The sequence below is a fragment of the Devosia sp. Root436 genome (genome assembly GCF_001426345.1).
Classification (GTDB): domain Bacteria; phylum Pseudomonadota; class Alphaproteobacteria; order Rhizobiales; family Devosiaceae; genus Devosia.
In genome coordinates, this window is sequence record NZ_LMEM01000012.1 from 56,473 (window position 1) to 114,143 (window position 57,671).

At 64.6% G+C, this 57,671-nt stretch carries 46 protein-coding genes and 2 tRNA genes (2 of these 48 only partly in view); 26 read left to right on the forward strand and 22 right to left on the reverse strand.

Annotated elements, in window-relative coordinates; genetic code table 11:
• A protein-coding gene (locus ASD04_RS13290; protein ID WP_056257755.1) for a cisplatin damage response ATP-dependent DNA ligase crosses the window boundary here: on the reverse strand, positions 1-8 show its beginning. It extends 1,567 nt beyond the left edge of the window; 8 of the gene's 1,575 nt are visible here — the first part of the coding sequence; it begins with the start codon at positions 6-8; the stop codon falls past the left edge of the window.
• On the reverse strand, positions 5-1,012 hold the full coding sequence (locus tag ASD04_RS13295) for a ligase-associated DNA damage response exonuclease (RefSeq protein ID WP_056257759.1): 1,008 nt from the start codon (positions 1,010-1,012) through the stop codon (positions 5-7). The genes ASD04_RS13290 and ASD04_RS13295 overlap by 4 nt, the downstream gene beginning before the upstream one ends.
• A 177-nt stretch (positions 1,013-1,189) precedes the next feature.
• Between ASD04_RS13295 and ASD04_RS13300 the strand changes: the two genes are divergently transcribed.
• Positions 1,190-1,492 carry a hypothetical protein gene (locus ASD04_RS13300; protein ID WP_056257762.1) on the forward strand — a complete coding sequence of 101 codons (303 nt, stop codon included), beginning with the start codon at positions 1,190-1,192 and terminating at the stop codon, positions 1,490-1,492.
• 159 nt (positions 1,493-1,651) lie between these two features.
• Here ASD04_RS13300 and ASD04_RS13305 read toward each other — a convergent pair whose 3' ends face one another.
• The 3 genes from ASD04_RS13305 to ASD04_RS13315 all read right to left on the reverse strand — a co-directional run bounded on the left by ASD04_RS13305 (position 1,652) and on the right by ASD04_RS13315 (position 6,551).
• Positions 1,652-4,558 (reverse strand): insulinase family protein, encoded by a 2,907-nt coding sequence (locus ASD04_RS13305; RefSeq protein WP_056257764.1) that lies wholly within the window; start codon positions 4,556-4,558, stop codon positions 1,652-1,654.
• Between the two features lie 263 nt (positions 4,559-4,821).
• A complete protein-coding gene (locus ASD04_RS13310; protein ID WP_056257766.1) occupies positions 4,822-5,796 on the reverse strand; it encodes an aldo/keto reductase in 975 nt (324 codons plus the stop codon).
• Positions 5,797-5,873: 77 nt separating this feature from the next.
• Positions 5,874-6,551 (reverse strand): GntR family transcriptional regulator, encoded by a 678-nt coding sequence (locus ASD04_RS13315; protein WP_056257768.1) that lies wholly within the window; start codon positions 6,549-6,551, stop codon positions 5,874-5,876.
• 212 nt (positions 6,552-6,763) lie between these two features.
• Here ASD04_RS13315 and ASD04_RS13320 point away from each other — a divergent pair, with 212 nt between their 5' ends.
• Positions 6,764-8,044 (forward strand): Gfo/Idh/MocA family oxidoreductase, encoded by a 1,281-nt coding sequence (locus ASD04_RS13320; protein ID WP_056257770.1) that lies wholly within the window; start codon positions 6,764-6,766, stop codon positions 8,042-8,044.
• Positions 8,045-8,119: 75 nt separating this feature from the next.
• Positions 8,120-8,890 carry an SDR family NAD(P)-dependent oxidoreductase gene (locus ASD04_RS13325; RefSeq protein ID WP_056257772.1) on the forward strand — a complete coding sequence of 257 codons (771 nt, stop codon included), beginning with the start codon at positions 8,120-8,122 and terminating at the stop codon, positions 8,888-8,890.
• Positions 8,891-8,903: 13 nt separating this feature from the next.
• On the opposite strand, the gene ASD04_RS13330 is transcribed toward ASD04_RS13325, so the two are convergent.
• Together ASD04_RS13330 and ASD04_RS13335 are read right to left on the reverse strand one after the other, a co-directional pair.
• Positions 8,904-9,647, reverse strand: a complete 744-nt coding sequence (locus tag ASD04_RS13330; protein ID WP_056257775.1) for a DUF1365 domain-containing protein — start codon at positions 9,645-9,647, stop codon at positions 8,904-8,906.
• Complete coding sequence (locus ASD04_RS13335) at positions 9,644-10,993, reverse strand: FAD-dependent oxidoreductase (protein ID WP_244488316.1); 1,350 nt, start codon at positions 10,991-10,993, stop codon at positions 9,644-9,646. The genes ASD04_RS13330 and ASD04_RS13335 overlap by 4 nt, the downstream gene beginning before the upstream one ends.
• A 155-nt stretch (positions 10,994-11,148) precedes the next feature.
• Between ASD04_RS13335 and ASD04_RS13340 the strand changes: the two genes are divergently transcribed.
• On the forward strand, positions 11,149-11,547 hold the full coding sequence (locus ASD04_RS13340; RefSeq protein WP_056257778.1) for a DUF2177 family protein: 399 nt from the start codon (positions 11,149-11,151) through the stop codon (positions 11,545-11,547).
• A 30-nt stretch (positions 11,548-11,577) separates the two neighbouring features.
• On the opposite strand, the gene ASD04_RS13345 is transcribed toward ASD04_RS13340, so the two are convergent.
• Positions 11,578-12,090, reverse strand: a complete 513-nt coding sequence (locus tag ASD04_RS13345; RefSeq protein ID WP_056257780.1) for a heme-binding beta-barrel domain-containing protein — start codon at positions 12,088-12,090, stop codon at positions 11,578-11,580.
• A gap of 198 nt (positions 12,091-12,288) precedes the next feature.
• On the opposite strand from ASD04_RS13345, the gene ASD04_RS13350 reads away from it, so the two are divergent.
• On the forward strand, positions 12,289-12,993 hold the full coding sequence (locus ASD04_RS13350) for an ABC transporter ATP-binding protein (protein ID WP_200940267.1): 705 nt from the start codon (positions 12,289-12,291) through the stop codon (positions 12,991-12,993).
• Entirely contained in the window at positions 12,993-15,539 is a 2,547-nt protein-coding gene (locus ASD04_RS13355) for an FtsX-like permease family protein (RefSeq protein WP_056257783.1), read from the forward strand. The genes ASD04_RS13350 and ASD04_RS13355 overlap by 1 nt, the downstream gene beginning before the upstream one ends.
• Before the next feature lie 27 nt (positions 15,540-15,566).
• Here the strand turns inward: ASD04_RS13355 and ASD04_RS13360 are convergent, their stop codons facing one another.
• Positions 15,567-16,520 carry a pentapeptide repeat-containing protein gene (locus tag ASD04_RS13360; RefSeq protein WP_056257786.1) on the reverse strand — a complete coding sequence of 318 codons (954 nt, stop codon included), beginning with the start codon at positions 16,518-16,520 and terminating at the stop codon, positions 15,567-15,569.
• A gap of 579 nt (positions 16,521-17,099) precedes the next feature.
• Here ASD04_RS13360 and ASD04_RS13365 point away from each other — a divergent pair.
• The 7 genes from ASD04_RS13365 (at position 17,100) to ASD04_RS13395 (ending at position 26,382) form a co-directional block, all read left to right on the forward strand.
• Positions 17,100-17,939 (forward strand): phytanoyl-CoA dioxygenase family protein, encoded by an 840-nt coding sequence (locus tag ASD04_RS13365; protein ID WP_056257789.1) that lies wholly within the window; start codon positions 17,100-17,102, stop codon positions 17,937-17,939.
• 202 nt (positions 17,940-18,141) lie between these two features.
• Positions 18,142-19,443, forward strand: a complete 1,302-nt coding sequence (locus ASD04_RS13370) for an ABC transporter substrate-binding protein (protein ID WP_056257791.1) — start codon at positions 18,142-18,144, stop codon at positions 19,441-19,443.
• Positions 19,444-19,584: 141 nt separating this feature from the next.
• Positions 19,585-20,478, forward strand: coding sequence for a sugar ABC transporter permease (locus ASD04_RS13375; RefSeq protein WP_056257793.1), 894 nt, complete (start codon positions 19,585-19,587; stop codon positions 20,476-20,478).
• A gap of 307 nt (positions 20,479-20,785) precedes the next feature.
• On the forward strand, positions 20,786-21,556 hold the full coding sequence (locus ASD04_RS13380) for a carbohydrate ABC transporter permease (RefSeq protein WP_244488331.1): 771 nt from the start codon (positions 20,786-20,788) through the stop codon (positions 21,554-21,556).
• Positions 21,557-21,741: 185 nt separating this feature from the next.
• Positions 21,742-22,812: a sn-glycerol-3-phosphate ABC transporter ATP-binding protein UgpC gene (ugpC, locus tag ASD04_RS13385; RefSeq protein ID WP_056257798.1), complete on the forward strand. Its 1,071-nt coding sequence runs from the start codon at positions 21,742-21,744 to the stop codon at positions 22,810-22,812.
• Between the two features lie 187 nt (positions 22,813-22,999).
• Entirely contained in the window at positions 23,000-24,634 is a 1,635-nt protein-coding gene (locus tag ASD04_RS13390) for a hypothetical protein (RefSeq protein WP_056257801.1), read from the forward strand.
• 236 nt (positions 24,635-24,870) lie between these two features.
• On the forward strand, positions 24,871-26,382 hold the full coding sequence (locus ASD04_RS13395) for an ATP-binding protein (protein ID WP_056257802.1): 1,512 nt from the start codon (positions 24,871-24,873) through the stop codon (positions 26,380-26,382).
• Between the two features lie 167 nt (positions 26,383-26,549).
• On the opposite strand, the gene ASD04_RS13400 is transcribed toward ASD04_RS13395, so the two are convergent.
• The 3 genes from ASD04_RS13400 to ASD04_RS13410 form a co-directional block, all read right to left on the reverse strand.
• Complete coding sequence (locus ASD04_RS13400) at positions 26,550-28,055, reverse strand: tripartite tricarboxylate transporter permease (protein ID WP_056257806.1); 1,506 nt, start codon at positions 28,053-28,055, stop codon at positions 26,550-26,552.
• Between the two features lie 17 nt (positions 28,056-28,072).
• Entirely contained in the window at positions 28,073-28,534 is a 462-nt protein-coding gene (locus ASD04_RS13405; protein WP_056257807.1) for a tripartite tricarboxylate transporter TctB family protein, read from the reverse strand.
• 71 nt (positions 28,535-28,605) lie between these two features.
• Positions 28,606-29,589: a tripartite tricarboxylate transporter substrate-binding protein gene (locus tag ASD04_RS13410; protein ID WP_056257810.1), complete on the reverse strand. Its 984-nt coding sequence runs from the start codon at positions 29,587-29,589 to the stop codon at positions 28,606-28,608.
• A 211-nt stretch (positions 29,590-29,800) separates the two neighbouring features.
• Between ASD04_RS13410 and ASD04_RS13415 the strand changes: the two genes are divergently transcribed.
• Both ASD04_RS13415 and ASD04_RS13420 read left to right on the forward strand, forming a co-directional pair.
• Positions 29,801-31,786: an ATP-binding protein gene (locus ASD04_RS13415; RefSeq protein WP_056257811.1), complete on the forward strand. Its 1,986-nt coding sequence runs from the start codon at positions 29,801-29,803 to the stop codon at positions 31,784-31,786.
• Positions 31,787-31,795: 9 nt separating this feature from the next.
• Positions 31,796-33,145 (forward strand): sigma-54 dependent transcriptional regulator, encoded by a 1,350-nt coding sequence (locus tag ASD04_RS13420; RefSeq protein WP_056257815.1) that lies wholly within the window; start codon positions 31,796-31,798, stop codon positions 33,143-33,145.
• A 156-nt stretch (positions 33,146-33,301) separates the two neighbouring features.
• On the opposite strand, the gene ASD04_RS13425 is transcribed toward ASD04_RS13420, so the two are convergent.
• On the reverse strand, positions 33,302-34,165 hold the full coding sequence (locus ASD04_RS13425) for an aldose 1-epimerase family protein (RefSeq protein ID WP_056257817.1): 864 nt from the start codon (positions 34,163-34,165) through the stop codon (positions 33,302-33,304).
• Between the two features lie 225 nt (positions 34,166-34,390).
• Here ASD04_RS13425 and hrpB point away from each other — a divergent pair, with 225 nt between their 5' ends.
• The gene (gene hrpB / locus ASD04_RS13430) at positions 34,391-36,832 is read left to right on the forward strand and encodes an ATP-dependent helicase HrpB (RefSeq protein ID WP_056257821.1); all 2,442 of its coding nucleotides are present in this window, start codon (positions 34,391-34,393) and stop codon (positions 36,830-36,832) included.
• Positions 36,833-37,044: 212 nt separating this feature from the next.
• Here the strand turns inward: hrpB and msrB are convergent, their stop codons facing one another.
• On the reverse strand, positions 37,045-37,449 hold the full coding sequence (gene msrB / locus ASD04_RS13435; protein ID WP_056257822.1) for a peptide-methionine (R)-S-oxide reductase MsrB: 405 nt from the start codon (positions 37,447-37,449) through the stop codon (positions 37,045-37,047).
• Between the two features lie 110 nt (positions 37,450-37,559).
• Between msrB and ASD04_RS13440 the strand changes: the two genes are divergently transcribed.
• Positions 37,560-38,174: a pyridoxamine 5'-phosphate oxidase family protein gene (locus tag ASD04_RS13440; RefSeq protein ID WP_056258453.1), complete on the forward strand. Its 615-nt coding sequence runs from the start codon at positions 37,560-37,562 to the stop codon at positions 38,172-38,174.
• Positions 38,175-38,254: 80 nt separating this feature from the next.
• Positions 38,255-39,040, forward strand: coding sequence for a metallophosphoesterase (locus ASD04_RS13445; RefSeq protein WP_056257828.1), 786 nt, complete (start codon positions 38,255-38,257; stop codon positions 39,038-39,040).
• A 158-nt stretch (positions 39,041-39,198) separates the two neighbouring features.
• Here ASD04_RS13445 and ASD04_RS13450 read toward each other — a convergent pair.
• The 3 genes from ASD04_RS13450 to ASD04_RS13460 all read right to left on the reverse strand — a co-directional run bounded on the left by ASD04_RS13450 (position 39,199) and on the right by ASD04_RS13460 (position 40,017).
• Positions 39,199-39,273, reverse strand: a tRNA-Val gene (locus ASD04_RS13450).
• A 29-nt stretch (positions 39,274-39,302) separates the two neighbouring features.
• Positions 39,303-39,377, reverse strand: a tRNA-Val gene (locus ASD04_RS13455).
• A gap of 280 nt (positions 39,378-39,657) precedes the next feature.
• On the reverse strand, positions 39,658-40,017 hold the full coding sequence (locus ASD04_RS13460; RefSeq protein WP_046105558.1) for a response regulator: 360 nt from the start codon (positions 40,015-40,017) through the stop codon (positions 39,658-39,660).
• 202 nt (positions 40,018-40,219) lie between these two features.
• Between ASD04_RS13460 and ASD04_RS13465 the strand changes: the two genes are divergently transcribed.
• A complete protein-coding gene (locus ASD04_RS13465; protein WP_244488317.1) occupies positions 40,220-41,116 on the forward strand; it encodes an N-formylglutamate amidohydrolase in 897 nt (298 codons plus the stop codon).
• Between the two features lie 108 nt (positions 41,117-41,224).
• On the forward strand, positions 41,225-42,013 hold the full coding sequence (gene hisN / locus ASD04_RS13470) for a histidinol-phosphatase (protein ID WP_056257833.1): 789 nt from the start codon (positions 41,225-41,227) through the stop codon (positions 42,011-42,013).
• A gap of 170 nt (positions 42,014-42,183) precedes the next feature.
• On the opposite strand, the gene ASD04_RS13475 is transcribed toward hisN, so the two are convergent.
• Positions 42,184-43,158: an alpha/beta hydrolase gene (locus tag ASD04_RS13475; RefSeq protein ID WP_056257837.1), complete on the reverse strand. Its 975-nt coding sequence runs from the start codon at positions 43,156-43,158 to the stop codon at positions 42,184-42,186.
• Between the two features lie 506 nt (positions 43,159-43,664).
• Between ASD04_RS13475 and ASD04_RS13480 the strand changes: the two genes are divergently transcribed.
• The 5 genes from ASD04_RS13480 (at position 43,665) to hpt (ending at position 52,402) form a co-directional block, all read left to right on the forward strand.
• Positions 43,665-44,123, forward strand: coding sequence for an Hsp20 family protein (locus ASD04_RS13480; RefSeq protein ID WP_056257840.1), 459 nt, complete (start codon positions 43,665-43,667; stop codon positions 44,121-44,123).
• Positions 44,124-44,291: 168 nt separating this feature from the next.
• Complete coding sequence (gene dps / locus ASD04_RS13485) at positions 44,292-44,765, forward strand: DNA starvation/stationary phase protection protein Dps (protein ID WP_056257843.1); 474 nt, start codon at positions 44,292-44,294, stop codon at positions 44,763-44,765.
• Positions 44,766-45,415: 650 nt separating this feature from the next.
• Positions 45,416-50,161, forward strand: a complete 4,746-nt coding sequence (gltB, locus tag ASD04_RS13490; protein WP_056257844.1) for a glutamate synthase large subunit — start codon at positions 45,416-45,418, stop codon at positions 50,159-50,161.
• Between the two features lie 13 nt (positions 50,162-50,174).
• Positions 50,175-51,602 (forward strand): glutamate synthase subunit beta, encoded by a 1,428-nt coding sequence (locus tag ASD04_RS13495; RefSeq protein ID WP_056257847.1) that lies wholly within the window; start codon positions 50,175-50,177, stop codon positions 51,600-51,602.
• 260 nt (positions 51,603-51,862) lie between these two features.
• On the forward strand, positions 51,863-52,402 hold the full coding sequence (gene hpt / locus ASD04_RS13500; RefSeq protein WP_056257850.1) for a hypoxanthine phosphoribosyltransferase: 540 nt from the start codon (positions 51,863-51,865) through the stop codon (positions 52,400-52,402).
• Positions 52,403-52,450: 48 nt separating this feature from the next.
• Here hpt and ASD04_RS13505 read toward each other — a convergent pair whose 3' ends face one another.
• The 3 genes from ASD04_RS13505 to galE form a co-directional block, all read right to left on the reverse strand.
• The gene (locus tag ASD04_RS13505) at positions 52,451-53,602 is read right to left on the reverse strand and encodes a DUF459 domain-containing protein (RefSeq protein WP_056257852.1); all 1,152 of its coding nucleotides are present in this window, start codon (positions 53,600-53,602) and stop codon (positions 52,451-52,453) included.
• Positions 53,603-53,654: 52 nt separating this feature from the next.
• Positions 53,655-54,860 carry a lytic murein transglycosylase gene (locus ASD04_RS13510; RefSeq protein WP_056257855.1) on the reverse strand — a complete coding sequence of 402 codons (1,206 nt, stop codon included), beginning with the start codon at positions 54,858-54,860 and terminating at the stop codon, positions 53,655-53,657.
• A 70-nt stretch (positions 54,861-54,930) separates the two neighbouring features.
• Positions 54,931-55,917: a UDP-glucose 4-epimerase GalE gene (galE, locus tag ASD04_RS13515; RefSeq protein ID WP_056257857.1), complete on the reverse strand. Its 987-nt coding sequence runs from the start codon at positions 55,915-55,917 to the stop codon at positions 54,931-54,933.
• A gap of 94 nt (positions 55,918-56,011) precedes the next feature.
• Here galE and galU point away from each other — a divergent pair, with 94 nt between their 5' ends.
• The gene (galU, locus tag ASD04_RS13520) at positions 56,012-56,896 is read left to right on the forward strand and encodes a UTP--glucose-1-phosphate uridylyltransferase GalU (RefSeq protein ID WP_056257860.1); all 885 of its coding nucleotides are present in this window, start codon (positions 56,012-56,014) and stop codon (positions 56,894-56,896) included.
• Here the strand turns inward: galU and ASD04_RS13525 are convergent.
• On the reverse strand, positions 56,893-57,671 hold the 3' portion of the coding sequence (locus tag ASD04_RS13525) for an outer membrane beta-barrel protein (RefSeq protein ID WP_162245135.1). It continues 487 nt past the right edge of the window; only the last 779 of its 1,266 coding nucleotides appear in the window; the start codon falls outside the window, past its right edge; it ends in the stop codon at positions 56,893-56,895. The two genes, galU and ASD04_RS13525, sit on opposite strands and share 4 nt — an antisense overlap.

A 57,671-nucleotide genomic window follows, 5' to 3' on the forward strand; every position in this document is an offset into this window, starting at 1 on the left:
CGCTTCATTCGCTCTCGCCCTCCCCGCCATCGTCCTCGAAACCCTGGATGTTGAGCGGCTCCGCCTGCAGCCCCTGCTTGCGGCACCAATAGACCAGCGCATCCTCCCGCCCATGCGTCACCCACACGGTCTCGGCGCGCGTCTCGTGGATGGTCTGGCCCAATTCGCCCCAGTCGCAATGGTCCGAAATCACCAGCGGCAATTCCACCAGCGCCTGTCGCGCCCGCTGCTTCACGCTCATCCAGCCCGACGCCTGGCAGGTCACCGGATCGGGGAAACGCCGGCTCCACCGGTCGCGGATCGCCGAGGGCGGCGCGATCACGATCTGCCCCGCCAGTTCTGCCTTGGGCACATCCAGCGCCGGCCGCAAATCCCCCAGCGGAACGCCCAGTTCCTCATAGAGCGCGCAGAGCCGCAGCATCGCGCCATGCAGGTAAATTGGCGCATCCCACCCGGCATCGCGCAGCAGCGCAATCACCCTCTGCGCCTTGCCCAAGGCATAGCAGCCGACCAGATGGCTTCGCTCAGGCTGGTCCGCCACCGACTTCAGCAGCCGGGCAATTTCCACGTTGGGATGCGGATGCTGGAACACCGGCAGCCCGAACGTCGCCTCGGTCACCAGCAGGTCGCATTCCACCAGCTCATAGGGCTGCGCCGTCCGGTCGGCGAGCCGCTTGTAGTCGCCCGTCACCACCACCCTTTGCCCGCTTTGCTCCACCAGCACCTGCGCCGACCCCAATATATGCCCGGCCGGAAAGAACGTGATGGTCACATCGTCGATCCGATACGGCACCCTGAAATCCAGCGCCTCGAAGCTGCCGGCACAATCCTCGCCATAGCGCACCTTCATGATGGCAATCGTATCCGGCGTCGCCAGCACGGCCTTGTGCCCGCTGCGCGCATGGTCCGCATGCCCATGCGTGATGATCGCCCGCTCGCGCGGCACGGAGGGGTCGATATAGGCGTCGATCGCCCTGATATGGAGGTTCCGGTCGAGGATCTGGGTAGCCATGGGACTCCCTAACGTTGGCGGCCCGAAACAGGTTCACCCGGCAGGTTCGAGCCGGCATATTCTGCCCGCCGGCACTGTCAGAACCTGTCGGCAGGCGGCAAAAAACCCGCAATTCCGGACCCACGCCAATGGCATGAAACTTGAATGTGTTCCGGCAGCTCATCTGCCGAGGCATCCATGTCCTTCTCCGTTTCCGCCAATATGCGCTCCTTCCCGCTGAGCAACCAGCGTCTGGGCACCAGCGATTCCAGCCCGCTTCAACCCAAAAGCCCCGAGGAAGAATTCCTCGAACTCGCCAAAAAATCCCCGCTGGAACGCCTGCGCGACAAGATTCTCGAAGACATGAAGACCAGCGAAGCAGACCTCGCCCAGATGGAACCCGAAGCCCGCCAGGTCGTCGAAGACGAAATCAAGCGCCGCATGATGGAAGCCTTGCAGGCCGGCAACGAAGCCGGCAAGGTCGTGGACAAGACGGCTTAGGCGCCTTCCCCTCTCCCCTTGAGGGAGAGGGTGGTTTTCCGCGTTCAGCGGAAAACCGGGTGAGGGGTCCTGCGCTCTCCCATGCTGCAATGCATGTGGAAGCAAACCCCTCATCCGGCGCTCGCGCCACCTTCTCCCTCAAGGGGAAGGGAAAGCCCCTCACATCACCTTGCTGACCGCAAGCAGCCCCGGCCGCTTCTCGTTCGCCGCCGATATCGCCGCCTCCCCGCCCAGCACCACCACATGCCCATGCCTGGCCACCGCATCCACCGCCTCGGCCATGCGCCGGAAATCGGCGATACCGGTCCCCAATATCTCGTCCCGCCGCTGCTGGCGGATCGCATCCGTGGTCCCGGTCAGCTGCCGCCACATCGACGAATAGCCCTTGGCATCGGGGAATTCATATCCATCCACATCCCCGATCACCCCGATGATCGAGCGCGTCAGATCGTTGTCGCCGATCCCGGCATTGAGCGCCCTGCTCGCCCCGTCATAGGCATCGAGCGTCTTCAGCAGGTTGGGATCGCGATAGCTCAAAAAGCTGAAATTCCCCGATGTGAGGTCGAACCGGCTCGACCCGCCATAGGCCCCGCCCTGCACGCGCACCTTGTCCCAGAGATAGGTGGTGTTCAAAAATTTCAGCACCACCGCCGAAGCCCCGGTCATCTCGAAGCCGAGCGCCCGCAGGTTCGCCCCCTTGCCCACATAATTGACCTGGGCCGGAATGATCAGCCCCTCCGACTTGGGCGCATAATCGATGGCCCAGTCCGCAAAGGCAAAGTCCCTGTCCGGCAACCGCCCCAGGAACCCCTCTATCTCTCCCCGCGCCCGTTCCCACAGCGCCCCGTCGGCCGTGACATTGACCACCATGCGCCCGCGATTGAACAGCGTGTCGCGGATGCGCACCAGCGCCGCCTCGACGCTGTCCCAGTCGCTGTCGATCCGCTTCACCAGTTCGCGCAGGAAGCCCAGATAGCTCACCCCGCCCAACTGCTCGGCGATCCAGCTCGCCTCGGTCAGCCCGGCATTGAGCCGCGTATTGACGATGGCATTGCCGGCGGGCACCAGCCGCGCCTCGAAGCCCGCCTTTTCCTCCAGCGCCATCTGCTTGAACCGCGCGCGATTATCCAGCCGCGCATCGAGCAGCACATCGCCCATGATGGCGAGCATTTCCGCATGCTTGTCCGGCACCGCCTTGCCAGAGAGGAAAAACCACGCCGCGCTGCCGTCGCTCCCCTGCCGCGCCGACAGGCCCCGATGCTGGGCAATCCCGCCCGTCGAGCGCCCGATGCGCTGCGTCAGCGACACGAAATCTTCCTTGCTCGTCCCCGTCTGCAGCAGCGCCCGCCCGAACAGCGGCAGATAGGGCAGCAGATCCTTGTCCAGCACATGCAGGTCAAAGCCCAGATCGAGATAGACGATCCCCAGGGTCGGCAGGTCATGGTAAAACAGCCGCGCGTCGCCCAGCATGCCGACCTCGATCGGCGTGGTCCGTGATTCCTGCGGCAGGTCGGCCAGGCCAAGCGTCGGAATCTTCGCCAGCAGCGCCGGGTCATCCACCTCTTCCTGCAGGGCTTTCAGCCTGTCAGTCTCGGCCATAGTGGCTTCCAGTGCCTTCTCGTCCAGCCCGGCCCGCACATCGGCCAGGATTTCGGCTTCCTTCGCCGCCTCCCGCGCGCCCTGTTCGGGGTCCGCGCTCAGCGTCACCGTCGTCCGGTGCATGTTGTCGAGGAACAGCCGCCGGATTTCGCTGGCGAAATGCCCCTTGCCGGCCTTGTCCTTCAGTGCGGCCAGCGCATCCTCGAACTTGAGCTGCCCCAGCGGGTCCCCCTCATGCAGCCACGTCCCCAGCGCGTTGAACATGTAGACCAGGCCACGCGGATAGGAGCCGGTATTGTTCTCGCGCAGCGAAAACTCGAACGTATTGGCCGCAGCCTCCAACTGGTCCGTCGCAAAGCCCTTTTCGGCAATCTCCTCCAGCGTCGACAGGATCAGCGCCTCGACCTTCCCCGCATCGTCCGGATCGATCCCCTTCATGCCAAAGCTCGCCATCGGCTGGCGCAGCCCCGCCCCGATCCCGCCGCCGGTCATGCCCTCGCCCAGCCCGCTCTCGGTCAGCGCCTTGCGCAAGGGCGCGGCCGGATTGCCCGCCAGAAGGTAGCTCAGCATGCCGTGGCTCAGCGCCTCGGTCCGGTCGGCCGGCGGGTCGATCATCCAGTTGACCGACACCATCCCGTCCCGCGCCTTGCCCTCATCCCTGGTCCCGGCATAGGTCGCCACCACCTGCCGCGGCGTGTTGAACCGCGGCTGCAGCTTGACCTCCGCATCGACAGGCGCCCGCTCGAACTGGCTGAAATATTCGTCGAGAATAGCCAGCCGCTGCCCCGCATCGTCGTCCCCCGAAAAGAACGCCCGCGTATTGGACGGATGGTAGTAGGTCTGGTGGAACCGCTTGAACTGCGCATAGCTTAGTTCCGGAATGACCTTCGGGTCACCCCCCGAACTCTTGCCATAGGTCACATCGGGATAAAGCGAGCGCTGCGAAATATCGCGCATCACGGCGTCGGGCGACGAGAACACGCCTTTCATCTCGTTGAACACCACGCCCTTGTAGACCAGCGGCGAGGCCGCATCCTCCAGCTCGTAATGCCACCCCTCCTGCCGGAACGTGTCCTCGCTGATCAGCGGAAAGAACACCGCGTCCAGATACACATCCACCAGGTTGTAGAAATCCTTGAGGTTCTGGCTCGCCACCGGATAGGCCGTCTTGTCCGGAAAGGTCATGGCATTGAGGAAGGTGTTGAGGCTCCCCTTGATCAGCTCCACGAACGGCTTCTTGACCGGATATTTCCGGCTCCCGCACAGCACCGAATGTTCCAGGATATGCGCCACGCCGGTCGAATCCTGCGGCGGCGTCTTGAAGGTGATGCCGAACACCTTGTTCTCGTCGTCATTGACGAGGCTCAGCACCTCCGCCCCCGTCTTCCTGTGCCGATACAGCAGCGCCTGGCTGTTCACTTCCGCAATATGCTCGTCGCGGACCAGTTCGAATGCAGGATGGGACATGGGGAATACTCGGAAGGGTTCTTGTTGTTGGCTGACAACGTAGGGACGGGACCGCCGATCCGCTAGAGGCGTCACGCCGGCTTGACGCGGCACGATCCATCGTCCGGGTCACCCTCCCCCTTGCGGGGAGGGTAGCGGAGCTAGGCCCGCAGGGCCGTAGCGGAGCTGGGGTGGGGGGATCGGAGCCCCAATATCCGGGCCAAACACCCCCCACCCTCGATCCCTCCCCGCAAGGGGGAGGGAGTCGACTGAGCGTACAGAGCTCAAACGCCCCCTCGAATCTCCGGCTTCACGTCCCTCTCATACCACTCCGCCAGTTCCCCCATCAGCGCCGGGAACAACGGCCTTTGCGCGCTCGCCGCCACATTATCCGCCAACTGCTCCGGCTTGCTCACCCCGGCAATGACCGTGCTCACCTGCGGATGGTCCAGAATCCAGCGCAGCGCGAACTGGCTCATCGGCAATGCTTCCGGCGCCAGCCCGCGCAATTGCCCCACCAGCTCCACCCCGCGCTCGAACGGAATGCCGGAAAACGTCTCGCCCACCGAAAACGCCGCGCCGTCCGCATTATAGTTCCGGTGGTCCGACGCATCGAACCGCGTCGCCTTGTCGAATTTCCCGCTCAACAACCCGCTCGCCAGCGGCAGCCGCACGATGATGCCGACATTTCGCTCCGCCGCCTTCGGCAACAGCGCCTTGGCCGCATCCTGGCGGAACAGGTTGAAGATGATCTGCAGGCTCGCGCAACCGGGCTGTTCGAGGCAGATCAGTCCCTCCTCGATGGTCTCGACGCTGGCCCCCCAATGCCGCACCAGCCCTTCGGCCTTGAGCTGGTCCATCCAGCCGAAAATCCGGCCGTCGCGCAGCACCTCGGTCGGCACGCAATGCAATTGTGCCAGGTCGAGACTGGCCACGCCCAGCCGCTCCGCCGAGCCCTTGAGGCTCGCACGAATGCCATCCAGGGAATAATTATCGGGAAACAGCCCGCCGCCGCGCCCCAGCTTGGTCGCCACATGCACATCCGGGCCCTTGCCATGGCTGCCGATCCGGCTCTCGCTCAACCCGCCGCCATAGACATCCGCCGTGTCCCAGAACGTCACGCCCGCCCCGTTCGCCGCGTCGAGGATGGCCCCGGCCGTCTCGTCCCCCACCGGCCCGAAATCGCCGCCAAGCTGCCAGCAGCCCAGCCCGATTTCGCTCACTTCATAGCCCGTCTTGCCCAGAAGCCGCGTCTTCATCACCATTCTCCCTGCCATGGCCAATCGGCCCGGCGCAGGTTTGCGCGGGCAGGCATGCCGGGGTCAACCCCTCTCCCCTACTCGAAATAATCCGGATGATCGCTGATCGTCTGGTTCAGCAGCACCTCGGCCCGGGCCAGATGCGCCCGCATCGCCGCCTCGGCCCCGGCGACGTCGCCCGCCCCCACGGCCGCAGCGATCGCCTTGTGTTCGCCGATCGCCACCTGCGACGACGATACGCCCAGCGTCAGGTAGCGCACCCGGTCGAGCTGCATCTTGTGGTCGTCGATGAGTTGCCATGCGTATTCCACCCCCGCCAGCCGCGCCAGCGTACGATGGAACAGCTCGTCCAGCGTATGGAAGCGCCGGCTGTCATCGGCGCTGGAGGCGGCTTCCTGCTCGGCAATCAGCTCGCCCAGCACCGCCTTGGCCTCGCCCGGATGGCTCGCCACCCGGCGGATGATTTCCACCTCGATGCTTTCGCGGATGAACCGGCTCTGCCGCACCCCCTCGGGCGAGATTTTCTTGACCACCGTGGCCCGCTTGGGCCGGATCAGCAGCAATCCCTGCTGCGCCAACCGGATGAAGGCCTCGCGCACCGGCTGGCGCGACACGCCATAGCGGCCGGCAATGTCGCTCTCGGAAATCACGTCGCCGGGTTTCAGCGTCATGGTCACGATATCGTCGCGCAGCGCGCCGACGACGCGGAGCGCCATGGTTTCCTCGGTCACGCTGTCGGACACATTCACGGCCATACTGATTCCCCTTTGCCGACCATGAGACGGAACACACCCGTCCTGCGCCCGCTCTTTGCGGCCTTCCACAGGAATCTGGCCCCGGTCAGGCGCAGATTCCGTCAGGCCGGAACAAAGAAACAGTACTCTTTTCCAATCTTGTATGGTAGATGGGTTCTGCAATCCCTCCCGGGGCGGCAAAACTGAATCGTATCGAGACCGGAGAGAAACGAATGGCCAAGACCTACGCGCTCGTGGGGACCGGCGGTCGCGCCCGCATGTTCTACGAGGCCATCCTGGGCCCGCATAAGGACCAGTCGAGGCTGGTGGCCCTGTGCGACACCAACCAGGTGCGCATGGACTATACCAACCGGGTCATCGAGCAGGAATTCGGCGGCCAGAAGCTGCCCACCTACAAGGCGGCCGACTTCGGCGCCATGATCGCCGCCCACAAGCCCGATACGATCATCGTCACCTCCATCGACCGCACGCATCATCACTACATCATCGCCGCACTCGAAGCGGGCTGCGACGTCATCACCGAAAAGCCGATGACGACCGACAAGGAGAAGTGCCAGGCCATCCTTGATACGGTCGAGCGCACCGGCAAAAATGTCCGCGTCACCTTCAACTACCGCTACGCCCCGCACAATTCGGCCCTGCGCGAGCTCGTCGCCTCCGGCGCCATCGGCACCCCCACCTCATTGCATTTCGAATGGCTGCTCGATACCCGCCACGGCGCCGACTACTTCCGCCGCTGGCACCGCGACAAGCGCAATTCCGGTGGCCTGATGGTCCACAAGTCCACGCACCACTTCGACCTGGTCAATTTCTGGCTCGGCAGCCAGCCCGATACGGTTTTCGCCATGGGCGACCTCAAATTCTACGGCCGCGCCAATGCCGAGGAACGGGGCGTCTTCACCCCCTATACCCGCACCACCGGCGTCGAGGCCGCCAAAAACGACCACTTCGCCATCGACCTTACCGCCAACCCGGTGCAGAAGGGTCTTTACTGGGACGGCGAAAAGGAAGACGGCTACCAGCGCGACCAGAACGTCTTCGGCGACGGCATTTCCATCGAGGATACGATGAATGTGATGGTCCGCTACCGCAACAAGGCGGTCATGACCTATTCGCTCTATGCCTATGCCCCCTGGGAAGGCTTCAACGTCGCCATCAACGGCACCGGCGGGCGGCTCGAACTGATGGTGCGCGAGACTTCCTACATCAATGCCGGCTCCACCTCGACGGCCGAAGGCGCCGCCAAGGGCGTCGACCTCTACCACTTCCCCCTGCATGGCGAGCCGCGCGTCGTTCCGATCAAGGCCGGCGAAGGCGGCCACGGCGGCGGCGACAAGATCATGCTCGAGGAAATCTTCGGCAACGCCACCCCGCGCCCCGGCTACGGCGCCAACCACCGCGACGGCGCCCTCTCCATCCTGACCGGCATCGCCGCCAACCAGTCTTTTGCGACCGGCCTGCCGGTCGACGTGAAGACGCTGGTGAAGCTTTAGGCGCCCACGGCGCCGATAGGAAACCTTTCGCCGCCATTTCTCGTATCTTGCTCAGGCATTGAGCAAGGAGCAGACATGACGCGCGAAGCATTCACCGGAACGGCTTGGGTTACTGGCGCGGGCACCGGCATCGGTCGCGCCCTGGCGCTGGCCCTGGCCGCCCGCGGCATGACGGTTGCCGCCAGCGCTCGCACCGAGACCGATCTTGTGTCCCTCGCAGATGAAGCCGGCCGTCCCGGCGCCATCCTGCCCGTGCCGCTCGACGTCACCGACGAGGCCGCCGTCCGCGCCGCCGTCGCCCATATCGAGGCGGTGATCGGCCCAATCACTCTGGCCATCCTCAATGCCGGCACCAATAGCGAAGTCAGCGCACAGAAGTTCGATACCGATAAATTCGCCCACGTGGTCAACACCAACCTCATGGGTGCCGTCTACAGTCTCAGCGCGCTTCTGCCCCTGCTGCGCCAGCGCCGCGCCGGCCGCGTTGCGGTGGTCGCCTCGGTTGCAGGCTATCGTGGCCTGCCCACCTCCGGCGCCTACAGCGCCACAAAGGCCGCCCTCATTGCCCTGGCTGAAGCCCTCAAGCCCGAACTCGAAACCGATGGGGTCGAACTCACCCTCATCAATCCCGGCTTCGTCGATACCCCGCTGACCCGCAAGAACAGCTTCCCCATGCCCTTCCTCATCGATACCGACGAGGCGGTCCACGCCATCATGTCCGGGCTCGAACGCGGCCGCTTCGAGATTGTCTTCCCGTGGCAGATGGCGCTACTGATGAAGCTCCTGGGCAGCCTGCCCTACGGCCCCTTCTTCGCCATCACCCGCCGCTTGGTCCGCCGCCTATGACGCGTTATTCGGTTCAGGCTGAGCCGAATGTGGGTCGGTCCTTGGGTGTGTGACGATAGACCCGCAACCCCTTTGCCAGCAACCTGACCGCTTCCCAGTGGATGGCCAGCGTCACCTTGAGCGTCATCAGCGGATGCGCAAGCACCGCCCGCAGCAGCGTCGCATCGGTCAGCTCTTCGCGCTCCCCCGCGAACGACGCAGTCAGCAGCGTTCCCTCGCCATCGCCCTCGACGATCCCCACGCTCACCGTCTCGCCGGGCGGGCGGATGGTGAAATGATAGACGCAATCCATTGGCATGAAGGGCGAGACGAAGAATGTCTTGCTGCAACTGTGCCGCACCATGCCGTCGCCGCCGCCGGGCAGCACATAGGCATGCCGCTCACCATGCGTATTGTGCACCTCATAGATGATGGCCGCGAGCCCGCCATCCCCATGGTGGCAGAAATAGACCGTCAGTGGATTGAACACATAGCCCAGCATACGCGGATAGCAGAGCAGCCGCACGGGCCCCTCCGCCACGATGCCTGCCTCGGCCAGCCGCGCGGCCACCCATGAGCGCAATGGTCCGCCATCGCCATGGTCAGCCTCGCGAAAACTCAGCAGTCCCCGCCGGTTTACCCCCAGCCAGCGCAGCTTCAGCCCGGGCAGCTCGTCGAGGTCGAGCAGCAGGGAAAACACGCGGTAACGCAGTTTGTGCGCCTTCGGTCGCAGCCGCTTATGCGCCACCGTGCCGACATAGAGCGCGCTTGCGGTCATTCCGCCGCCTCCAACAGCGCCGGCACTTCGGCGATCCGGTTGGCCGGCATCGTCCAGGGCCGCGTCACGCCGAACCGCTCGGCCACTGCAAGCCCCGATTGCAGCCCGTCCTCGTGGAAGCCATAGCCGAAATAGCTGCCGCAGAACCACGTTCCCCGCCGCCCCTGCAATCGCCACAGCTCGCGCTGCGCCGAAAGCGCCGCCTGCGTGAACAGTGGATGCTCATACTCGAAGCTCTGCAACACCTGCCCCGCCTTTGGCTCGCGCGGCGGATTGAGCGTCAGGAAGATCGGATGCCGCCGGTCCAGCTTCTGCAGCCGGTTCATCCAGTAGCTGACGCAGAGTGCCTCCCCGCCGTCTTCGTTCTCACCGCCTATATAGTTCCAGCTCGCCCAAACATGCCGCCGCCGCGGCATCAGCGAGCGGTCGTCATGCAGCACGGCGCGGTTTTTCGTATAGCCGAACGATCCCAGCACCCGCCGTTCCATGTCGTCCGCATCGTCGAGCAGTGCCAGGGACTGGTCGGCATGGCTGGCCAGAACGACATCGGTAAAGACATCCCGCTCGCCACGCGCATCCTCCACCGTCACCAGCCCGCCATGCCGGCTGATCGCCCTGGCGGCCGGTGCCATCCGCACCGGGCTGGCGAAATCCGCCACCAATGCCCGCACATAGCTGCGGCTGCCACCCGAGACCGTAAGCCATTTGGCCCGCCGCCCCACCTTGAACAACTGGTGGCTGGAAAAGAACCGCACGAAGGCCTGCATGGGAAAACCGCGGATCGCGTCGGCCGAGCTCGACCAGATCGCCGCGCACATCGGCAGCACATGCAGGTCCACCAGTTGGGGAGAATAGCCGTGCCTGTCGAGGAAGGCGCCCAGCGTCATGCCCTCGATTTCCGGGCTGTCGAGCAGGCTTTCGGCATGGGTATAGAAGCGCACGATATCGGCCAGCATCTGCCAGTAGTCGGGCCGCACCAGATTGCTCGTCTGCCCGACCAGTCCCAGCAGGTCGCTCGAATATTCGAACCGCCCCTCGCCCACCGAAGCGGCGAAGGACATGTTGGTTTCCGTGCTCGCCACGTTGAGCTGATCCAGCAGCCGCACGAAATTGGGATAGTTCGCCTGGTTATAGACGATAAAGCCGGTATCCACCGCCAACGGGCCCCGCTCCGTCTCCACGTCCACCGTATGGGCATGCCCGCCCAGCCAGTCCTCCTTCTCATAGAGGGTCACTTCGTGCCGCCGGCTCAGCAGCCAGGCGGCCGAGAGGCCGGCTATACCGCCTCCGATCACCGCGATACGGCGGTTATGGGCAAGATCGGGGTGGGGATGGTGATGCAGCACGCGGGGCTTCCTGAACTGGGCTTGATCCAGCTACGGAATTGCATCGGGCAAAGTTTCAGCGCAGCGCGCCCTATTTTGCGCTCTCGGGCAAAAAGTTCGGTTGGCCGCCCCGCCCGGCCATGCCACCCTTCATGCACAGGATCAGGGAGCCCGTCATGCCCTTTGCCATCGCCTACGGCGCCACCGCCGTCGCCTTCTTTACCTTGGATTTCATCTGGCTGAGCCTGGCTGTATCGCGCATATACAAACCCCTGCTCGGCAGCCTGCTGCGCGACAGCCCCAACCTGCCGGTCGCCGCCGCCTTCTACCTGGTCTATGTCGTGGGGCTCGTCGTTTTCGCCGTTCTGCCCGCGGCTTCCGCAGGCTCGTGGCTCATGGCGCTGGGCCTGGGAGCACTGGTGGGCCTGGTCGCCTACGGCACCTACGACTTCACCAACCTCTCGACCATTCGCGACTGGCCACTCGTGGTCAGCCTGGTCGATCTGGCCTGGGGCATCACCGTCAGTGCCGCCGCGGCCCTTGTCGGCTACGCCGTCCTGCAGTTCACCAGTTAAGAAATCATGGCGGTCAACCTGGTGCCGCCTCTACTGCCTGAACGGCACCGACGCCGTCAGCACATCGCCCGAATTGTTGAACTCCACCTCGAAGTCCACGGTAATATTGCCGTTGACCAGCACGATCCGCGAGCCGATGCGCACATCGCTGCCGCCGCGATCCTTCTGCTGTTCGCGCAGGTCGAAGCTGATCTGCCCGCCCCGCTCCTGGCCAATGGCCAGCCCGGTGAAGCCTGCATTGGAGCTCATGGCTGCCTCATAGCGCTTGGCAGTCTCGTTGAAGGCAATGGTGCCGCTGATCGAGAGCGTGGCATTCACCAGCGCGCAGCGCCCGGTATAGTTCACCTTGGCCTGGTTGCCCTTGGCGATGGTCAGCCGGCAGCGGAACGGCTCGGGCCTGTCGCCCCCCACCAGCGCACCTTCGCCCTGCCAACTGCCGATATAGGATTCGAGCAAAGCCACTTCGTCCGCCGCCTGTGCCGGCGCCAGGTTCACCAGCGGCATAAACAGCAAAACGACACCAATCCCCCACCACGTCTTCATCGCCAAAGCACCTCCTGCTGCTTCGTGACATCAGATTCTTTTTATGTCTGCCAGTGCAGAGATACCGAAGCCAGTAGAAATCTGACACATCTGACGCAGTTGTTACGATTTCGCTACTGACGGGGCGTTACAAATCACGATCAATGGGTCGTCGGGATACATCGACGCCCAGGCGGACCATAAGGGGGAACGGTTCAGGTGACTACGGACACGCCGATCATCGACATCAGGGACGTGACCTACAGCCTGGAGGTGGCAGGCCGCCCGCTCCACATTCTCAAGGGCGTCTCGCTGCGCGTCGCGCCGGCCGAGGTCGTCGCCATTGTCGGCCCCTCCGGCAGCGGCAAGACCTCGCTGCTCATGCTCCTGGCCGGCCTCGAACGCGCCACTACCGGCCTTGTCACCGTCAACGGCGCCGATCTGGGCGCCCTCAACGAGGACGATCTGGCCCGTTTCCGCCGCCGCACTCTGGGCATCGTCTTCCAGAGCTTCCACCTCATTCCCTCGCTGACCGCCCATGACAATGTGGGCCTCGCCCTCGAAATCGCCACGCCCGAGCTGACCCTGTCACAAATTCGCGACAAGGCCGCAGCCGCCCTCGACGCCGTCGGCCTGGCCGACCGGCTCGATCATCGCCCCTCGGCTTTGTCGGGTGGCGAACAGCAGCGCGTCGGCCTGGCCCGCGCCATGGTCGCCAATCCGCCCCTGCTGCTGGCCGACGAGCCCACCGGCAATCTCGACCAGAAGACCGGCGCCCTCGTGGTCGAACTGATGTTCGATCTCGCCCGCAGGCAGGGCACCTCGGTCGTGCTCATCACCCACGATCCGGCCCTCGCCGCCCGCGCCGACCGCGTCTTCACGATGACGGCGGGCCAATTGACCGAAACCACGGGGCAGCAGTAATGGGCTCCTTCTGGGGCGCCGTCCGCATCGGCCTGCTCGACATGCGCGGCGACCTGCGCCGCTTCCTGCTGCTGGTGGTCTGCCTGGCCGTCGGCACCGCGCTGATCTCGGGCGTCAATTCGGTCGGAGCAAGTATTACCCGCGCCATCGATGACGGCGCCGCCGAGCTGATGGGCGGCGATGTGGAACTCTCCCGCGCCGACCGCCTCGCCACCGCGAACGAACTGGCCACCATGGCCGGCTTCGGCACGGCCTCGACCATTATCGACACCAACCTGCGTGCCGAATCCGCTACTGGCGACGCCTTTGTCGATCTCAGCGCCGTCGGCCCCACCTATCCCCTGCTCGGCCAGGTGCTGAGCCCCCAGCTGGCCACCGGCCAGTCGGTCTACGATCTGCTCGCCCCCAGCGCCGAGGCCCATGGCGCCCTGCTCGATCCGATCCTGCTCGATCAGCTCGGCCTCGCCATTGGCGACACATTCTCGCTCGGCGGCACCACCTTCGAGACGCGCGGCACCCTCACCAAGCTGCCCGACGGCCCGGTGCGCGGCTTCCGTCTCGGCCTCACCGCCCTCGTCACCGATCAGGGCTTCGCCGCCGTGTCCGACCGCACCTCGCCTTTGCCGGGCCTTGGCACCTGGTTCCGCTACAAGCTGCTGCTCAATGACCGCGATGCCGAAGCCGGCAAAGCGGCCCTTGAAACCGCCTTCGCCGATAGCGGCTGGACCATCCGCTCCGCCCGCGATGGCCTGGGCCAGATGGTGCGCTACTACGATCTCTTCATGCGCTTCCTGGTCATTGTCGGCCTCGGCTCGCTGCTGATCGGCGGCGTTTCCGTCTGGACCGGCATGCAGGCCTATATCGCCGAGCGCGCCAGCGTCATCGCCATCCTGCGCTCCATGGGCGCGCCGCGCGCGCGCATCTTCATCCACTTCTTCGCCCAGGTCGCGGCGCTCGCCGCCGTCGGCGTCGGCATCGGGCTGCTCATCGGTGGCGGCGCCGCCTTTGCCGTCCTGCCCATTATCGGTCGCGCCGTCGGCATCGACCTTGCCGCAACCATCCACATCCAGGCCCTCGCCGTCGCCGCCGCCGCAGGCCTGGTCACCGCCTTCGCCTTTGCCTATCTGCCTTTGCAGCAGGCCCAGGCCATCCGCCCGGTCCTGCTCTTCCGCTCCAAGGGCCTGTCTGCCCCGCCGGTCGATTGGGCCGGCCTCCTCCTCTCCTGGCAGGTCATCCCGCTTATCGCCGCTGCTCTCGCCTTCTTCCTCCTGGCCTGGCTGATGACCGGGGATGCCGTTTTGGTCGCCGCCTTCGGCCTCGCCGCCGCGGCCGCCGCCGTCATCTTCCAGCTCTTCATTCGCGCCATCCAGCTCACGCTGGCCCGCCTGCCCGAGCCGCGCGCCCGTATTCCGCGCCATGCTCTGCGCGCCATTTCCGGCTCCGGGCAGAATGCCGCCTCGGTCGTGGTCTCGGCCGGCATGGCGCTGGCCATGCTCGTCGTCGTCCTCGTCCTCCAGGCCAATCTGCGCCAGGAATTCCTCGGCGCCTCGGCCTTCGACGTGCCCACCCTTGTCGCCTCCGACCTCTTCCCCGACGAGGTGGACGCCCTCGCCGCCATTGCCGGCCAAGGCACCGACATCCCCCGCTTCGTCGCCACCCCCATGCTGCGCGGCGCCCTGACCGAAATCGCCGGCCAGCCCGCCGAAACCGTACGCACCAGCGGCCCCGAGGCCACTTTCCTCCTCGCCGGCGAAGTGCCCCTCACCTTCCGCTCGGTGCTGCCCGCCTCCTCCCGCATTACCGCGGGCGAGTGGTGGCCATTAGACTATGACGGCCCCGGCCTCGTCTCGCTGCATCAAAGCCTGCGTTCCGGCCTCGGCGTCGATCTCGGCGATACCTTGACCTTCACCATCTTCGGCGAACAGATCACCACCACCATCGCCTCCTTCCGCGATTATTCCTGGCAGGGCGGCATCGACTTCCTCGCCACCTTCTCCCCCGGCGTCATCGAGAGCTATCCCACCACGCTCTTTGCCGCCGTCACCGCCACGCCGGGCCGCGAGGAGGCCGTCGAGCGCCAGCTCGCCGCCGACTTCCCCGACCTGCGCTTCATCGCCATCGGCGATACCCTCAAGCAGATCACCGACGCCCTGAGCCAGCTCTCCTTCGCCGCCGTGCTGGTCGGCGGCCTCGCCGTCGGCAATGGCCTCCTCGTCCTTGTCGGCAGTCTTGCCACCGGCCGCCGCCAGCGCGAGGCCGATACGGTCATCTCAAAGGTTCTCGGCGCCACCCGCTTCGAGCTCATGGCCACCGCCTTCACCCAATACCTGATCCTGGCCACCCTCGCCGCCCTCCCCGCCATCCTCCTCGGCATCGGCCTCGGCCGGCTGGTCAGCATGGTCATGCTCAACGTCGACTTCACCCTCAACCTCGACGCCCTGCTCGTCGTACTGCTGATCGCCATCGCCATCACGGCCCTGCTCGGCGCCATGACCATCCTGCGGGCAGCATCCGCAAGACCGGCGAGATTGCTCCGGGATTTGTAGACACAAAGCGTCAATCCTGGACGCGGATTAGTGGATCATTTTTCCTGGCTTGGCCGCGCCCAGCTTGCCTAAAATTGGGATCATGTGACCCCCTGCCCACAGGGGATGATGCAGGTCAGGGGGGCTGTCTACATGGGTGATGGAAGACGATGCCATAGCGTCAGATTGCTTGAGGCTGAATTTGGGGAGGTCAATTACGGGCATGAGATTGCTGCAAGGCAGCTTCAATAGGCCTTCCTTGGCCACCTCGCCGTTGACTAGCAATCCATCGATCTCGCAATCGGATAACATGATTGCACCCTGTGTCGGCGTCCCTTCGGCACCGGCGCTTTTTAGGTCGATCCGCGCGTTCCGCAGATCACAGTTCTTAAATGACAAGGTGAAATTCGCGCTGCCCGAGAGCTTGGCGCCCTGCAAGTTGCATCGCTGGAACGTGGTCATGGCGAAGTACCATTTGCGGAAATCGCAGCTGGAAAAATTGCACTCGTCCAACATCACGGCGACAGAAGGCAGTTTCAGAAGCACAGCACTGTCGCCCGAGCCAAAGACATCAGCATGCCAGACTAGATCGACCTGGTTGCGCATGCGACCGAGATAGTGGAGAGCGACGGTAACATCCATCGGCGTTTCGGCCAGTTTGCTCCAGTCTGGCCGGTCGCTTTTGTTTAGCGACACCACTACGTCGAACGACGTGCGATCGGCCGCCGCCAGAAAGGCAATGAACGTATTGGCCACGGGAACGAAGAACTGTGCTGGTTCTTCTTGTCCCAGCCGCGCAAGCAGGTGCGCGCCCGCTACCCGAGATCCCACGCTCTCGGACGACAGCAAGTCACTACCTTTGATGAACTGGTCCCGGTCCGCTATTTCTTGCTGATGCTGAAGTGTCAGGTCGCTGTTTTTGGTCCTCCGATTCAGCAGATGAATACCGATCAAGGCAGCTACTGGCGTGGCCAGTGCACCAAAAGTGACGATGACCCCCATATCAGAGTCCAGAATGGCGTGCGGCCAGGTACTCCATCGCATGAAAATGTGAGTTGCTATAAACGTAGCTACGACTGCGCTTGCGCAGGCAAAAGTCAGGATACGGGCACCCCAGTTTTTGTCTTCCCTGCGGTTCAATCCGAGCCTCCCTGCTGGATGGAATAAGCAATACCAAATTAAGGCTTCACCTGCCACATTGGCGCGCTCCATGTCTTGTATGGAAGAAACCCTGCCCTAACTCCTTGCCCATCCACGATTATTTCCGCATCCCAAATTTTATCATTGACTTGCAACCCCGCCATTGCCAATCTCCCGCCATCTGAGTGGGAACAATCCCCCAGGATCGGCCGGAGACACGTCATGGACCCCACGGGGTCCAGCCAGGGTATGTGGTCAAGCGTGAGCTACGCGGTATGTCTTCGGTCTGACCGTTCAACCAACGGACCGATGCTCGTATCGACCTTCTGAGAGACCCGCAGACGATCTCAACCGTGCGGTCGCGGTTGGCGGGACGGTCCTCACCTTCATCCCAGCCTTGCCGCACACTGCCCCGGAAATCGGGCAAGCGGGAGGCGGAACATGACCGATCAGCCATGCACCGACATGGAGCGCTACCTGTTCGACCTGAACGGCTATCTCGTCATTCCCGGCGCCCTCTCCACCGAAGAACTCGCCGCCTGCAATGCCACGCTCGATGACGCCAGCGGCTTCGTCGGCAGCCAATTCCGCGGCAATGTCTACCTGCACAACGACCCCGCCCGCCAAGAAGGCGTCATGCTGCAGCAGATGTACGAGGCCGGCCCGGTCTGGGAAAAGATGATCGACCACCCCTCCTGGTTCGCCAAGGCCGTGCATTTCATCGGCGCCGACGATCCGGAGAATTTCGACGGCCATCACGGCCCCGCCTTCATCGATGAATGCTTCGCCACGATACGCGGCCCCGGCCAGGCCCTGCGCCTCCATTCCGGCGGCCATATGGGCACCATCCGCACGCAATACCGCTTCCACGCGGGAAAATTCCATTGCGGCCAGGTCAATGTCCTCATCGCGCTCAACGATATCGGCCCCGGCGATGGCGCCACCATGGTCATCCCGGGCAGCCACAAATCCAATCTCCGCCATCCCCAGACCGTCGCCATCGACAAGCGCGACGAGCAAACCTCGGTCGACGGCGTCACCGGCGCGGTGGAAGTCCATCTCAAGGCCGGCGATGCGCTGATGTTCGTCGATGCCATCATGCACGGCGCCGCCCGCCGGGTGAACACGGGCGAGCGCCGCATGACCGTCTATCGCTACGGCCCGAGCTGGGGCTATTTCCGCCACCGCTTCGTGCCCAGTCCGGCTCTGCTCGCGCGGCTGACGCCGCAGCAGCGCAAGATCGTCATGCCGCATCAGCCGCCCCTGGTGGCCAATGCCTAGCCTATAGCCTGTCACTCCACAGGCTGCCGCGCCGGGCAGTCTACAAGTATCTCTCCCGGGTCCGGCGCGGCCATCGACACCAGCTTTCGGGAAGGCACGAGGTACGTAAGTCGGGCCCCGGCCCGACCCGAACAAGCGGCAGCGCAAGGGGGAGGGAACCGCCCGCACTGCCACCACGCATGCTCAACAGGGAGGACACCACATGAGCAGACTGAACCGCAGGACTTTCATGACCAGGGCCGGCGCCGCCGCCAGCTCCGTTGCCGTGCTTTCGGCCCTCGGCCCCCAGGCCTTCGGCCAGGACAAGCAGGTCCGCCACTTCTGGTGGGGCAATCCGGAGCGCGACAAGCGCACCTTCGCCGTCATCGACCTCTACAATTCCAAAACCCCGGGCACCGTCGTTTCCGGTGAAACCCTCGGCTTTGCCGATTACTTCACCAAGCTCACCACCCAGATCGCCGGCGGCAACATGCCCGACGTGATCCAGCAGGGCTATGGCGTGCTGTTCGAATACATCGCCAATGGCGCCGTCGTGCCGCTCGACGACTATGTCGGCAAGAGCCTCGACATCTCCAGGATCGACCAGTCGGCCATCGATGCCGGCACCGTGGACGGCAAGTTCTACGCCCTCTCCATCGGCGCCAATTCCCACATGGCCATCTACAATACCCGCCTGTTCGAGGAAGCCGGCATCGTCGCCGGCACCGATTTCGACCCCTATGGCTATACCTATGACGACCTCGCCCGCATCGGCGCGCAGATCAAGCAAGCCACCGGCGTCCCCGGCACCGACGACAACACGGCCGACTACCAGAACTTCTCCGATTTCATCGCCCAGAAGGGCGTCAAGATGTTCAATCCCGATGGCAGCTATGGCGCCACTCAGGAAATCGTCGAGGAATACTGGAGCATCTGGCAGGGTATCCGCGATGCCGGCGCGACCCCGCCGGGACCCGAATCGGCGGGCCTGGCCGGCGTGGCCGATCTCAGCCAGTTGGGCGTCGTCACCGGCAAGTCGGCCATGTCCTATGTCTGGAGCAACCAGCTCGTCGGCGCCCAGGGACTGGTGCAGGATGCGCTCGGCGCGGCCATGTATCCCAATACCCCCGAGATGATCCCCGGCTCGATCGTGCAGCCGAGCCAGTTCGTCTGCCTCACCCGCGACAGCGTCGATCCCGAAGCGGCCACCGCCTATATGAGCGCCTTCGTCAACGACCTCGACATGACGGCCATCCTCGGCCTCGAACGCGGCATTCCGTCCAATTCGGACGTGCGCGCCGCCCTCGAGCCCAACCTGTCGGCCGCCGAAGCGGTCTCGGTGGCCTTCTTCGACGCCATCCAGGGCAAGACGGCGCCGCTCGATCCGCCGCCGCCCTCGGGCTCCAACGAAGTCGAACAAACCTTCGAGCGCGTCGCCGTCTCGGTTCTGCTCGGCGAAAAATCCATCCCCGAAGTCGCCGCCGACTTCCTGGCCCAGGCCAAGGCAATTCTGGCCAGGGCCTGATTGCGCAGTCGACTCCCTCCCCCTTGCGGGGAGGGATCAAAGGTGGGGGGATGTATAGTCCCGTTATTCGGGCCAGCCGCTCCCCACCCCAACCCCTCCCCGCAAGGGGGGAGGGAGCTAGATTGAGTCAGGACCACGCCCATGGAAAAATTCTTCCGACGCAATTTCGCCGGCTATGCTTTCCTGGCCCCCTGGCTCATCGGCTTTTTCCTGCTCGCCATCGGCCCCATCCTGGCCTCGCTTTATCTGAGCTTCACCAAATACAACATCGTCCGTCCCCCCCAGTGGATCGGGCTCGACAACTATTTCTACATGTTCCAGTTCGACGACCGCTTCAAGAAGGCGCTCCAGGTCACCTTCTCCTTCGTCGTCATCTCGGTTCCCGCCAAGCTCATCTTCGCCCTCGGCGTCGCCATGGCGCTCGACAAGGGCATCCGCGCCATCGGCTGGTATCGGGCTTTGTTCTACCTGCCCTCGATCCTGGGCGGCTCCATCGCCGTCGCCATCCTCTGGCGCCAGCTCTTCAATTATGACGGCGTGGTCAATTCCGCCCTGCGCCTTGTCGGCCTCGACGGCCCCTATTGGCTGGCCGATCCGAAATATTCGCTCTGGACCCTCATCGTCCTCGCCGTCTGGCAGTTCGGCTCGCCCATGCTGATCTTCCTCGCCGGCCTGCGCGCCATTCCCCAGGAGCTCTACGAGGCCGCCGAGATCGACGCCGCCGGCCCGCTGCGCAAATTCTTCGCCATCACCGTGCCCCTGCTCGCCCCGGTCATCTTCTTCAATCTGGTCCTCCAGATGATCGAGGCCTTCAAGAGCTTCTCGGGCGCCTTCATCATTTCCGGCGGCAGCGGCGCCCCGCTCGATAGCCTGCTGTTCTTCACCGTCTATCTCTACGACGAAGCCTTCTCCTACCTCCGCATGGGCTACGCCTCCGCCCTCGCCTGGGTGCTTCTCCTCATCATCGCCGCCTTCACCGCCATCGCCTTCTGGACCTCCAAATACTGGGTCCATTACGAAAACGAGCGGGGGTAGAGGTGATGCTTGTAACCAAATTCTTGCCACAGGGCGTTGGCTCCCTCTCCCCTGAGGGGAGAGGGTGGGGTGAGGGGTTCAGTGCCTGTGAAAGCACTTTGCCTAAACGTAGCGCTGAACCCCTCACCCGACCCTTCGGGTCGACCTCTCCCCTCAGGGGAGAGGTGACTTCTGGTTCCACCCCATGACCGATACCGCCATCAGCGCCACCACCCTCACCGCGCAACAATACCGCGAAGCCCGCGCCCGCCGCGCCAAACGCGCCGGCCTGCTCAAGCACGTCTTCCTGATCGCGACCTCGCTCATCATGATCTACCCGCTGATCTGGATGATCTCGGCCTCCTTCAAGCCCGACAACCAGATTTTCGGCAGCCTCTCGCTCTGGCCGCAGACTTTCGATTGGGACAATTACGGCCAGGGCTGGAATGCCCTCTCGGTCAGCTTCACCCGCTTTTTCCTCAACTCGACCTTCGTCACCGTGCTCTCTGTCATCGGCAACGTCATCTCCTGCTCATTCGCGGCCTATGCCTTCGCCCGCCTGGAATTCACCGGCAAGAACATGTGGTTCGCCCTGATGATGATGACGCTGATGGTGCCCTATCACGTCGTCCTCATCCCCCAATATCTGCTGTTTCTCAACCTGGGCTGGGTCAACACCTACCTGCCGCTCATCGTGCCCAAATTCCTCGCCGGCGAAGCCTTCTTCATCTTCCTGATGATCCAGTTCTTCCGCCAGCTCCCCCGCGAGCTCGATGAAGCCGCCATGATCGACGGCTGCTCGCCCTTCAAGATTTACTGGGCCATCATCATGCCGCTGAGCCTGCCCGCCATGGCCACGGCAGCCATCTTCAGCTTCATCTGGACCTGGGAGGACTTCCTGGGGCCGCTGGTCTATCTCAACAAGGTCGAGGACTACACGGTCCCCCTGGCCCTGCGCATGTTCCTCAGCCAGGACGGCGCCAGCCAGTACGGCCCCATGTTCGCCATGTCGATCCTCTCGATCCTGCCCATCTTCCTCTTCTTCATTATCTTCCAGCGCCTCATCATCCGCGGCATCGCCATGAGCGGGCTGAAATGAGGGCGGCGGCTCAGCGCATCTTCACCTCTCCCTCTGGGGGAGAGGTCGGCCGTAGGCCGGGTGAGGGGGCCTTCCCCTCGCACCGAGCCAGGAAAAGGCCCCCTCACCCGACCCAAGAGGGTCGACCTCTCCCCCAAGGGAGAGGTGGCGCAAGCCCCACGTTCCAGCAGCACCAGGACTAACCCATGGCCTCAGTCACCCTCAGCGAAGTCCGCAAGGCCTATTCCGGCTTCGAGGTCATTCACGGCATCGACCTCGATGTCCATTCCGGCGAATTCCTCGTCCTGGTCGGCCCCTCCGGCTGCGGCAAGTCCACTTTGCTGCGCATGATTGCCGGTCTCGAGGAGATCACCGACGGCACCATCGCCATCGGCGACCGCATCGTCAACGACCTGCCCGCCTCCCAGCGCAACCTCTCCATGGTGTTCCAGAGCTACGCGCTCTATCCGCATATGTCCGTACGGAAAAATCTCGCTTTCGGCCTGGGCAACCTGCGCATGCCCAAACCCGAAATCGCCCGCCGCGTCGCCGATGCCGCCCGTATCCTGCAGATCGAGGAACTGCTCGAGCGCAAGCCGCGCCAGCTCTCCGGCGGCCAGAAGCAGCGCGTCGCCATCGGCCGCGCCATCGTGCGCGAGCCTCAGCTCTTCCTCTTCGACGAACCGCTCTCCAATCTCGACGCCGAACTGCGCGTCCAGATGCGCGTCGAACTCGCCGGCCTCTACCAGCGGCTGGGCACCACCATGATCTACGTCACCCACGACCAGATCGAAGCCATGACCATGGCCACCCGCATCGTCGTGCTCAACAAGGGCAATGTCGAGCAGGTCGGCACGCCCTACGAGCTCTACAATTTCCCCCGCAACCTGTTCGTGGCCAGCTTCATCGGCTCGCCCAAGATGAACCTGCTCGCCGCCACTATCGCCGATGGCAAGGCCGACATTCCCGGCCTCGGCACAATCGCTTTGCCGCCAGGCATCGCCGCCGCCGGCCCCATCACCATCGGCCTCCGCCCCGAACAGCTCACCATCGATGCGTCGGGCCCCCTCACCCTCTCGGGCACCATCACGCTGGTCGAATATCTCGGCAGCGAAGTCTTCATCTATCTCCGCCTCCAGACCGGCCAGACCCTGCTGGTCAAGGCCCCCGGCAAATCCAGCCACCACAATGGCGAAAAGCTCACCATCTCCCTCCACCCCGACGACGCCCACTATTTCGACGCCAAGGGCAACCGCCTCGCCAGGGCCGGAGAATGATCCTTCACTCGCGTTCCATTGGTACCCACCGAACGTGGGCTCCCTCTCCCCTCAGGGGAGAGGGTGGGGTGAGGGGTTCAGTGCTGCAGGCAGACACCCCGCCCTTCACTGAGACTGAACCCCTCACCCGGCGCTGCGCGCCGACCTCTCCCCTCAGGGGAGAGGTGACTCAGGCCCCGCACCAGCAATGACCACCCAGCCCGACCTCCTCGCCCGCCTCCGCAACACCAGCCTCCCCGCCCGCCTCGGCCGGGACCACCCCGCCATGTCAGAATGGGCCAATGCCCACGTCGCCTTCGCCGCCTCTACTCCCCGCCTCGAGGCCCGCTACTACCAGGCCGTCAGCGAACTCTTCGACTGCATCAAGCCCACCGAAGTCACCGGCCAAATCCTCCATGAAGGCGGCGTCTATCACGGCTGCTGGCTCGAAAGCACCGGCACCATCAGTACCGAGCTGATGGCCCGCTTCCTGCCCCCGATCGCCGCCGAAACCTACGCCGCCTTCGCCACCCATCAGCGCGAAGACGGCCTCATCCCCTACAAGATCACCCAGGCCGGCCCCGCCTTCGCCCAGATCCAGCTGGTCACCCCCCTCGCCCGCTCCGTCTGGAACCACTATGCCATCAACGGCGACCGTGCCTTCCTGGCCCGCCTCTACGTCGCCATGTCCCGCTACGATGCCTGGCTGGCCGCCTACCGCGACACGCGCAAGTCAGGCGCCGTCGAAGCGTTCTGCACCTACGATACCGGCCACGATCTCTCGGCCCGCTTCTGGCACGTCCCCGACAGCCCCTTCGGCAACGACCCGAGCCGCTGCGATCCGGACAGCCCTATCCTGCCCTTCATTGCGCCCGACCTCACGGCCAATGTCATCTGCCAGCGCCTTTACCTCGCCCGCATCGCCGAAGAACTGGGCGAAGAGGCCCAACCCTGGCGCGACAAGGCCGAAGCGAGCCTCGAGGCCCTGTTCGCCCAGTGCTACGACCCCGACGACCATTTCTTCTACGACCGCGACCGCAACGGCAATCACGTCCGCGTCCAGTCCGATACCCTGCTGCGCGTCCTCGCCTGCGAAATCGGCGACGACGCCTTCTTCGCCGAAGCCCTCAGCCGCTACCTGCTCAACACGTCCAAATTCTTCGCCAAATACCCCTTCACCTCCATCGCGCTCGACGACCCCCGCTTCGACCCCAATTTCGGCCAGAACTCCTGGTCGGGCCCCTCCAACTTCCTCTCCATCATCCGGGCCGCCCACGCCTTCGAGCACCATGGCCGCCATGTCGAGCTCACCTGGGCCCAGATGCCGATCCTGGCCGCCCTCTTCGACATGGAGACCTTCCCGCAGACCCTGAGCCCCTTCACCGGCGCGCCGGGCTATACCGAGAACTACTCGCCCTCGATCCTCTGCCTGCTCGACATGGTGGAACGCCTCTGCGGCATCCTCCCCCGCCCCGACGGCACGCTCTGGTTCACCGGCCTCGTCCCCCGCGAAGTCATCCACAAGCATCAGGACCACCACACCGCCTATCGCCGCAAGGTCGGCGGCCACACCTTCGAACTGCTCAACACCGGCACCACAGCCATCATCTACCGCGACGGCCACCAGCTCTACCGCTTCCCCCACGGCATCCGCCTCGTCACCGACCGAACCGGCGCCCTGCACGGCGCCATCGGCATGGTCGCGCGCACCGTGACGGGCAGCATCGAAACGCAAAACGGCTCGATCCCGATCAGCATCGGCCCCAACGAAGTCCAGACATTGCAGGATGGACAACTGATCACCACCCGCACACCCGACCTCGTAGTTCCCACCTACGGCTAGACAAGAGTGGAGGCCCACCCTCCCCCTTGAGGGGAGGGTAGCGCAGCTAGGGCTGAAAGCCCGTAGCGAAGCTGGGTGGGGGGTGTCGACTGCCACTTCAGCGCTCCGCAACCCTGTGCCTTCCCCACCCACCGCCTTTCACGAATCGCCCTCGTCAATGCTAACAGTGCGCTAACCAATTCTTCCCTCGCGTGACTCCCGACTGACCGGGACGTATCCCGCCGTCAGGAGACCGGATGAAGGTAGCAATCGACATGGGCGCGACGACGGGCGCCGCGCCCGCCACGCTCGATCTCGAGGAATTGCTGGCCACCCGTCTGCTCGTGCAGGGCAATTCCGGCTCCGGCAAGTCCCACCTTTTGCGCCGCCTGCTCGAGCAATCCGCCCCCTGGGTGCAGCAATGCATCATCGATCCCGAGGGCGATTTCACAACCCTGTCAGAGCGTTACGGCCACACCGTCGTCGACGCCACCCGCACCGAGGCCGAGCTGACCCGCATCGCCGCCCGCGTCCGCCAGCATCGCGTCTCGGTCGTGCTCAATCTCGAAGGCCTCGACGTCGAGCAGCAGATGCGCGCCGCCGCCGCCTTCCTCGGCGGCATGTTCGATGCCGACCGCGACCACTGGTACCCCGTTCTCGTCGTCGTCGACGAAGCCCAGCTCTTCGCTCCGGCAGCAGCCGGCGAAGTCTCTGACGAAGCACGGAAATTGTCGCTCGGCGCCATGACCAACCTCATGTGCCGCGGCCGCAAGCGCGGCCTCGCCGGCGTCATCGCCACCCAGCGCCTCGCCAAGCTCGCCAAGAATGTCGCCGCCGAGGCTTCTAACTTCCTGATGGGCCGTACTTTTCTCGATATCGACATGGCCCGCGCCGCCGATCTCCTGGGCATGGAAAAGCGCCAGGCCGAGCAGTTCCGCGACTTGGCCCGCGGCCACTTCGTCGCCCTCGGGCCCGCCATTTCCCGCCGTCCCCTGCCCGTCACCATCGGCGCCGTCGAAACCTCGGCCCGCTCCACCAGCCCCAAGCTGACCCCCCTCCCCGAACCCCCCGTGGACGCCGCGGACCTCATCTTCACCGCCTCCGCCGAGGAGCAGGCCCGCCCGGTGGTCCGCCGCCCGGCGCCGCCTCCGCCGCCTTCCACCAATGACCTGCTGGCCCAGCTCTCCCGCGCCCGCCCGCAGGTCGATGAAGCCCCGCAAAGCCTCTTCCCCGAAATCGGCGAGGCCGAGCGCGACCGCCAGATCGACGCCATCATGGCCGAGCTGCTTGATGATCCCGATGCCGGCTTCCGCACCGTCGCCGTGCTCTATCAGGACTTTCTCGTCCGCTGCCGTATCCGCCGCGTTCCCGGCGAGCCGCCCGCTCTGCCCGCCTTCAAGCGCCGCCTCGCCGTCGCCCGCGTCGCCCCCGACACACAGACGGCCAGCTCCGACGGCTGGCAGCAGGCCCTCTCGCTCTCCGAAACCCTGACCGACGACGTGCAGGGCGTCTTCCTCGTCCTCGCTCAGGCCGCCCTCACCGGCGCCCCCTGTCCCTCCGACGCGACCCTGGCCCGCCTCTACGGCACCCATTCGGCCAGCCGCGCCCGGCGCCTTTTGACCTGGTTCGAGGAACGCGGCCTGCTCGTCGTCCGCCTCGACTTCCGCAACAACCGCGTCGTCGCCTTCCCGGATTTGGGCGCCGAAACCGCCCCCGGCGACCCCAACGGTCCCGATGCGCTGGTCGACGAACGTGGCGCGGCAGAATAGTCCGCCGGACCTACATTCGCTGAGCGTAGGCTCCCTCTCCCCTGAGGGGAGAGGGTGGGGTGAGGGGTTCAGTGCCGGTGAAGGGCACGGTGCCTAAAGCAGCGCTGAACCCCTCACCAACCCTTCGGGTCGACCTCTCCCCTCAGGGGAGAGGTGACTTCCGCGCCTCAATCGTCCTCGACAAACACCTCGGTCCGCTTTTTCCGGATGCTCGGCAGCACCGCCACGATCACCGCCAGCAGCGCCAACCCCAGCAGCGTTGCCGAGATCGGCCGGTGCAGGAAGATCATCGGGTCGCCCCGCGAGATGATCATCGCCCGCCGCAGATGCTCTTCCAGCAGCGGCCCCAGCACGAAGCCCAGCAGCAGCGGCGCCGGCTCGCAGCCGAAGCGGATCAGCAGGTAGCCCAGGATGCCGAAGAAGGCGATGGCATAGATGTCGAAGATGTTCTGGTTGATCGAGAATGTCCCGATACAGGCGAACAGCACGATGGCCGGGAACAGCACCCGATAGGGGATCGAGAGCATCTTCACCCATAGCCCCACCAGCGGCAGGTTGAGCACCACCAGCAGGAAGTTGCCCACCCACATCGAGGCGATGATGCCCCAGAACAAGGCCGGCTGCTCGTTGATGACATTGGGGCCGGGCGTAATGCCCTGCAGGATGAACGCCCCGATCATCAGCGCCATCACTGGATGAGCCGGAATACCCAGCGTCATCAGCGGGATGAAGCTGGTCTGCGCTGCCGCGTTATTGGCCGATTCCGGCCCGGCAACGCCTTCGATGGCGCCATGTCCGAATTCCTGCGGCGTCCTGGACAGCCGCTTTTCTGCCGAGTAGGAGGCAAAGGCGGAGAGGATATGCCCGCCCCCCGGCAGCACGCCCAGTACCGAGCCGATCACCGTGCCGCGCAGGATCGGCGCGATGACCCGCTTGATGTCGTCCCTGGTGAGCCAGAGGTTCTTCACCTCCGTCACCCCGACCTCGCGCTCCTTCTCGTTTTCTAGGTTGCGCAGGATTTCGGCCACGCCGAACACACCCACCGCCACCGCCACGAAGTTGAGCCCGCCGAACAATTCGCGCACCCCGAAGGTAAAGCGTGGCGTGCCGGTATAGATATCCTGGCCCACCATGCCCAGCAGCAGCCCGAGCACGATCATGCCCAGCGCCTTGAGAATGGAGCCATGCGCCAGCGCGATGGAGACCAGCAGGCCCAGCACGATCAGCGAGAAATATTCCGGCGCCCCGAAATTGAGCGCCGCCCGCGCCAGCGGCGGCGCGAAAAAGGCCAGCAGCAGCGTCGCCACCGAGCCGGCGAAGAACGAGCCGATGGCCGCGGCGGCCAAAGCCGGGCCTGCCCGGCCCTTGCGCGCCATCTGGTAGCCGTCGATGGCGGTCACCGCCGCCGAGCTTTCGCCGGGCAGGTTGATCAGGATGGCCGTGGTCGAGCCGCCATACTGGGCGCCGTAATAGATGCCCGCCAGCATGATCAGTGCCGTTTCCGCCTGCAGCGAAAAGGTAATGGGCAGCAGCATGGCGATGGTGGCGGTCGGCCCGATGCCGGGTAGCACGCCAACCAGCGTCCCCAGCAGCACGCCGATGAAGCAGTATAGAATATTGATCGGGTCAAGCGCGACCGAAAAGCCCAGGGCCAGCGACGATATCAGGTCCATCTCTGTTCCTCCCCGCCCTAGAAGCGCAGCCACGGACCGATCCAGGGCACCAACAGCCCCAGCCCGATCACGAAGATCAACATGCACAGCACGCACAGCCCCACGCTGATGACCAGCGACGAGAGCAAAGAATTGCGGCTGCTCGACAGAGCCGTCGCCAGCCCGGAAATCAGCACGACCGGAATGAAGCCCAGCCCGCGTATGGTGGCGGCAAAGAACAGGATCGTGCCCAGCACCAGTACGAGGCCACGCCACGGCCAGGGAGCCGGCGCCTCCGTATCGGGCTTGCCCGTGCCCTTGGCCGCCACCGCCACGCCCAGCGCCACCAATATGCCGCCGAGCACCACCGGCATGAAACCCGGTCCCATGCGGAACGGCGTGCCGAATTCGTAGCGCATGGCTTCGAGCGCAAAATAGCCACCCAGGGCGACGAATATCGCCCCCGAGGCAAGGTCGTTCCGCGACGCGTTGAGTGCCATTCATTCCCTCCCCTGTGGGAAACCCCCGGCCGCGTTGGGCCGGGGGCTCCTCTATTATTGCTGGTGGCCGATTACTGCGCCGAAACGCCGGCAGCCTTGATCACCTCGGCCCAGAGCGCGATCTGGCCCTCGAGCTTCTGCTTCAGCGCCGCCGGGGTCGCCTGGTCGGCCGGCACCGGATAGGTGCCGAGTTCGGCAAAGCTGTTACCGACATTTTCATCGGCCAGCGCCTTCTGCAGCGACTGGCTCAGCCGGTCGATGATGGCCTGGTCGGTGCCGGCCGGCGCATAAAGCCCGTGCCAGACCGAGAGGTTGAAGTTGTCCAGCCCGCCTTCGGCCAGGGTAGGCAGCTCGGGCAGCACGGCGATGCGGTCCGGCGTTGTCACCGCATAGGCCTTGATTTCACCGGCCTGGATCTGGCTGGTCGTGTTGGTGGTCTGGTCGCACATCATGTCGATCTGGCCACCCAGCAGGTCCGTCATGGCCGGGCCGGTGCCCTGATAGGGCACTTCGGTCATCTTGGTCCCGAGCGCATCCATGAACAGGAGGCCACAGAGCTGGCTGGCCGCACCGATGCCGGCATTGGCGTAGGTGATGTCCTCGCCCTTTTCCTTGATATAGGCGATGAGGTCTTCCAGCGTTGCCGGCTCGAAATCCTTGCGTGCCACGATGGTCATCGGCACTTCGGTCACGAGGCCAATCGGGGCGAAATCGGTCATCGGGTCATAGGGCAGGCTGGCATAGAGCGCCGGGGCGGTCGACATGCCGATATGGTGCAGCAGCAGCGTATAGCCGTCCGGATTGGCGGCGGCCACCTGGCCGGCGCCCAGCGTGCCGCCGGCGCCGCCGACATTCTGCACCACCACCTGCTGGCCCAGGTCTTCGCTCATCGCCGCAGCCACCAGCCGCGTCACCGTATCGGTGGGGCCACCGGCCGAGAACGGCACCACGATGGTCACCGGCTGTGTCGGATAGTCCTGCGCCATGACCGCAACGGCACTCAGTGCCGAACCGGCGACAAGGCCCGCGGCCAGGATTTTTACGAAGGTCTTCATTGAGTCTGTCCTCCCATATAGATGCTTGGATCCCGGTATCCTCACCGGGGTCGACACCAGCAATGCAAGCTGCGTGCCACGCGCGAGATGCAATGCTGATATGCTATTTTTCCCGACCATGCTAAGCATCCGGGCAAGAACTTGCTCATTGCGCCGGCGATTATCGGCAATTTCTTGCCAATGAGCCGGATTGTGGTCGGGAAAGGCGCCTGTGACGATACGAACGACCCTGCGAAGCTGGTTCGGCCGCCGCCACCTGGTCATGATGGCCATCGGGCTGGTTGCGGTGACGCTGGTCGCCTGGGTGGCGTTCGAGATGACCCTCAACGCCACCATCCGCGATACCCGCGACCAGGCCGACCGCCGGCTCGCCTTGTTCGAGCGCACGCTGGAAGCCATCATCGAGCGCTTCCACTATCTGCCGGTGGCCATTTCCCAGGCCCGCGAAACCCGCGCGGCGCTGACCAATCCCGACGACCCGCTCGCCGTGGAGGCCGCCAACGGCTTTCTCTCCAAGCTCAACGAGACGGCCGGCGCCGGCGAGATTTTCCTCATGGAGGACAATGGCGCCGTGGTCGCCGCCAGCAACTGGTGGACGCTGACCAGCCTGGTGGGCACCAATTATTCCTTCCGCCCCTATTTCGCCGAGGCCATGCGGCTGGGGCAGGCCGAATATTATGCCTTCGGCATCTCCACCAGCGTACCGGGTTATTTCCTCTCCCAGCGCGTGGACGGTCCCGATGGTCCGCTGGGCGTTGCCGTCACCAAGATCAACCTGGGCGAGATCGAGGCCACCTGGTGGCGCTCGGGCGAGCTCATCGGCATTGTCGATCTCAACGACGTGGTCATCCTCTCCACCCGCCCTGACTGGCGCTACCGGCCGCTGCAGACCATTCCGCGCTCACGGGTCGAGGGTATTTCCGGCCAGCAGCGCTATGGCGAGAACGGCATCGAAAATGCCGGCATCATCACCGATCGCTGGTTCTCCCGCGGCGCCGAATTCGCCCTGCTGTCAGGCAACGATCCCGAAACCTCGGGCTATTTCGTGCTGCAGGAACTGCGCCTGCCCAAGCATGGCTGGGAGCTGCTGTCCTTCACCCCTTTGGCCCCGCTCTATGGCGTCGCCTGGACTGCGGCGGCCGCTGCCGGCCTCGGCGCCGCCGCGCTCCTGCTCATCATCGTGCTGCTGGTGCAGCGCCAGCGCATCGTCGCCCAGCGCCTGGCCGATCACGAGCGGCTCGAACAGCGCGTCGCCGAGCGCACCGAGGATTTGCACGTCGCCAACGAGGCCCTGCGCGAGGAAATCGCCGAGCGCATCCGCGCCGAAAAGGCCGAGCGCGAAGCCCAGCACGGCCTGGTGCAGGCCGCCAAGATGGCCAGCCTCGGCCAGGCTCTGGCCGGCGTCGCCCACGAGGTCAGCCAGCCCGTTGCCGCCCTCACCACCCATCTGGCCAGCGCCAAGCTCATCGCCAGCAGCCACCACGATACCGACATCTCCAATATCCTCTCCACCATGGACAAGGTGGTCGATCGCCTCGCGGCGCTGACCGGGCACCTCAAGATCTTCGCCCGCAAGGAGACGCACGTCGCCATGCAGGCCGACCTGGCCCCCGTCATCGCCAATGCCCTCGACCTGGTCGATCACAAGCTGCGGGCCTTCGGCATCGACGTCGAATATCGCCGCCACAGCGGCCCGCTGCTGGTCACCGGCAATCCCATCCACCTCGAACAGGTGCTGATCAACCTCATTGCCAACGCCGCCGACGCCATGGAACACAGCCCCATCCGCGTCCTGTCCATCGGCGTCGGCAAGACCGCCCGCAATGTCGAGGTCGCCGTGTCCGATACCGGCTCGGGCATCCCCGCGGCCGAACTCTCCAACCTCTTCGACCCCTTCTATTCCACCAAGGATGCCGGGCGGGGCCTCGGCCTCGGCCTCTCCATTTCCTATGGCCTGGTCCGCGACATCGGCGGCGCCATCGCCGTCGCCAGCCGCCCCGGCAAGGGTTCCACGTTCACCGTAAGACTGCCCCTGGCTCCCCCGGACCGCGCCGATGCGTCCGCTCCTGCTCTTCCCTCCCCCTTGAGGGGAGCGACCGAGGGAGGGGGTCCCTCAGCGACCCGCGAAACCACCCCATCCCCGGCCCTCCCCTCAAGGGGGAGGGGCGCAAAACGCAACTATCGTGAACCAACCTAGAGAAACCGCATGACCACCCCATCCGTTCTCATCGTCGACGACGAAGAAATGGTGCGCACCGCCCTCGAGCAATGGCTGCGCCTGTCCGGTTTCGCCACCCATGTCGCCACCAGCGCCACCGAGGCCCTGGCCATGCTCGACGATATCCATCCCCAGGTCATCCTCACCGATGTCCGCATGCCGGGCCTTTCCGGCCTCGACCTGCTGCGCACCGTGCACGAGCGCGCGCTGGCCAGCGAGGTCATCCTCATTACCGGTCATGGCGATGTGCCCATGGCGGTGGAAGCCATGCGATCGGGCGCCTTCGATTTCCTGCAAAAGCCCTATGTGCCCGACCAGTTGGTCAAGACCCTGCGCCGCGCCGCCGAACAGGCCGGCCTCAAGCGCGAAGTCGCCGACCTGCGCCGCAAGCTCGATGGCGGCGAAGCCGAGCTTGCCACCCGCCTCGTCGGTTCCTCCCGCGTCATGGAAGACCTGCGTCACGCCGTGCGCGAATTGGCCTCCATCCCCACCGATGTCATCATTCTGGGCGAAACCGGCACCGGCAAGGAAGTCGTCGCCCGGTGCCTGCACGATTTCTCGTCCCGCGCCAAGGGCCCCTTCGTCGCCGTCAACTGCGCCGCCATCCCGGCCGAACTAATCGAGAGCGAACTGTTCGGCCACGAGGCCGGCGCCTTCACCTCGGCCCGCGACAAGCGCATCGGCAAGTTCGAATTCGCCAACGGCGGCACTTTGCTGCTCGACGAGATCGAATCCATGCCCCTGCTCGCCCAGGCCAAGGTGCTCCGCGTCATCCAGGAGCGCGTGGTCGAGCGCGTCGGCTCCAACCGCCAGATCCCGCTCGACCTGCGCATCATTGCCGCCTCCAAGGTCGATCTGGCCGCCGAAAGCGAGGCCGGCCGCTTCCGTGCCGATCTCTATTACCGGCTCAACCTGGCCACCATCCACCTCGCCCCGCTGCGCGATCGCGGCGAGGACAGCGTGCTGCTGTTCCACCATTTCCTCGGCCTCGCCGTCCAGCGCTTCAACAAGCCCGCGCCCGCCTTGCACCCCGCCGACATCAATGCCCTGCTCGTCCACGCCTGGCCCGGCAATGTCCGCGAAATCAAGGCCGCCGCCGACCGCTTCGCCCTCGGCCTCGACGCCACCGGCCGCTCGCTCGACACCATCCTCGGCCCCAGGGCAAAACCCCTGCCCTCCACCGCCAGCCTCGCCGACCGCCTCGCCGCCTACGAACGCCACGTCATCGAAGCCGAACTGGCACGGCACGGCGATTCCATCGCTGCCGTCGTGGATGCCCTACAGGTGCCAAGGCGGACGCTAAGCGAAAAGATGGCAAGGCTGGGCGTGCGCAGATAACGCTCCACCCTTCCCCTCTCCCCTTGAGGGAGAGCACGGTTTTCTGCGTTCAGCAGAAAACCGGGTGAGAGGTTCTCTCCGCGAGTCGGATGCTTGTGGAACCAACCCCTCATCCGCCCTTCGGGCACCTTCTCCCTCAAGGGGAAGGAAAGAACCCTACCCCACCAGCTCCACCCGAAACCCATATCGCGCACTCGCCCCCGGCCCCAGCACATCGCCATACGGCCGCTCCGCCAGCTCATCGCTCCCGCCCACCTGCGCCGCAGTCCCATGCCACGGCTCTAGGCACACGAACCCCGCCCCGGCCTTCGACCAGATCGCAAAATTCGGCAAATTCTCCCAGGTCAGCCGCACCGCCTTGCCGCCCGCTTCATAGCGCAACCCCGCCCCGGCCCCTTCGGGAAACAGCATCGCGTCGCCCGCGAACAGGTCATGGCTCAGCACCAGTTCCCCCGCCTCGAACGGCGATGGCAGCGCCTCCGGCTTCACCAGCCCGCCCGAAAGCCGCACCAGGTCCGGCGTCCCGCCATTGTCCAGCACCACGCGATGCTCCAGCCCGTCACAGGCAGGCAGCGGCCACACGAAGGCTGGATGAAAGCCGATCCCGAACGGCATCGGCCGATGATCGAGATTGCTCACCTCCGCCATGACGCTCACGCCGCGCCCCTCGACCCGATGCTCCAGCGCCAGCAGGAATTCGAACGGAAAGATCGAATGACTGGCCTGCCCCGACCGAAGCGCGAACCGGCAGAAATCGGCCCCGCTTGCCACCAGCTCGAATTCGCTGCGCCGGGCAAAACCATGCTGCCCCATCGGGTAGCGAAAGCCCTCGATCCGCACATGATCGTCCGGCGCCCGGCCCACGATCGGAAACAGCACCGGCGACCGCCCGCTCCAGAACGCCGCATCACCGTCCCACAACCAGTCCTGCCCATCGCTGGTCACAATCGACTGCATCTCCGATCCGAGAGGGGAGACTTCGACAGTCACATGCTCATTGCCGATGCGAATATTGGTCATGAAATGCTCCTGAATTGCCTCACCCTAACCCAAGAAGGGGGAAACAGCTTCGTATGTTGGCAACGTCGTGCCACATCCACCCGGCCTCACCCTCCCCCTTGTGGGAGGGAAGCGAGATAGGACTTAGCGTTTGCTAAGTCCGTAAATCGAGCAGGGTGGGGGTTTGCCTCCGCAAACACGATACCGCTCTTGCCCACAAACCACGGATACTTCAAGAACCTGCTCATGTCCCTGCCGCTCTTGCCCATCGACGACGCCCTGCCGGCCCTGCAAGCGGCGCTGGCCGCCGGCCCCTATGCCGTTCTCGTCGCCCCGCCCGGCGCCGGCAAGACCACCCGTGTTCCCCTCGCCCTCCTCGCCGCCCCCTGGCGCCAGGACCGCCGCATCGTCATGCTCGAACCGCGCCGCCTCGCCGCCCGCGCCGCCGCCGCCCAGATGGCGCGGCTATCGGGCGAAGAGGTCGGCCAGACCGTCGGCTATCGCGTCCGTATGGACACCAAGGTTTCTGCCCGAACCCGCATCGAGATCGTCACCGAAGGCGTCTTCACCCGCATGCTGCTCGACGATCCCGAACTGACCGGCATTGCCGCCGTGCTGTTCGACGAATTTCACGAACGCAGCCTCGACGGCGATCTCGGCCTCGCCCTCACCCTCGACGCCGCGGCGCTCCGCCCCGACCTCCGCGTCCTCGTCATGTCCGCCACATTGGACGGCGCCCGCGTGTCCCGCCTGCTGAACGACGCCCCGGTCATCGAAAGCCAGGGCCGCGCCTTCCCGGTCCAAACCATCCATCGCGAGCCCGATCCGCTCCAGCGCCTCGAAGACCAGGTCACATCAGCCGTTCTTGCCGCCTTGCGCGATCACGAAGGCTCCGCCCTCGTCTTCCTGCCCGGCCAGGGCGAAATCGTCCGGGTGGCCGAGCGCCTCGCCACCCGCCTCCCCGCCAATACCGATATCGCCCCACTCTATGGCCAGCTCACCCCGGCCGAACAGGATCGCGCCATCCGCCCCGCCGAACCGGGCCGCCGCAAGGTCGTCCTCGCCACCTCGATTGCCGAAACCTCGCTCACCATCGACGGCGTCCGCATCGTGGTCGATAGCGGCTTCCGCCGCGTTCCGGTCTATGAACCCAATACCGGCCTCACCACGCTGGCCACAAGCCGCGTCTCCCGCGCCGGGGCCGACCAACGCCGCGGCCGCGCCGGCCGCACCAGTCCCGGCGTCGCCATCCGCCTGTGGAACGAGGGGCAGACCTCGGCGCTCGAACCCTTCGACACCCCCGAAATCCTTGCCGCCGACCTCGCCGGCTTCGCGCTCGACCTGGCCAATTGGGGCGTCACCGATCCATCGACCCTGCTTTTCCTCGATCCCCCGCCGGCCCCTGCCTGGGCCGAAGCCGCCAGCCTGCTCAAATCCCTCGACGCGCTCGACCCCGCCGGCCGCATCACCGCCGAAGGCAAGGCCCTCGCCCGCCTGCCGCTGCATCCGCGCCTCGCCCACATGGTCGTCGCCGGCGCCGCCGAAGACGACGCCATCACCGCCGCGGAGCTCGCCGTCCTCATCTCCGAACGCGGCCTGGGCGGCGACGGCACCGACCTCGCCCACCGTCTCGACCGCTTCCGCACCGACCGTGGCAAGCGCGCCGAGGATGCCCGCAATCTTGCCCGGCGCTGGGCAGGTGCAAACAGCAGGCAAACCACGGGCAATCTCCCTGCAGGCTGGCACCTTGCCCATGCCTTTCCCGATCGTGTCGCCCAATCAACCGCCCGCGGCAAATTCCGCCTCGCCAACGGCCGCCAGGCCAGCCTCGACGAAACCGACGCCCTCGCATCCGCGCCCTTCCTCGTCGTCACCGACCTCACCGGCGCCGCCGCCACCAGTCATATCCGCGCCGCCGCCGCCCTCGACCGCGCCGATCTCGAAACGCTCTTTGGCCATCGCATCACCGAAACCACGACGCTGACCTTCGACCCCGCCTCAGCCAGCATCCGCGCCCGCCGCCAGCGCCAGTTCGGCGCCCTGCGCCTCGCCGACGATCCGGTCTCCGTCACCGACCTCGACCAGGCCGCCGCCCTCCTGGCCACAGCCGCCCTGCGCCGCCCGGAAACGCTGCCCTGGACCAAGGAGCAAAAGGCCCTGCGCGCCCGGGCCACCTATCTCCACGAAACCCTGGGTAAAGCCTGGCCCGACCTTTCCGACGCTGCCCTTGCTGCCGATCCGGCCTGGCTCGCGCCCCATATTCTGGGCCAAACCCGCCTCGCCGCCATCACCGCCGCCCATCTCGGCAATGCCCTCGACGTGGCTCTGCCCTGGTCCCAGCGCCAGGAAATCGACCGCCTGCTGCCCAGCCACTTCACCGCGCCATCCGGCAGCCACCTGCCCATCGATTACGCCGCCGAAAACGGCCCCGCGCTCGAAATCCGCGTGCAGGAACTCTTCGGCCTCGACCGCCACCCTGCTGTGGCCGGCGGCAAGGTTCCGCTGCTGCTCATCCTGCTTTCCCCGGCCCATCGTCCCATCCAGACCACCAGAGACCTCCCCGGCTTCTGGCGCGGTAGCTGGAAAGATGTCGCCAAGGACCTCAAGGGCCGCTATCCCCGCCACTTCTGGCCGGACGACCCGATCAATGCCGCCGCGACAGCACGAGCCAAGCCGAGGGGAACTTAGTCCTTCTCTTCCCCTCTCCCCTTGAGGGAGAGGGTGGTTTTCTGCGTCCAGCAGAAAACCGGGTGAGGGGTACTGCGCCCTCCCATGCTTCGATGTTGGCGGAAGCAACCCCGCATCCGCCCTTCGGGCACCTTCTCCCTCAAGGGGAGAAGGCCACCGCCTGACCCTCTCCGTCCCAACAAAAAGGCCCCGGATCGCTCCGGGGCCTTTCTCTACTCAGCAGGTGAAAAATTCAGCGCCACGCCATTGATGCAGTAGCGCAACCCCGTCGGCGGCGGGCCATCGGGGAACACATGCCCCAGATGGCTGCCGCAGGTGGCGCAATGCACCTCCGTCCGCACCATGCCGTGGCTCTTGTCGGTAGTCGTCTCCACCGAGCCCGGCAGCGGATCGTTGAAGCTCGGCCAGCCGGTGCCGCTTTCAAATTTCAGCGTCGACCGGAACAGCGGCGTATCGCAGCCGGCGCAGGAAAACGTGCCCTGCCGGTGCTCATGCAGCAGCGCACAGGAACCGGGCCGCTCGGTGCCGTGATTGCGCATCACCTCATATTGTTCCGGCGTGAGCCTGGCGCGCCACTCGGCATCGGTATGGGTCACCTTGAAGGCATGGCTGTCCATCGGTTACTCCTTTTGTCGCCCTGTCATTCGCATCGGATATAGGATTGGTTACGTCCCGCCCATACCGCGCGTTGCATCAATTCGTGCTGATCGTATGCCAAAGGCCCGCCATGTCCATTGTCAGCTCTCTCGAACAGCTCGAAGCGCTCTATACACCCGCCCCCGCCGCCGCCTCGACCACCAAGGTCGCCCATGCCATGACGCCGCACTATCGGCGCCTCATTGAAGCGAGCCCCTTCGCCGCCCTCGCCACGGTCGGCCCCGAGGGTATCGACTGCTCGCCGCGCGGCGACCAGCCCGGCTTCGTCCGCGTCCACGATGACCACACCCTGATGATGCCGGATCGCCGCGGCAATAACCGCATCGATTCCCTGCGCAACATCGTGCGCGACCCGCGCTGCGCCTTTCTGTTCCTGCTGCCCGGCAGCGGCACCACCTTCCGCGCCCACGGGCGCGCCCATCTCAGCGTCGATCCCGACCTGCTGGCGAGCTTCGCCGTCGAGGGCAAGGCGCCCCGCTCGGTCATCGTCATGAGAATCGACGAGCTCTATTTCCAGTGCGCCCGCGCCATCGTCCGCTCCGAACTCTGGAACCCGGCCCGCCACATTGACCCCAAATCTCTCCCCACACCCGGCGAAATCCTCGCCGCCATGACGGACAACCAGGTTGGCGGCGAAGCCTATGACCAAGCCTGGCCGGAACGCGCCCGGCAGACCATGTGGTAAGCCGCTGAAGCCGGTGGCGTCATCGGCCTGCCATGCTCTACCGTTACCAGCAGCACTGATCAGTCCATGGGCGGGGAACGATGCTGAAATTCGTGGTCATGAGCGACCTGCATGTCATGCCGCAAGGCGAGCTGTCGATGACGCTCGATACCGGGGCCCGGCTGGAACAGGCGGTCGATGCGGTGATTGCCCGCTATGGCGATGCCGATTTCTGCGTCCTGGCCGGTGATCTCGCCGATCTGGGCCAACCGGCCGCCTATCGGCGCCTCAAGGCCATCATCGCCCGCCTGCCCATCCCGGTGCATATCACCCTGGGCAATCACGACCACCGCCCGTCATTCCTCTCCGTCTTCGGCGACCATTTCGTCGCCGAGACCGGCAAGATCGACAAGATCATCGACATCAAGGGCTACCGCATCATCCTGCTCGACTCTTCCGAGCCTGGCCGCGTCGATGGCGTGCTGACCCAAGCCCAGATAGCCTGGCTCAAGGCCCGGCTGGCCGAGGCTGCCGACCGGCCCGTCATCGTCATCCTCCATCACAATGCCAATGCCCTTCATATCGAATCGGACAATATCGCCATCCTCGATCCGGAGGCCTTCATCCAGGCGCTCAAGACCCATCCCGATATCCGCCAGGTCATCGCCGGACATGTTCATCTGACCTCCACCGCCACCTGGCGCGGCCTGAGCTTCACCACCCTGTCGGGCAATCATTATTCCTGCAGCGTCGACCAGCCCCACATCCCCATGCGCCGCCTCGCCGGCCCCGGCCAGATGGCCTTCATCATCGCCGACGCCGACAGCACCACCGTCCTCTTCGACGACTACATCGACGGCAATGATGAGATTTTTCTCGAAGACTAACAAAGCCCGTTGGGGGCACCATTTGCCTTCGAGCCGGTCAAGGCGAGGCGAAAACGCCCGTTGCCGAGAACCGGCGCGCAGCGTGCGTTCGGCACGTGAGCACCGGAAGCGGAGGAAATGGGTGTTTGCAGGCCGGCATGGCCCGAAAGATGGGCAAATGGTGGGAGTAACAAGGATTGAACTTGTGACCCTTCGCGTGTGAAGCGAATGCTCTCCCGCTGAGCTATACTCCCGTCGCCATTGGCGAAAGTCTTTAGAGAGATGGTGGGCGTAACAAGGATCGAACTTGTGACCCCCTCGATGTCAACGAGGTGCTCTCCCGCTGAGCTATACGCCCATCTCTCCGGGATGGCCCGGCCGCAAGGCCGTTCCAGTGGCGCGGATAGACCATAAAAACCCCGAAGGGGTCAAGTGGGCAGATTGATTGAACTTCGGCGACCGAATGGAAACCAGATGGTTCACCACCCACGATGTCATCCCGGCGCAGGCCGGGATCCATCCCGAGATATCCCCGCCGCCGCAAGGTGGATCGCTGGACCGCCACATTCATTCACGCATCTCAGGATGGATCCCGGGTCAAGCCCGGGATGACACCGCGCAAGGTGAAGCGGTAGCGCTCACGCCGCCAGCAACCGCTCGACCTCGTTCACCAGATCCTTGAGATGAAACGGCTTGCTCAGCACCGAGGCATCCTTGGGCGCGTCGCTGTCGGGGTTCAGCGCCACCGCGGCAAAGCCGGTGATGAACATCACCTTGAGGTCGGGGTCGAGTTCGGTGGCGCGCCGCGCCAGCTCGATCCCGTCCATTTCCGGCATCACGATATCGCTGAGCAGCAGCGAGAACGGTTCCTCGCGCAGCCGTTCATAGGCCGAAAGCCCGTTGTCGAACGACACGACCTCGTAGCCCGCATTCTTGAGCGCACGCGTCAGGAACTGGCGCATGTCGTTATCGTCTTCCGCGAGCAGAATTCGCTTCATCGGGGTCTCCAGCCGGTTTGGCTCTGTCTGAGTCGGACTATAGCGAACGATGTTTAAGCGAAGTTTGCCTGCAGGGCAAAATCTCCTCTGCCCGTGATTTCCGTTTTCCAATCCTGCGGCAATCTGGACAAGCCGGGCGCAAAGCGCGACACTGACAGGCAAATCACTCTGCGCCGGCAAAGGCGCCCTTCGGGGAGGCATCGTGCGGTCCGACTATTGGGATCAGCCTGCATTCGAAACCATCCGGCCACGCCGGCTGGTCACACCTTTGGTGTTCAATTCCCCCCATTCGGGCCGCGTCTATCCCGAGCGCTTCCTCGCCATGACCCGGCTCGATCATCTGTCGATCCGCCAGTCCGAGGATGCCTGGGTCGATGAGCTCTTCGCCCGCGCGCCCCATCTGGGCGCCCCCATGCTGCGGGCGCATTTCCCCCGCGCCTATCTCGACGTCAACCGCGAGCCGTGGGAACTCGATCCCACCATGTTCGTCGAGCCCCTGTCCGAGCGCTTCAACACCACCTCGCCCCGTGTTGCCGCCGGGCTGGGCACGCTGGCCCGCGTCGTGGCCGAGAACAAGCCCATCTATCGTGACCGGCTGACGCTCGATGACGCCCGCATGCGTATCGACGGCATCTACCATCCCTATCACGCGGCCCTGCAGAAGCTGCTGAGCGAAGCCATTGCCGCCTTCGGCGTCGCCTTGCTGATCGATTGCCACTCCATGCCGCGCATCACCCGCTCCAATGACAAGGCCGCGCCCGATATCGTGCTGGGCGACCGCTATGGCACCACCTGCGCGCCCGGCCTGGTCGACCTGGCCGAAACCATTTTCGCCAGCGCCGGCCTCAAGGTCGCCCGCAACCGCCCCTATGCCGGCGGCTTTGCCACCCGCACCTATGGCCGCCCCCAGCATGGCGTGCATGCCTTGCAGATCGAAATCAGCCGCCACCTCTATATGAACGAGGTGACCCTGGCCAAAAATGCCGATTTCGACGCCATCCGCAGCCTGGTCGAACGCCTGATCTTCGCCCTGATCGGCCTGGACCTGGTGTCATTGGTCGGCAGCCAGCCGGTGATCGACAAGGAAGCGGCGGAGTAGCGTCGGGCTGCACGAAGTCACTCCCACCCACCGCGTCATTCCCACCCACCGAACCCGATGGCGTCGTGAACGGCCCTTCGAACCGAGACAGCGCCCCCGGACCCGCCCATGACCCTCGATCTCGCCAAAGTCGAAGCCACCCTCCTTGAGGCCGCCGAGGCCGCCGCCACGCGCACCCTGCCGCTGTTCCGCACCCCATTGGCCATCGACAACAAATACACCGTCGGCTTCGACCCGGTGACCGAGGCCGATCGCGGCGCCGAAACCGCCATTCGCGCCGTCATCGCCCGGCACTTCCCCGATCACGCCATTATCGGCGAGGAATGGGGCAGTTCCGGCGAGAGCCCCTATACCTGGATCATCGACCCCGTCGACGGCACCCGCGCCTTCATTTCCGGCGCGCCCGTCTGGGGCACGCTGATCGGCTTCGCCCATGATGGCGTCGCCATTGCGGGCATCATGAGCCAGCCCTTCATCGGAGAAACCTTCCTCGCCGTGCCCGGCCGCGCCACCTACCGCCACGGTGACATCACCACGCCCATCCGCAGCAGCGGCCAGACCGAGCTGGCGCCGTCCCGCGTCTTCACCACCACCCCCGCTCTGTTCGACACGCCCGAGCTGGCCAGCAAGTGGCATTCCGTCGAATCCGCCACCCGCCTGCAGCGCTTCGGCATGGATTGCTACGGCTACGCACTGCTCGCCGCCGGCCACGCCGACCTGGTCATCGAGCCGCGTCTCAATACCTATGACATCGCCGCCCTCGTCCCCATCATCCGCGAAGCCGGCGGCGCCATAGCCTGCTGGGACGGCAGCGAACCCACCGCCGGCGGCAATGTCATAGCCGCCGCAACACCCGAACTGTTGGAAAAAGCACTGGCGCTGGTGAATGCGAGCTAGCGCCACAAGTCTCTCAGTCGGGCTCCCTCCCCCTTGCGGGGAGGGTAGCGAAGCTAGGCCCAACGGGCTGTAGCGGAGCTGGGTGGGGGTGCGTAGGCCACGATATCCCGGCTCTCACCCCCACCCTTGATCCCTCCCCGCAAGGGAAGGGTGGACGACTGCACGATCGCCTACTCGCTCTGTTCCGTAATAAACGCATCGAACGCCGCAAACACCTGCCCGCGGATCGTGTCGCTTTCCATGAACAACTCATGCCGCGCCCCGGCGATCACCACGTGCCGTCCGGTGCGCAGGCGCAGACCCAACTGCTCGATAGCCGGCGCCGAAACCACCTCGTCCCGCGCCGCCGCCAGCATCAGCAGCGGCACCCGGATGCGGGCGGGAAAACTGTCCCGCCCCGCCTCGGCCATGGCACCAAAGGCCGACGCCGCCCAGCGCACGGTCGGCACCCCGATTCCCAGCTCCGGCCGCGCCTTGATGACATCGACCGCCCGCATATAGCGGATCATGTCGCCGGTCAGCGGGTTATTGGCAAAAGTCGCCTCCGACATAGGCTTGTCCGCCTTGCGTCCGACAGGCACCTGCCCCAGCCCCAAAAAGCTGAGTGCCTCGCATATGCGCGCCATGCCGGCCATGCTGAGCGGCTGCTTGTCCAGCGCCAGCATCGGCGCCGACAGGAATATCCGGTCGAACATCATCCGGTCATTGATGCCCGCAAACAGCGAAGCCAGCCCGCCCATGGAGTGGCCCACCAGGTAATAGGGCGGCGGGCAGTCCGGCAGCAGGATTTCGCCGTGGAAGCTGCGCAGGTCGGTCCAGTAATCCTCGAATCTGTCGACATAGCCGAGCGCGCCATTGCCGATCAGCCGGTCCGACCCACCCTGCCCGCGCCAGTCGAACGTGGCGACGGCAAAGCCGCGCCGCCGGAAATCGGCGATGGTCTCGAAATATTTCTCGATGAATTCGGTGCGCCCCTGCACGAGGCAGATCGTCCCCCGATGCGCCCCATCCGATTTGGGCCAGGTCGCATAGCGCAGTTGCACATTGTCCGACGTCCTGAAAAAGCCCGCCCGTCCACCCTCGGGCATGGGATTGGATGGGATATTGACGAGATCAGGTCCATGCGGATCGACAACGGCGTTCATGGCGGCCCTTTGTGAGGTAGGCACTATTTCTGTATCGAGATTCGCGGGCCCGCCGAGTCGAAAATGGCTGGCTCTGAGAACCGGAGCGCAGCGTACATGAGTACGTGTGCACCGGAAGCGCAAGAGCCAGCCATTTGCAGGTCGGCGGCTGCGAAGATCGATGCAGAAAAGGAAAACCGGCATCTCTGTTGGAGATACCGGCTTCCTGTTGCGGCCCATGCGGGGGGCGGGTGATGGACCGCGTTGGGTTCGTGCAGGGGTTTCCCTCAGCACATGCCCCGTTCTAGCGCCGCCACCCTGAACTCGACCGGACTCATCCGTTCATATTCGGTTCATTTTCTCGCCCACCGCGGCACCCCTTGAACCCGAAAAAACCTGCCCCCATATTTCGATCGTTCGCCGGCATTACCGGGAACCCCGACCTCGGAAACTCATCGCTCGCCTAACGCAGGGAGCGCTGAACGAGACCACCGGGACATCCACGTTGCTCACAGGAGAATGTGACCATGCAGACCATCGATTTTTCCCCCTTCTATCGCTCCACCGTCGGCTTTGACCGCGTCTTCAACCGTCTCGATACCCTGGTCGGGCAGGAAACCAAGACCTACCCTCCCTACAATATCGAGCGCACCGGTGATGACGCCTATCGCATCTCGATCGCCGTCGCCGGCTTTGCCAATGGCGACATTGCCATCGAGACCAAGGAAAACAGCCTGGTCGTCAAGGGCGCCAAGCCGGCCGAGACTGCCGACAAGGCCCGTGAATTCCTCCATCGCGGCATTGCCGAGCGCGCCTTCGAGCTGCGCTTCCAGCTTGCCGACTATGTCGAGGTGAACGGCGCCAGCCTGGAAAACGGCCTGCTGCACCTGCAACTGAAGCGCGAACTGCCCGAAAGCAAGAAGCCGCGCTCCATCCAGATCAATGCCGGCACCCAGCCGACCATCGAGGATAAGTCGGTTAACTAAGCCCGACACCTCCCGGTGACGATAAAGGCGCAGTCCGCAAGGGCTGCGCCTTTTTATTTGTCCGGATACCCCCTCCCAGCAAACAGCCCACTCACATCCCCATCGCGGAACCTCCACCGCCCCAGCAAGTTGAGTCCCCAAACCACCAGCGTCCAAGGGACTCCATCCATGAAAACACCCGCCATCGCCCTCAAGGCCAATGCCAAATCCGCCGTCATCGACATCCTGAACGCCCGCCTCGCCGATGCCATCGATCTGGCCCTCATCACCAAGCAGGCGCATTGGAACCTCAAGGGGCCCAATTTCATCGCCGTCCATGAAATGCTCGATCCCATGCGCGCCGCCATCGATACCCATGTCGATATCATCGCCGAGCGCATCGCCCAGCTCGACGGCATCGCCCTGGGCACCAGCCAGATCGTCGCCAAGGCCACTGCATTGGCGCCCTATCCCACCGATATCCGCAAGGTATCCGATCATCTCTCCGCCCTGGCCGATCGCTACGCCACCCTGGCCAACCAGGTCCGCGAGGATATCGACGCCACCGACGAAGCCGGCGATGCCGATGCCGCCGACATCCTCACCGCCTTCTCGCGCGAACTCGACAAGGACCTCTGGTTCATCAAGTCCCATCTCGAATAGGAAATCGGCAGCTTTCCCATCCCGGCCCGACATATCTTGGGCCGGGATGCTCGATTTTCGCCGCGTCACGCCGCAAATCCTACTGTTTCCTATCAGAAAGTTGGAAATTTCCTACTTTCTGTGACGGAAGCATGGCAAATCCGCTTGCCCCCAGTTTTGAATTATGCAAATGTGCAGGCGTTAGGGCAGTACACCTGTCCTATCTGACGCATTGCCCCGCTCTCCGCGGCAAGCATGCACGCTGGTCCGGCTGGCCCGCTTTAGATGAGCGGAAACGGATAGGCGGGGTTGAAGATGGTCGGAAGTATTTCGCTTCAGGCCGAGCCGAAAGGCAGGGTTGCGAGGTCTGGAGCGAAGCGTACATTAAGTACGTGAGCACCGGAAGCTGAGCGAACCCGAACTTGTAGGCCGGCATCAGGCGAGAGACGAAGACCAGCCCGAATTGAGTGGCCATTTGGATGCAGCGCCACTCCCCACGCATGGACACGTTTGCTCTTTCGAGTCGTACCGTTGTAGTACGACCCGCATAAGCAACGCGCCCACAGAGGACGGAACGCATCCAGCCCGCCGGGCGACCGGCACCATCAGGATGCACACGACATAGCGACAGAGCCCGGCAGCGGGCGCGACCAACGAAACGAGGAAAAGCCATGGCACACGCGCGGAACGGATCTCCAACTCCCGTCACGACGAAGACCGCCAACAGCAAAACCTTGATTGAGAACGGTCGCCGCGTCGCTCCGTCAGGCCGCCCCGGGGCCCAGGGTCTCTATGACCCGGCCAACGAACACGATGCCTGCGGCATCGGCATGATCGCCAACATCAAGAACAAGCCCAGCCACGAAGTGGTCGAGAAGGGTCTCGAAATCCTCGAGAATCTCGAACACCGCGGCGCCGTGGGCGCCGACCCGCTGATGGGCGACGGCGCCGGCATCCTGGTGCAGACCCCGCATGCCTTCTTCAAGAAGGTGCTGCCCTTTGCTCTGCCCGAAAAGCATCACTACGCCGTAGCCATGCTGTTCTATCCCAACACATCGGGCCTGCGCGATCGCGTGGCCGAAGTGGTGCATGGCTGCCTCGCCGCCGAAGGCCTGGCGCTGCTCGGCGAGCGCGTCGTGCCGACCGACAATTCGAGGCTCAGCGCCGGCGTCATCGAGACCCAACCGGTCATCGAGCAGATGGTCATCGCCCGCCCCGATGGCCTGACCCTCGACGAATTCGAGCGCAAGCTGCTCATCGTGCGCAAGGTCATCTCAAACACCGTCTATGCCAAGGTGCCCGAGAGCAACAGCGACAACGGCTTCTATGTCGTCTCCATGTCGGCCCGCACCATCGTCTATAAGGGCATGTTCCTGGCCTACCAGCTCGGCCCCTTCTATCCCGATCTCGGCGACGAGGCGTTCGAGAGCGCCATCGCCTTGGTCCATCAGCGCTTTTCCACCAACACCTTCCCCTCCTGGAAGCTGGCCCACCCCTACCGCATGACCACCCATAATGGTGAAATCAACACCATCCGTGGCAACGTCAACTGGATGGCCGCCCGCCAGGCCTCGGTCTCCTCGCCCCTCTTCGGCGATGACATTACCAAGATCTGGCCGATCTCCTACGAAGGCCAGTCCGATACCGCCTGCTTCGACAACGCGCTCGAATTCCTCGTGCGCGGCGGCTATTCGCTGCCGCACGCGGCCATGATGCTGATCCCCGAAGCCTGGGCCGGCAATCCGCTGATGGATGAGACGCGCCGCGCCTTCTACGAATATCACGCCGCCCTGATGGAGCCATGGGACGGCCCCGCCGCCATGTCGCTCAGCGACGGCCGCTACGTCGTCGCTACCCTCGACCGCAACGGCCTGCGCCCCGCGCGCTACCTCGTGACCAAGGAAGGTCATGTCGTCCTCGCCTCCGAATCCGGCGTGCTCGACATTCCCGACGAAGACATCGTCGAGCGCTGGCGCCTGCAGCCAGGCCGCATGCTGCTGATCGACCTCGAAGAGGGTCGCATCATCTCCGATGACGAGATCAAGCGGACGCTGGCCACGAAGAACCCCTATGCCGAATGGCTCGCCCGCAGCCAGATCGTGCTGGAAGACCTGCCCGCCGTGCCGCCCAAGGCCCCCCAGACCACCGAGTCCCTGCTCGATCGCCTGCAGGCCTTCGGCTACACCCAGGAAGACATCAAGCTGCTGATGACGCCCATGGCCACGACAGGCCAGGAAGCCGTCGGCTCCATGGGCACCGACACGCCCATTTCCGCCCTGAGCCAGAAGTCCAAGCTCCTTTACACCTATTTCAAGCAGAACTTCGCCCAGGTCACCAATCCGCCCATCGACCCGATCCGCGAGGAATCGGTGATGAGCCTCGTCAGCTTCATCGGCCCGCGCCCCAACATCTTCGACCTTGAAGGCGTCAGCCGCGAAAAGCGTCTCGAAGTGCGTCAGCCCATTCTCACCAACGAGGATCTCGAAAAGATCCGCGCTATCGGTGGCATGGATACCAACCAGTTCAAGACCAAGACCATCGACATCACCTATCCCGCCGATATGGGCGCGGTGGGCATGGAAGCGGCTATCGATGCCATCTGCCAGGAGGCCGAGGCCGCCGTCCGGGGCGAATACAACATCATCATCCTGAGCGACCGGCGCATTGCCGCCGACCGGCTCGATATCCCGACTCTGCTGGCGCTCGCCGCGGTGCACCACCACTTGATCCGCAAGGGGTTGCGCACCTCGACAGGCCTCGTCGTGGAAACCGGCGAAGCCCGCGAAATGCACCATTTCGCCATGCTGGCCGGTTATGGCGCCGAAGCCATCAACCCCTATCTGGCCTTCGAGGTGCTCTCCGCGCTCCATGCCGAGGGCGAATTCCCCGACGAGGTGGATGCCGCCGAAGTCGTGCACCGCTATATCAAGTCGGTGGGCAAGGGCCTGCTTAAGGTCATGTCCAAGATGGGCATCTCCACCTACCAGTCCTATTGTGGCGCCCAGATTTTCGACGCCGTCGGCCTCAAGACCGATTTCGTCAAGCGCTTCTTCTTCGGCACTGCCACCACCATCGAGGGCGTCGGCCTGGCCGAGGTCGCCGAGGAAACCGTGCGCCGCCACCGCGACGCCTTCGGCGACGACGCCGTGCTGCGCAAGGCGCTCGATGTAGGCGGCGAATATATGTACCGCATCCGCGGCGAAAAGCATGCCTGGAGCCCCGACGTGGTCTCCGATCTGCAACACGCCGTCCGGACGAAGGACGAAAGCCCCGAAACGGCGCAGGAGCGCTATGACAGCTTCGCCGCCCGCGTGAATTCGGGCGAAAACGGCTACCTGGCCATCCGCAACCTCTTCGACATCAAGCCGCTCGGCGAAGCCGTGCCGCTCGATGAGGTCGAGCCCGCCGTGGACATCGTCAAGCGTTTCGTCACCGGCGCCATGTCCTTCGGCTCCATCTCGCGCGAAGCCCACACCACCCTGGCCCAGGCGATGAACCGCATTGGCGGCAAGTCCAATACCGGCGAAGGCGGCGAGGAGCCCGATCGCTACAAGCCCCTGCCCGATGGCTCGCAGAACCCGTTGCGTTCGGCCATCAAGCAGATCGCGTCCGGCCGCTTCGGCGTCACCACCGAATACCTGGTCAATGCCGACGCCCTCCAGATCAAGGTCGCGCAGGGCGCCAAGCCCGGCGAAGGCGGTCAGTTGCCCGGCCACAAGGTCGACTGGATCGTCGCCAAGACGCGCCATTCCACCCCCGGCGTCGGCCTCATCAGCCCGCCGCCGCATCACGACATCTATTCCATCGAAGACCTCGCCCAGCTCATCTACGATCTAAAGAACGTCAATGAGCAGGCCGATATCTCGGTCAAGCTGGTGTCCGAAGTCGGCGTCGGCACGGTCGCTGCCGGCGTCGCCAAGGCGCGCGCCGACCACATCACCGTCTCCGGCTATGATGGCGGCACCGGCGCTTCGCCCCTGACCTCGCTCAAGCATGCCGGCGGCCCCTGGGAAATCGGCCTCGCCGAAACCCACCAGACACTGGTGCTGAACCGCCTGCGTTCGCGCGTCGTGCTGCAGGTCGATGGCGGTCTCAAGACCGGCCGCGACGTGCTCATCGGCGCCCTGCTCGGCGCCGACGAATTCGGCTTCTCCACCGCGCCTTTGATCGCGGCCGGCTGCATCATGATGCGCAAGTGCCACCTCAATACCTGCCCGGTTGGCGTCGCCACCCAGGACCCGGTTTTGCGCAAGCGCTTCAAGGGCACGCCCGAGCACGTCATCAACTACTTCTTCTTCATCGCCGAAGAGCTGCGTGGCCTGATGGCGTCAATGGGTGCCCGCACGATGCGCGACCTCATCGGCCGCTCGGACCTGCTCGACCAGAAGAAGGTGGTCGAATACTGGAAGAGCCAGGGCGTCGATTTCAGCAAGCTGATCTACAAGCCCGAGCCCATCGGCGGCGACACGCTCTATCACTCCGAGTTCCAGAACCATCACCTCGAAGCCGTGCTCGACCGCAAGCTGGTCGAGCTGGCCGAGCCGGCTCTGGCCCGCGGTGAAGCCGTGCAGATCGAGCTGCCCATCCGCAGCCGCGACCGCTCGGCCGGCGCCATGCTGTCGGGCGCACTTGCCCGCAAGTACGGTCATGAAGGCCTCCCCGACGACACCATCTCGATCAAGCTGACCGGCACCGCCGGCCAGAGCTTCGGCGCCTTCCTCGCCCGCGGCATCTCCATCGACATGGTGGGCGACGCCAACGACTATGTCGGCAAGGGTCTCTCCGGCGGCCGCATCGTCGTACGCCCGTCCGACAAGGCCGCCTTCGAGCCTTCCAGGTCCATCATTGTCGGCAACACCGTGCTCTATGGCGCCATTGCAGGCGAGTGCTACTTCCGCGGCATAGCCGGCGAACGCTTCGCCGTGCGCAATTCCGGCGCCATCGCCGTTGTCGAAGGCACCGGCGATCACGGCTGCGAATATATGACCGGCGGTGTCGTCGTCGTCATCGGCCAGACCGGCCGCAACTTCGCTGCCGGCATGAGTGGCGGCGTCGCCTATGTCCTCGACGAAGACGAGACCTTCCGCGAGCGCTGCAACCTCGCCATGGTCGAGCTGGAGCCGGTGTCCGAGGAAGAAGCGCTGATGCAGAAGCTACACCACCATGGCGGAGACCTCGAATGGCATGGCCGCGTCGATATATCGGGCGACATGACCAAGCATGACGACGAGCGCCTGCACCAGCTCATCTCCAACCACCTGCACTATACCGGCTCGGACCGCGCCAAATTCATTCTCGACCACTGGGTCGAGATGCGCCCGAAATTCGTCAAGGTGATGCCGGTGGAATACCGCCGCGCCATCAAGGAGATGGAAAAGAAGCGGGCGAGTGGCGCAATGGGCGTGGCGGCAGAGTAAGGAGAGAGCGAAAATGGGTAAGGTAACAGGCTTTCTCGAGATCGAGCGCGAAGAGCCCAGGTATGAACCGGCTTCCGACCGCATCCGGCATTTTGGCGAATTCACCATTCCCATGTCGGAAGGCCGCATCGTCGATCAGGCGGCGCGCTGCATGGATTGCGGCGTGCCCTTCTGCCACGGCGATACCGGCTGCCCGGTCAACAACCAGATCCCGGACTGGAACGACCTCGTCTACAAGGGCGATTGGGAGGAGGCTGCGCGCAACCTCCACACCACCAACAACTTCCCCGAATTCACCGGCCGCATCTGCCCCGCGCCCTGCGAGGAAGCCTGCACGCTGAACCTGGAAGACATTCCGGTCGCCATCAAGACGGTGGAACAGGCCATTGCCGACCGCGCCATCCGCAATGGCTGGATCAAGCCGCAGATATCAGCGAGCAAGACCGGCAAGTCCGTCGCCATTGTCGGCTCCGGCCCGGCCGGCATGGCTGCCGCCCAGCAGCTCGCCCGCGCCGGCCACGACGTGCATGTCTATGAGCGCGAGCCCAAGGCCGGCGGCCTGATGCGCTATGGCATCCCCGACTTCAAGATGGAAAAGCAGCATATCGACTTCCGCGTCACCCAGATGGAAGCCGAAGGCGTCACCTTCCACTACAACGAAAATATCGGCATCACCCGCCCGCTCTCCGACCTGACGGGCCGCCACGATGCCGTGCTGCTCTGCGGCGGTTCGGAAAAGCCGCGCGATGTCGATAGCGAGGGCACCGACCTCAACGGCGTCCACTTCGCCATGCCCTTCCTCGTGCAGCAGAACCGGCGCCTGGGCGGCGAGGACGTGTCCGCCGAAGTCCAGCTCACCGCGGCGGGCAAGCATGTCGTTGTGGTCGGCGGCGGCGATACCGCGTCCGACTGCGTTGGCACCAGCTTCCGCCAGGGCGCCATCGCCGTCACCCAGCTCGACGTGCGCCCCATGCCGCCCGAGCTCGAAAACAAGCTGACCAACTGGCCCAACTGGGCGGTCAAGATGCGCACTTCCTCGTCCCAGGCCGAAGGCGCCATCCGCGAATTCGCCGCCGGCACGATGAAGATCGTTGGCAATACCAGGGGCGAGGTCACCGGCGTCGAATGCGCCCGCGTCGATCGCAAGCGCCAGCCCATTCCCGGCACCGAATTCATCATCAAGGCTGACCTGGTGCTGCTGGCCATCGGCTTCGCCAGCCCGGTGCATGAAGGCATGCTGACCGAGCTGGGCGCCCAGTTCGACAAGCGCGGCAATCTCTTCGCCGACACCATGAGCTACAAGACCACGGTCCCTAAGGTCTATGCCGCCGGCGACATGCGCCGCGGTCAGTCCCTCGTCGTCTGGGCCATCCGCGAAGGCCGCCAGGCCGCTCGCTCCATCGACTTCGATCTCATGGGCAAGACGGATTTGCCGCGCTGATTTGCGTTAACAGATGACCGGCTAGCCACCGGACCCACCCTCCCCCTTGCGGGGAGGGCAGCACAGCTTGGCGCTTTGGCGCCTAGCGGCGCTGGGTGGGGGTGCGGAAGCCACGATATTTGGGCCAAACACCCCCCACCCTTGATCCCTCCCCGCAAGGGGAGGGAGATGACTGCGCGGTCGGTTCTCTTCACCTGCCGCTACCGTCGATGCCAACAGTCTGCTAACCAATTCGCGCCACCTGCTACCCGGAATCGCGCATGACCCAGAAGCCCTACACCGTCGATGAACTCATCTCGGCCAAGGCCATCGCCGCCCGCGTCGAGGCCCTCGCCAAGGAGATATCCTCTCACTATGCCGATACCGACAAGCTCGTCGTGGTCGGCCTGTTGCGCGGTTCCTTCATCTTCATCGCCGACCTGGTGCGCGAGCTCGACCTGCCCGTGGAAGTCGATTTCATGGAAGCGTCCTCCTATGGCAATTCCACCGAATCCAGCCGGGAAGTGAGAATTCTCAAGGATTTGCGCGGCGAGATCGCCGGTCGCGACGTGCTGGTCGTGGAAGACATTGTCGATACCGGCTATACGCTCAAGCACGTCCTCGAAATCCTCGAGACCCGCCATCCCCGCCGCATGGAAGTCTGCGCCCTGCTCAACAAGCCCAGCCGCCGCGAGACCGACGTCACCGCCCGCTGGGTCGGCTTCGATATCCCCGATAAATTCGTCGTCGGCTACGGCATCGACTACGCCCAGCGCAACCGCAACCTCCCCCATATCGGCGCCGTCCGCTTTACCGGCTGAACGTTTTTCTAAAACTTATCCCCGCCCGCAAAACCTCCGGCATACTGCTCACCGCCCGCCGTCATTCTCCACGGAACCGTCCGTGGGGTCCGTGCCGACACCAAACGCATCGACCCGCCCCACCGGCGCCGTCACCAGTTGTTCGAGCGTGAAGGGCTGCGCCAGCGGAGCGCTCGCCGCGGTCACCAGTTCCGCTGCCCGCGCCGGCACCCGGCTGATCGGGATCACCGCGCCCGCCACCTCCAGCAGCCGCGCCGCGCCCAGCCCCTGATAGGGCGGCCGCAGCATCACCGCCGCATCGGTGCCCAGCAGCGGATCGGCCACCGCGATGGTGACGCCGCCCCCGCGATAGAAGGCCCGGATCGTCTGGCTGAGATAGAAGGCCAGCTTGTCGGCACCCGCCGAGGAAAAATGGATGCCGTCATCCTTGCGCATGCGGGCATTCTGCCCATTCACATCGGGGCCATGCGAGGAATACTTGCCGTCTTCGCCAAGAAAACGTTCATAGATATCAAGGAATTCCGCCCCGCCCGAAAAGCTCGCCAGCCGCTGGATATTGCTGATCTGGCTGATTGCCGCCGAATATTCGCTCTTGGACATGGGCGGCAGGCCGAGCCAGATCACCGGCTTGCGGGCGGCCCGCAGCTTGCCGAGAAAACTGGTGATGCGCGCCTGGTAGGCCGCATTCCATTCGTCGGTCAGCGGTTCGTAGCTACCGCCAGGCACAGTGATTTCCTGCCGGTCGTTGATGCCGATCATCACCACGGCAAGATCGAAACTGTCGGCGGCAATCTGCTCTGATATCGCCGCATCCCAGTCGAAATAGTCGAACCGCACGAAGCCCGAGGAACTGACACCCTGGTTGATCACCACCAAGTTGGGGTCTTCGGCATAGAACCGTTCCAGCGCCCGGCTGAGATCGATGGCGAGGGAATCCCCGAATACCGCCAGCCGCGTGGCATCGGGCGCCTTTTCCACCTGCGGCTTGGGCGGTGGCAGGGCGGCGGCCGGAGCGGCCTGGCGCGGGGCCTGCTGCACCGGCGCTGGCGCCGGCTCGGGCTCCCCGAACAGCAGGTCGAACAGCGTCCGCCGCTTCTGCTGCTGCGCCACGACAATGGTTTCGGAACTCTGGGCAAAGGCGGGCGCCACGTCGATGAAGACGAGCATGCCGACCAGCAATGCGACAACCAGGCGGATCATGCCTTTCCTCTAGCAAAACCGGCGCGGCAACACCATCGACGTCCCCATCATGTTACCGCGTCGCGGCCTCCAGCGCCTCATAGGACGCTCGAGTGATGAAGCCATCCGCCACCTGCCCCTGGTCCGCCTGGAACCGCGCATAGGCCTCCTGGCTGATCGGCCCCAGCCGCCCGTCCACGATGCCGTCATAGAGTCCCAACTGCGACAGCGCCTGCTGGATCGCCTGCCGCTGCGCCAGATTGGGAAGCGCGGCACCGCGCGGCCAGTCGTCGACGAAGGCACCGCCACCCTTGAGGCGATCGGCCATATGCGCCACGCTCATGGCGTAGCTGTCCGAGAAATTGTACCCCTTGAGCACCAGATAATTCTGCGTCATCAGGAATTTAGGACCGTCCTTGCCAGCCGGCACATAAAGAAAGACCGGCAGGTTCGGATCGGCGAATTGCCGTCCCGCCACCCGCACGATTCCGCGCTCGGCAAAGAATGACACCGGTCGCAATTGGGTTCGCGTCGCCAGCAGATAGTCGAAGCCATCAGGCACCACCACTTCCATGCCCCAGTCCACGCCCGGCTGATAGCCGAGCGCCCGCAGGAAGCGCGCGCTGGTGGCCAGGGCGTCGGCCAGCGAATGGTGCAGGTCCACCCTGCCATCGCCATCCCCATCGGTGCCATGCGCCACGACATTGGATGGATTGACCTGTAAATGCCCGATGGCGCCCGCCCACGAGCCCACCAGCGATTGCGCATCGAGCGGGCCGCGCTGCACCAGCAGCAGCGCCGCGATCAGGTCGCCCTCGTCCTCGGCCAGGCGCGTGCGCCGCTGATGCACCAGCGTTGCCAGCGCCCGCACGACAGGGCCGATCAGCCGCTCATTGTCCAATACGGCGCCATAGTCGGTCTCCATCCCCCAGATGGCGCCGAGGATGAAGGGATCGACCCCATAGGCCTGGCCGACCGACGTGAACAGCGCCGAATTGCGGGCAATCGCCGCCTTGCCGCGCGCAATCCGCCCCGCCGTCACGCGGCCCTCGATATAGTCCCAGACCGGCGTGGTGAATTCGGGCTGGCTGGTTACCAGCTCCGGCACGCGCGGGTCGGGCGTCAGCCCGCCCATGGCCGCGTCATAGACGGCGCCGCTCACCCCAGCAGCCAGCGCCTTGGCGCGGAAACTGGCAATGAAACTGTCGAAGCTCTCGACGGGTTGGGCAACGGCGGAAGTGGTGAGCAGGCAGACGAGTAGCAAGGCCAAGATGTGCATATCGTCCTCCTCTGGTCCAACAAACTCGATGTCACCCGGCCTTGAGAATGGGGTAGTCCGATGGCCAGAACTACCGGTTGCGTGTCATCAGATGGCGTTCCCACCAATAGGCGGATTCGACAATCTCGGTCAGATCGTCATGCTGCGGCACCCAGCCGAGCAGGTTCCGCACCTTCTCTCCGGTCGCAGTGATCGAGGCCGGATCGCCCGGCCGGCGCGGCCCTTCTTCGGCGCGGAAATCGACGCCCGACACCGCCCGCACCGTCTCGACCACCTGCCGGACCGAATAGCCCTGGCCATAGGCGCAATTGAGCGTCGTGCTCTCCCCGCCGCCGCGCAAATGCTTGAGCAGCAACGCATGGGCCGCGATCAGGTCGGTGACATGGATATAGTCGCGGATGCAGGTGCCGTCGGGCGTTTCGTAATCTGTGCCGAAGATATCCATCTTGTCCCGCTGCCCCAAAGCGGTCTGGCACGCCACCTTGATGAGATGGGTGGCCAGCGGCGTCGATTGCCCGCTGCGCTTGCCCGGATCGGCCCCAGCGACGTTGAAGTAGCGCAAGACTCCATAGGTCATTGGATGCGCCGCCGCGACATCGGCCAGCATCCACTCGGTCATCAGCTTGGAGCGGCCATAGGGCGACATCGGGTTGAGCGGCGTGGTCTCGACCACCGGGGCCAGCCCGGTCATGCCATAGACGGCCGCGGTCGAGGAAAAGATGAAATGCTTGACCCCGCCCTTGATCGCGGCCTCGATCAGATTGCGCGAGGTCGCGGTGTTGTTGCCATAGTATTTCAGCGGGTCGATGACCGACTCGGGAACCACGATCGAGCCGGCGAAATGCACGATTTCGGTAATGCCGTGCTTTTCGATCAGCCGCCGCACATGGTCGATATCGCCGGCATTGCCGGGCTCGAAAATCGCCCGGCCATCGACGGCCCAATCGAATCCGGTGACAAGATTGTCGAGCACGACCACCTTTTCGCCGGCATCTGTCAGGTTCAGCACCATGTGGCTGCCGATATAGCCTGCCCCGCCAGTCACCAGAACGGTCATGGATTAACTCCGTATTTCAATCGCTTATTCGCCTTGATGATATTTTAGAGTGGTTGAGATAGCTTTACATTGATCCCAGCATGGAGTGCATGATTTGCCCAAGCGCGTCAGAACGGCTGTATTTCCCGTCGCCGGCCTCGGAACCCGTTTCCTTCCCGCCACCAAGGCTATGCCCAAAGAAATGCTGACGGTAGTCGATCGTCCGCTGATCCAGTATGCGGTCGATGAGGCACGCGAAGCCGGAATCGAGCATTTCGTTTTCGTCACTGGCCGCAACAAGGCTGTCATCGAAGACCATTTCGACCGCCAGTTCGAGCTTGAGGCGACGCTGGAAGCGCGCGGCAAGACGCAGGCGCTCGACGAGTTGCGCAAGGAGCTGCCCTCGGCCGGCCGCACCAGCTTCACCCGCCAGCAGGAACCCCTGGGGCTTGGTCATGCCGTCTGGTGCGCGCGCGATATCGTCGGCGACCAGCCCTTCGCCCTGCTGCTGCCCGATATGGTGTTTCGCGCCAAGCCGGGCGTTCTCCGCCAGATGATGGACGCTTACGAGGAAACCGGCGGCAACGTCATCGGCGTCGAGGAATGCGCCTGGGAGGATGTGTCCTCCTATGGTGTCGTCGTGCGCGGCGAAGGCACCGATACCGGTTTCAAGATCGATGGCATGGTCGAAAAGCCCAAGCGCGATGAGGCTCCGTCCAACCTCTTCATTTCCGGGCGCTATATCCTGCAGCCGGAAATCTTTACCCTGCTGGCCGAACAGACCAAGGGCGCAGGCGGCGAAATCCAGCTCACCGATGCCATGCAGGTCCTGATGCAGAAGCAGGCCTTCACCGGCGTCAAATATGACGGCAAGGTCTTCGACTGCGGCTCCAAGCTGGGCTTCCTGACTGCCAATGTCGTCTTCGCGCTGGACCGCGACGACATCCGCGAAGGCTTCCTCAAGGAGCTGCGCAACCTCGATCTCGAGGACCACCTCTAGCGCGAGAGTGTGATACCCACGGTGATGCGGTGCGCATCCTGCGTGCCGTTCGCCGTGCTCTCGGCGTGATCGTAGCCATAGTCTGCCGACAGGGCCGTGTGGGCGTTGACCTTGTAGTCGGCGCCCGCGCCCAGCCCGTAGCCGGTCTCGGTATCCGCACTGCCGGCAAAGCGCGCCGCGTTCCAATCGGCCAGCGCCCGCAGCCCCAGCCAGGAATTGACGGTATAGGCAACCTCGGCATTGGCCGTATAGTCCACCCGCGCCGTGCCGCCGCCATTGGGGCCGGGAGGCGCGACGGTGGTGGCAAAGCCCGCCGTCATCCGCCAGGTCGGATCAGGCGTGAAGGTGATCTGCGCATCGTAGAGCTGGGTGACCACCTCGCCCAGGCTCGCCGCATCGAAGCGCCGCAGCCCCACGCCGGTCGAGGCCGTGACTTCGAGGATGTCGTTCCAGCGGCCCGTCACCCCACCCTTGAGCGTGACGTCGGTCGCATTGGGATAGGCGGCGAGGGCCGTCGAAGGCTGGTCGAAGATATCTCGACCGGCCCCGGCCTGGCCGAACACTTCAAAGATCGGAGTGACCTGGAAGCCGACGCGCAACCCCGCATCGATCGCCCAGTAGTTCTGATCGGAATTGTCGGTCACGGCAGCGGTGGTCAGCGTCGTGGGGCCGAAAATGTTGCGTTGCGCGGCGCCGGTGACGCCGATGTTGAACTTGCCGAACTGCCGGGCAATGCCGACATCGCCGCCGCCGCTGATGGTTTGCGGGGCAATGG

Coding starts and splice junctions, on each gene's coding strand:
- ASD04_RS13380 (WP_244488331.1), top strand. CDS start 20,786: ATGATCTACCCGCTGATCTGGATGATCTCGGCCTCCTTCAAGCCCGAC.
- ASD04_RS13360 (WP_056257786.1), bottom strand. CDS start 16,520: ATGGGGGTCATCGTCACTTTTGGTGCACTGGCCACGCCAGTAGCTGCC.
- ASD04_RS13330 (WP_056257775.1), bottom strand. CDS start 9,647: ATGACCGCAAGCGCGCTCTATGTCGGCACGGTGGCGCATAAGCGGCTG.
- ASD04_RS13340 (WP_056257778.1), top strand. CDS start 11,149: ATGCCCTTTGCCATCGCCTACGGCGCCACCGCCGTCGCCTTCTTTACC.
- ASD04_RS13480 (WP_056257840.1), top strand. CDS start 43,665: ATGCAGACCATCGATTTTTCCCCCTTCTATCGCTCCACCGTCGGCTTT.
- ASD04_RS13440 (WP_056258453.1), top strand. CDS start 37,560: ATGTCCATTGTCAGCTCTCTCGAACAGCTCGAAGCGCTCTATACACCC.
- dps (WP_056257843.1), top strand. CDS start 44,292: ATGAAAACACCCGCCATCGCCCTCAAGGCCAATGCCAAATCCGCCGTC.
- hrpB (WP_056257821.1), top strand. CDS start 34,391: ATGTCCCTGCCGCTCTTGCCCATCGACGACGCCCTGCCGGCCCTGCAA.
- ASD04_RS13315 (WP_056257768.1), bottom strand. CDS start 6,551: ATGGCCGTGAATGTGTCCGACAGCGTGACCGAGGAAACCATGGCGCTC.
- gltB (WP_056257844.1), top strand. CDS start 45,416: ATGGCACACGCGCGGAACGGATCTCCAACTCCCGTCACGACGAAGACC.
- ASD04_RS13425 (WP_056257817.1), bottom strand. CDS start 34,165: ATGACCAATATTCGCATCGGCAATGAGCATGTGACTGTCGAAGTCTCC.
- ASD04_RS13410 (WP_056257810.1), bottom strand. CDS start 29,589: ATGAAGACCTTCGTAAAAATCCTGGCCGCGGGCCTTGTCGCCGGTTCG.
- ASD04_RS13495 (WP_056257847.1), top strand. CDS start 50,175: ATGGGTAAGGTAACAGGCTTTCTCGAGATCGAGCGCGAAGAGCCCAGG.
- ASD04_RS13320 (WP_056257770.1), top strand. CDS start 6,764: ATGGCCAAGACCTACGCGCTCGTGGGGACCGGCGGTCGCGCCCGCATG.
- msrB (WP_056257822.1), bottom strand. CDS start 37,449: ATGGACAGCCATGCCTTCAAGGTGACCCATACCGATGCCGAGTGGCGC.
- ASD04_RS13305 (WP_056257764.1), bottom strand. CDS start 4,558: ATGTCCCATCCTGCATTCGAACTGGTCCGCGACGAGCATATTGCGGAA.
- ASD04_RS13375 (WP_056257793.1), top strand. CDS start 19,585: ATGGAAAAATTCTTCCGACGCAATTTCGCCGGCTATGCTTTCCTGGCC.
- ugpC (WP_056257798.1), top strand. CDS start 21,742: ATGGCCTCAGTCACCCTCAGCGAAGTCCGCAAGGCCTATTCCGGCTTC.
- ASD04_RS13475 (WP_056257837.1), bottom strand. CDS start 43,158: ATGAACGCCGTTGTCGATCCGCATGGACCTGATCTCGTCAATATCCCA.
- hisN (WP_056257833.1), top strand. CDS start 41,225: ATGACCCTCGATCTCGCCAAAGTCGAAGCCACCCTCCTTGAGGCCGCC.
- ASD04_RS13405 (WP_056257807.1), bottom strand. CDS start 28,534: ATGGCACTCAACGCGTCGCGGAACGACCTTGCCTCGGGGGCGATATTC.
- ASD04_RS13460 (WP_046105558.1), bottom strand. CDS start 40,017: ATGAAGCGAATTCTGCTCGCGGAAGACGATAACGACATGCGCCAGTTC.
- galE (WP_056257857.1), bottom strand. CDS start 55,917: ATGACCGTTCTGGTGACTGGCGGGGCAGGCTATATCGGCAGCCACATG.
- hpt (WP_056257850.1), top strand. CDS start 51,863: ATGACCCAGAAGCCCTACACCGTCGATGAACTCATCTCGGCCAAGGCC.
- ASD04_RS13295 (WP_056257759.1), bottom strand. CDS start 1,012: ATGGCTACCCAGATCCTCGACCGGAACCTCCATATCAGGGCGATCGAC.
- ASD04_RS13310 (WP_056257766.1), bottom strand. CDS start 5,796: ATGAAGACGCGGCTTCTGGGCAAGACGGGCTATGAAGTGAGCGAAATC.
- ASD04_RS13395 (WP_056257802.1), top strand. CDS start 24,871: ATGAAGGTAGCAATCGACATGGGCGCGACGACGGGCGCCGCGCCCGCC.
- ASD04_RS13420 (WP_056257815.1), top strand. CDS start 31,796: ATGACCACCCCATCCGTTCTCATCGTCGACGACGAAGAAATGGTGCGC.
- ASD04_RS13300 (WP_056257762.1), top strand. CDS start 1,190: ATGTCCTTCTCCGTTTCCGCCAATATGCGCTCCTTCCCGCTGAGCAAC.
- ASD04_RS13510 (WP_056257855.1), bottom strand. CDS start 54,860: ATGCACATCTTGGCCTTGCTACTCGTCTGCCTGCTCACCACTTCCGCC.
- ASD04_RS13325 (WP_056257772.1), top strand. CDS start 8,120: ATGACGCGCGAAGCATTCACCGGAACGGCTTGGGTTACTGGCGCGGGC.
- ASD04_RS13445 (WP_056257828.1), top strand. CDS start 38,255: ATGCTGAAATTCGTGGTCATGAGCGACCTGCATGTCATGCCGCAAGGC.
- ASD04_RS13390 (WP_056257801.1), top strand. CDS start 23,000: ATGACCACCCAGCCCGACCTCCTCGCCCGCCTCCGCAACACCAGCCTC.
- ASD04_RS13400 (WP_056257806.1), bottom strand. CDS start 28,055: ATGGACCTGATATCGTCGCTGGCCCTGGGCTTTTCGGTCGCGCTTGAC.
- ASD04_RS13370 (WP_056257791.1), top strand. CDS start 18,142: ATGAGCAGACTGAACCGCAGGACTTTCATGACCAGGGCCGGCGCCGCC.
- ASD04_RS13345 (WP_056257780.1), bottom strand. CDS start 12,090: ATGAAGACGTGGTGGGGGATTGGTGTCGTTTTGCTGTTTATGCCGCTG.
- ASD04_RS13505 (WP_056257852.1), bottom strand. CDS start 53,602: ATGATCCGCCTGGTTGTCGCATTGCTGGTCGGCATGCTCGTCTTCATC.
- ASD04_RS13355 (WP_056257783.1), top strand. CDS start 12,993: ATGGGCTCCTTCTGGGGCGCCGTCCGCATCGGCCTGCTCGACATGCGC.
- ASD04_RS13365 (WP_056257789.1), top strand. CDS start 17,100: ATGACCGATCAGCCATGCACCGACATGGAGCGCTACCTGTTCGACCTG.